The organism is Pseudomonas sp. 22490 (genome assembly GCF_052044465.1).
Taxonomy (GTDB): domain Bacteria; phylum Pseudomonadota; class Gammaproteobacteria; order Pseudomonadales; family Pseudomonadaceae; genus Pseudomonas; species Pseudomonas aeruginosa.
The window spans coordinates 1-54,019 of the sequence record NZ_JBQENS010000044.1 but is presented as its reverse complement, the minus strand read 5'-3'; the positions used below and the strand labels follow the sequence as shown (position 1 = coordinate 54,019).

Sequence of the window (54,019 nt, the reverse complement as noted above, 5' to 3'; positions counted from 1 at the left end):
GCGCTGCGAAGCGCTGCAGCAACCCGAATGGGGCGATCCGTCGCGCCTGCGCGACGTGCAGGCGTACCTGCGCGGCAGTCCGGCGCTGATCCGCGCCGGCGACATCCTGGCCCTGCGCGCGACCCTGGCGCGGGTCGCCCGCGGCGAGGCGCTGGTGGTGCAGTGCGGCGACTGCGCCGAGGACATGGACGACCACCATGCCGAGAACGTGGCGCGCAAGGCCGCCGTGCTGGAACTGCTGGCCGGCGCCCTGCGCCTGGCCGGCCGGCGGCCGGTGATCCGCGTCGGGCGCATCGCCGGGCAGTACGCCAAGCCGCGTTCCAAGCCGCACGAGCAGGTCGGCGAGCAGACCCTGCCGGTCTATCGCGGCGACATGGTCAACGGCCGCGAGGCCCATGCCGAGCAGCGCCGGGCCGATCCGCAGCGGATCCTCAAGGGCTACGCGGCGGCGCGCAACATCATGCGCCACCTGGGCTGGGACGCCGCGTCCGGGCAGGAGGCGAATGCCTCGCCGGTCTGGACCAGCCACGAGATGCTGCTGCTCGACTACGAGCTGTCGATGCTGCGCGAGGACGAGCAGCGCCGGGTCTATCTCGGTTCGACCCACTGGCCGTGGATCGGCGAGCGCACCCGCCAGGTCGACGGCGCCCATGTGGCGCTGCTGGCCGAGGTGCTCAACCCGGTGGCCTGCAAGGTCGGTCCGGAGATCGGCCGCGACCAGTTGCTGGCGCTCTGCGAGCGCCTCGACCCGCGCCGCGAGCCGGGACGCCTGACGCTGATCGCGCGGATGGGCGCGCAGAAGGTCGGCGAGCGCCTGCCGCCGCTGGTGGAGGCGGTGCGCGCGGCCGGGCACCCGGTGATCTGGCTGAGCGACCCGATGCACGGCAACACCATCGTCGCGCCCTGCGGCAACAAGACCCGCCTGGTGCGCAGCATCGCCGAGGAGGTGGCGGCGTTCCGCCTGGCGGTGTCCGGCTCCGGCGGCGTGGCCGCCGGGCTGCACCTGGAGACCACCCCGGACGACGTTACCGAGTGCGTCGCCGATTCCAGCGGCCTGCACCAGGTCAGCCGGCACTACACCAGCCTCTGCGATCCGCGGCTGAACCCCTGGCAGGCGCTCAGCGCGGTGATGGCCTGGTCCGGCGCAGAAGCGATCCCGAGCGCAACCTTCCCCCTGGAGACCGTGGCATGAGCGGCATTCCCGAAATCACCGCCTATCCCTTGCCGACCGCCCAGCAGTTGCCGGCCAACCTGGCGCGCTGGAGCCTGGAGCCGCGGCGCGCGGTGCTGCTGGTGCACGACATGCAGCGCTACTTCCTACGCCCGCTGCCCGAGAGCCTGCGCGCCGGGCTGGTGGCCAACGCCGCGCGGCTGCGCCGCTGGTGCGTCGAGCAGGGCGTGCAGATCGCCTACACCGCCCAGCCGGGCAGCATGACCGAGGAGCAGCGCGGTCTGCTCAAGGACTTCTGGGGGCCGGGCATGCGCGCCAGTCCGGCCGACCGCGAGGTGGTCGAGGAGCTGGCGCCGGGGCCGGACGACTGGCTGCTGACCAAGTGGCGCTACAGCGCCTTCTTCCACTCCGACCTGCTCCAGCGGATGCGCGCCGCCGGCCGCGACCAGTTGGTGCTGTGCGGCGTATACGCCCACGTCGGGGTGCTGATCTCCACAGTCGACGCCTACTCCAACGACATCCAGCCGTTCCTGGTGGCCGACGCCATCGCCGACTTCAGCGAGGCGCACCACCGCATGGCCCTGGAATACGCCGCCAGCCGCTGCGCGATGGTGGTCACCACCGACGAGGTGCTGGAATGAACGCCCTGCCCACATCGCTGTTGCAGCGCCTGCTCGAACGGCCGGCGCCGTTCGCCTTGCTCTACCGCCCGGAAAGCAATGGCCCGGGCCTGCTCGACGTGATCCGCGGCGAGGCGCTCGAACTGCACGGCCTGGCCGACCTGCCGCTGGACGAGCCCGGCCCGGGCCTGCCGCGCCATGACCTGCTGGCGCTGATTCCCTACCGGCAGATCGCCGAGCGCGGCTTCGAGGCGCTCGACGACGGCACGCCGCTGCTGGCGCTGAAGGTCCTGGAGCAGGAGCTGCTGCCGCTGGAACAGGCCCTGGCGCTGCTGCCGAACCAGGCGCTGGAACTGAGCGAGGAAGGTTTCGACCTCGACGACGAGGCCTACGCCGAAGTGGTCGGGCGGGTCATCGCCGACGAGATCGGTCGCGGCGAAGGCGCCAACTTCGTGATCAAGCGGCGCTTCCAGGCGCGCATCGACGGCTACGCCACGGCCAGCGCGCTGAGCTTCTTCCGCCAGTTGCTGCTGCGCGAGAAGGGCGCCTACTGGACCTTCATCGTCCACACCGGCGAACGCACCCTGGTCGGCGCCTCGCCCGAGCGACACATCAGCGTGCGCGACGGCCTGGCGGTGATGAACCCGATCAGCGGCACCTACCGCTACCCGCCGGCCGGGCCGAACCTGGCCGAGGTCATGGAATTCCTCGACAACCGCAAGGAAGCCGACGAGCTGTACATGGTGGTGGACGAGGAGCTGAAGATGATGGCGCGGATCTGCGAGGACGGCGGCCGGGTGCTCGGTCCCTACCTCAAGGAGATGGCGCACCTGGCGCACACCGAGTACTTCATCGAGGGCCAGACCAGCCGCGACGTGCGCGAGGTGCTGCGCGAGACGCTGTTCGCCCCGACCGTCACCGGCAGCCCGCTGGAAAGCGCCTGCCGGGTGATCCGCCGCTACGAGCCGCAGGGTCGCGGCTACTACAGCGGGGTGGCGGCGCTGATCGGCGGCGATGGCCAGGGCGGGCGCACGCTGGACTCGGCGATCCTGATCCGCACCGCCGAGATCGAGGGCGACGGCCGCCTGCGCATCGGCGTCGGCTCGACCATCGTGCGTCACTCCGATCCCCTGGGCGAGGCGGCGGAAAGCCGGGCCAAGGCTTCCGGGCTGATCGCCGCGCTGAAGAGCCAGGCGCCGCAGCGCCTGGGCTCGCACCCGCACGTGGTGGCGGCGCTGGCCAGCCGCAACGCGCCGATCGCCGACTTCTGGCTGCGCGGCGCCAGCGAGCGCCAGCAGTTGCAGGCCGACCTGTCCGGACGCGAGGTGCTGATCGTCGATGCCGAGGACACCTTCACCTCGATGATCGCCAAGCAGCTCAAGTCGCTGGGCCTGACGGTGACCGTGCGCGGCTTCCAGGAGCCGTACTCGTTCGACGGCTACGACCTGGTGATCATGGGCCCCGGCCCGGGCAACCCCACCGAGATCGGCCAGCCGAAGATCGGCCACCTGCACCTGGCCATCCGTTCGCTGCTCAGCGAGCGCCGGCCGTTCCTCGCCGTGTGCCTGAGCCACCAGGTGCTGAGCCTGTGCCTGGGCCTGGACCTGCAACGCCGGCAGGAGCCCAACCAGGGCGTGCAGAAACAGATCGACCTGTTCGGCGCCGCCGAGCGCGTCGGCTTCTACAACACCTTCGCCGCGCGCGCCCTGCAGGACCGCATCGAGATTCCCGAGGTCGGCCCGATCGAGATCAGCCGCGACCGCGAGACCGGCGAGGTCCATGCCCTGCGCGGGCCGCGCTTCGCCTCCATGCAATTCCACCCCGAATCGGTGCTGACCCGCGAGGGTCCGCGCATCATCGCCGACCTGCTGCGCCACGCGCTGGTCGAGCGGCGGCCCTGAGCCAGGAGAGCCCATGCACAGATATGTCGTGATAGACGCCTTCGCCAGCGAACCGCTGCAAGGCAACCCGGTGGCGGTGTTCTTCGACTGCGACGACCTCAGCGGCGAGCGCATGCAGCGCATGGCGCGGGAGATGAACCTGTCGGAGAGCACCTTCGTGCTCCGCCCGCAACAGGACGGCGACGCGCGCATCCGCATCTTCACCCCGGTCAACGAACTGCCGTTCGCCGGCCACCCGCTGCTGGGCACCGCCATCGCCCTGGGCGCCGAGACCGACAAGGACAGGCTGTTCCTGGAGACCAGGATGGGCACCGTGCCCTTCGCCCTGGAGCGCCAGGACGGCAAGGTGGTGGCCTGCAGCATGCAGCAGCCGATCCCCACCTGGGAGCACTTCAGCCGCCCGGCCGAGCTGCTCGCCGCCCTCGGCCTGAAGGGCTCGACCTTTCCCATCGAGGTCTACCGCAACGGCCCGCGCCACGTCTTCGTCGGCCTGGAGAGCGTCGCCGCGCTGTCCGCGCTGCACCCCGACCACCGCGCGCTGTGCGACTTCCCGGACCTGGCGGTGAACTGCTTCGCCGGCGCCGGGCGGCACTGGCGCAGCCGCATGTTCTCGCCGGCCTACGGCGTGGTCGAGGACGCCGCCACCGGTTCCGCCGCCGGGCCGCTGGCGATCCACCTGGCGCGCCACCGGCAGATCCCCTACGGGCAGCAGATCGAGATCCTCCAGGGCGTCGAGATCGGCCGGCCGTCGCGCATGTACGCCCGCGCCGAGGGCGCCGGCGAGCGGGTCTCGGCGGTGGAAGTGTCGGGCAACGGCGCGGCCTTCGCCGAAGGCCGGGCCTACCTGTGAACGGGCAGAACGGAGGAACGCCGTGATGGGCGTCAACGCGAACATTTCCGAGTCCCTCACCGGGACCATCGAAGCCCCTTTCCCGGAGTTCGAGGCGCCGCCGGCGAACCCCATGGAGGTGCTGCGCAACTGGCTGGAACGCGCCCGCCGCTATGGCGTGCGCGAGCCGCGGGCACTGGCCCTGGCCACGGTCGACGGGCAGGGCCGGCCGTCGACGCGGATCGTGGTGATCGCCGAGCTGGGCGAGCGCGGGGTGGTGTTCGCCACCCACGCCGATAGCCAGAAGGGCCGCGAACTGGCGCAGAACCCCTGGGCCTCGGGGGTGCTGTACTGGCGCGAGAGCAGCCAGCAGATCATCCTCAACGGCCGCGCCGAACGCCTGCCCGACGAGCGCGCCGACGCCCAGTGGCTGAGCCGCCCGTACCAGACCCACCCGATGTCGATCGCCTCGCGGCAGAGCGAAACCCTCGCCGACATCCACGCCCTGCGCGCCGAAGCCAGGCGCCTGGCGGAAACCGACGGCCCGCTGCCGCGCCCGCCGGGCTACTGCCTGTTCGAACTGTGCCTGGAGTCGGTGGAGTTCTGGGGCAACGGCACCGAGCGGCTGCACGAGCGCCTGCGCTACGACCGCGACGAAGGAGGCTGGAAGCACCGCTACCTGCAACCGTGACGACACCGCTGCGCCGGCGTTTCACGGCGGATATGCGTCCCACGGCCCCGGAGTCGGGCCGTAGGGCGAATAACGCCACCGGCGTTATCCGCCGCTGCGCCGACGTTTCATCGCGGTAAACGGTCATCCATCCCAGCCGAACCCCCATCGATTCGAACACTCGAGAAAAGGAAGCACCCATGAGCGAACCCATCGATATCCTCATCGCCGGCGCCGGCATCGGCGGCCTCAGTTGCGCCCTGGCCCTGCACCAGGCCGGCATCGGCAAGGTCACGCTGCTGGAAAGCAGCAGCGAGATACGCCCCCTTGGCGTCGGCATCAATATCCAGCCGGCGGCGGTCGAGGCCCTTGCCGAACTGGGCCTCGGCCCGGCGCTGGCGGCCACCGCCATCCCCACCCACGAGCTGCGCTACATCGACCAGAGCGGCGCCACGGTATGGTCCGAGCCGCGCGGGGTGGAAGCCGGCAACGCCTATCCGCAGTACTCGATCCATCGCGGCGAACTGCAGATGATCCTGCTCGCCGCGGTGCGCGAGCGCCTCGGCCAACAGGCGGTACGCACCGGTCTCGGCGTGGAGCGTATCGAGGAGCGCGACGGCCGCGTGCTGATCGGCGCCCGCGACGGACACGGCAAGCCCCAGGCGCTCGGTGCCGATGTGCTGGTCGGCGCCGACGGCATCCATTCGGCGGTCCGCGCGCACCTGCATCCCGACCAGGGGCCGCTGTCCCACGGTGGGATCACCATGTGGCGCGGCGTCACCGAGTTCGACCGCTTCCTCGACGGCAAGACCATGATCGTCGCCAACGACGAGCACTGGTCGCGCCTGGTCGCCTATCCGATCTCGGCGCGCCACGCGGCCGAAGGCAAGTCGCTGGTGAACTGGGTGTGCATGGTGCCGAGCGCCGCCGTCGGCCAGCTCGACAACGAGGCCGACTGGAACCGCAACGGACGCCTGGAAGACGTGCTGCCGTTCTTCGCCGACTGGGACCTGGGCTGGTTCGACATCCGCGACCTGCTGACCCGCAACCAGTTGATCCTGCAGTACCCGATGGTAGACCGCGATCCGCTGCCGCACTGGGGCCGGGGACGCATCACGCTGCTCGGCGACGCCGCCCACCTGATGTATCCGATGGGCGCCAACGGCGCTTCGCAGGCGATCCTCGACGGCATCGAGCTGGCCGCCGCGCTGGCGCGCAACGCCGACGTGGCCGCAGCCCTGCGCGAATACGAAGAAGCGCGGCGGCCGACCGCCAACAAGATCATCCTGGCCAACCGCGAACGGGAAAAAGAGGAATGGGCCGCGGCTTCGCGACCGAAGACCGAGAAGAGCGCGGCGCTGGAAGCGATCACCGGCAGCTACCGCAACCAGGTGGAACGGCCACGCTAGCAACACCGGGCAGGCCACCGCGCCTGCCCTCTCCCGTCCGCGGGAGAGGCGGCATCCGTGCGGGTGCCGGGCGCTGCGCGCCTATCGGCAGCGCCTCAGGCCTCTTCCGCCCGCCCCTTCCACTCCCCGCGCCCCTCGCCGGCCTGCAGGCGCAGGGCGAGCAGCAGGGCCAGCACCGCCAGGGCGCTGCCGGTGAGGAAACCGCCGGCATAGCCGATCTGCGCGGTGAGGCTGACCAGGAACGAAGACGCCAGCATCTCGCCGAGGTCTCGGGTGCTCTGCACCGCGGTGACATCGGTGCCGGCCTGGCCGCCCTGGCCGGCGAAGCGCATCGCCGCGGTGAGGATCGCCACCGAGGTGATGCCGGTAGCCAGCGAGCCGATCAGCACGCAGGTCCACGCCAATCCTTCGCTCAGTGCCAACCAGCGACCGGCCTGCAGATACCAGAGCAGCGCCGAACAACCGGCGAGCACCACGCCAAGGGCGAAACCGCGCCACAGGCCGATCCGCCTGACCAGCCAGGCGCCGCCGCCGCAGCCGAGGAATACCGTGACCAGGCCACCGCTCATGCCCAGCCGGCCGATGTCCTGCAAGGCCCAGCCGGCATCGCTGAGGTACAGCTTGGACAGGCCGAAGCCGGATACCGCGGTCATCGCCGACAGCAGCGCCAGCGCCAGCAGCGAAGGCGCCAGCGGCCGACGCAGGAAGCGCAGCAGGCTGGCCTTGGCGGCCGGTGCCGGGGGGAGTTCGTGGGGGTCGCCGCGCCCCAGGGCGAGCACGCAGCACAGGCTTGCCAGCGGCACGCAGGCCATGACCAGGAACGCCGTGCGCTGGCCGAAATGCCCGGCGAGGATCAGGCTGCCGGCGCCGCCGCCGAAGAAGCCGATCATCACCCCGGCGATCTGTACCGCGTTGACCTTGGCCAGCAGCTCGCCGCTGAAGTGCTCCGCCGCCATGCCGTCGGTGGCGATGTCCTGGGTCGCGCTGGCCAGCGAAGCCAGCGCCAGCAGGCCGACCGCCCAACCGGCACTGGCCACGCCGAGGCCGAGCGTCGCCAGGCCGAGCAGGCAGGCGAGGACCATGCATTGCATCGGCAGGATCCAGCTACGCCGCCGGCCGAGACGGCGCGACCAGTGATTGTCGACCCAGGGTGCCCAGAGGAACTTGACCACCCAGGGCAGCCCCACCAGGGGCAGGAAGGCCAGCGCCTGCAATGGCGCGCCATCCTGGCGCAGGAGGGTGGGCAGGGCGTCCATGGCCAGGCCGATGGGAATGCCCTGGGACAGGTAGAGCAACGCCAGGGTGATGACCAGGCGGCGGTGGCGATACAGCTCAAGCATGGTGGTCTCCGGTGACACGGGGGTGGGCGGGTGGCGCGGCGGCGCGCGCCTGCATCCAGGCGTGCCGGATGAGCAGCGCGCCGCAGAGGATCAGGGTGAGGTCGGGGCCCAGGGCCGGCAGCCGGCCGCGCATGAGCCAGGGCGCCAGGTGCGCGACGGCGGCCGCCAGGCAGGCCAGCCCGGCGACGCCGAGCAACCCGCGCGCCAGCGGCCAGTCGCCCGGCAGCAGCAACGCCGCCAGGCCAGCGGCGGCCCACAGGACAAGGAACAGCCGCCCCGGCCAGGGTCCGGCGAGTAGCTCCGAGGGCACGAGTTGCAGCCCCAGCAGGAGCAACGCGGCCGCCGCCACCAGGCCGGCACAGAAACCCTCGCTAAGGCGCTGCAAGAGCCGTACGCGGGCGTCCGGCGCCGAGGCGCGTCGTTGCAGCCACAGGTACAGGCCGCTGGCGCAGAGCAGGCAGGCGCCGAGGCCCATCGCCAGGTGCAGGCCGCGCAACGCGGCGGACCAGCCCGGCCCGAGCCACTGGTACTGGGCGAAATGCAACGGCTGCACGGCGATGAAGGCGCGCAGCCAGAACCCGCGCTGCGCCGAGCTGCGCTCGCCGAGCAGGGCGCCGTCGGCCAGCCGATAGCGGTGCCGCTCGAAGTTCGCGGTACTCGGCAGGCCACGCTGGATACCGGCGATCTCCACGCTGCCGGCGACATCCCCGGCATGGCTGAGGCTCAAGCGCTGGGCGACGAAGCCGGGCGCCCGCACGGCATCGCCGGCAAGCAGGCGGTCGAGATCGATGCGGGACGCCAATGGCCGCCCCTCGGCGGCGGGCGGCGGCGGTCCCATCAACTCGACGAACACCCGGTTCGGTTCCTGCGGGTAGGCCACCGGCGCCAGCAGCAGGGTCCCGAGCGCGCCCAGCCCGCTGAGCGCGCCGGTGAAACCGAACAACAGCAGCCAGGGCAGTCCCCAGATGCCGATCAGGCCATGCAGGTCGAACAGCGCCAGGCGCAGCCCGCGATCCCGCCGCCAACGCCGCAGGTCGCGCCAGCGGCGGCTGTGCAGCAGCACGCCGGCCAGGCACAGCAGCAACAGCGATACGCCGAACAGGCTGACCAGCACCCGCCCGGGGAAGCCGACGAACAGGCTCTTGTGCAGGTTCAGCAGGAGGTCCAGCGCCGGCATCGGTGGCAGCACCCGGCCGCTGGCCGGGTCGAGGTCCAGCCGGCAGTCCAGGCGCGCATCGCAGACGCTGAAGGCGGCATGGCCGGGAGCGGGCAGCAGCAGGGTCGCATCGCGGATGTCGACGCCTTCCTCGCCCGCCCGTTCGAGCAGGCGCTCCAGCGCAAGGGCTTCTCCTCCCGCCTGCGCCGGGGCCCGCAGCCACTCGCGCAGGTCGTCGTGGCCAAGACTCCAGGCGCCACTGAACAGCACCACGAACAGCAACACGCCGAACAGCGCGCCGGCGCCACCGTGCAGCGAGAGCAGGAGAGGACGCGCCGCCACTTCAACCGCGCCCCGCCAGCAGCCACAACGCCAGGCCCAGTACCAGCAGGCTACCGCCCAGGCGCCAGGCGAAGTTGCCCGGACCACGCGCCAGCAACCCGCCGACAAGCAGCAACAAGCCCACCCCGAGCGCGCCGAAGAGCCCGGCGTAGAGACGCTCGAGCGGGTCGTCCAGGGGCAGCCCGCGAGTCAACAGATAGCCGCTGGCGGTCGCCGCCGCCAGGCTGCCGGCGAGCGCCAGCGGAACCCGCCAGGCCCAGCCGAAGCCCGACTGGCGCGGCATCAGAACGCGCCCCGCAGGCTGACGTTGAAGCTGCGCGGTTCGCCGTAGCGGTTGTTCCAGTTGGGGTTGGACAGGCTCTGGTAGTAGGTCCGGTCGAACAGGTTGTTGACGTTGACCGCCGCCGTCCAGTGCTCGTCGATCTTGTAGCCCAGGCGCATGTTGACCAGTGCGTAGCCGCCCTGGCGCATGCTCACGCCGCGGTAGTCGACGCTGTAGTCGCTCTGCGCCTGGAGTCCGCCGCCGACGCTCCAGCGCCGATCCTGCCAGGGCAGGTCGTAGTTGCTCCACAGGCGCAGCAGGTGCCTCGGGGTGAAGGTGGAGTAGCGCGTCCCCGAGTCGTTCTGGCTGTCCTTGAGGTACTCGGTGCTGGTGTAGGTGTAGCCGGCCGAGAGACTCCAGTAGGGCGTCAGGTAGCCGGTGCCTTCCAGCTCGAAGCCCTGGCTGCGCACCTTGCCGCCGCTGATGTAGAACGGATTGTTGGGCGGCCCCGGATGGTCCGGGTCTTCCTGCGGATTGTTCTCCAGGTCGATGCGGAACGCCGCCAGCGACAGGTTCAGGCGGCCGTCGGCCAGTTCGCCCTTGATCCCGGTTTCGTAGGTCTTGCCTTCCACCGGGCTCAACGGCTCGCTGTTCCAGGTCTGGCGATCCGCCTGCGGCTGGTAGACCTCGGCGTAGCTGACATACCACGACCAGTCCCTGGCGAAGTCCCAGATCAGCCCGCCGTAGGGCGTGAACTGGCGACCGGGCTTGAAGCGGGTGGCCGGGGTGTCCTGGTCCCACCAGCTTTCGCGGCCGCCGACCACCAGGGTCAGCGGCTCGGCGAGCTTGATCCGACCCAGGGCATAGAGGCCTTTCTGGGTGGTGGTGGTGGTGCCCGGCGAAGTGTACTGGCCGATCTGCGGGCGCGGCACGCCGTGCGGGTCCCAGCGGTAGACATTGACCGGGGTGTTCGGCAGGTTGAGGAAGCGTGCGGTGTCCTGGCGGGTCTCGCCCTGGGCGTAGGTGACCCCACCGAGCAGTTCGTGGGTCAGGCCGAACAGTCGCACCGGCCCATTGAGGTTGGCGTCGAGGCTGCGCTGGATGCTCTTGAACTTGTAGGCGGCGCCCGTCAGCTGGCCACCGTCGCCGGTCTGCGGGTCGATGGCGCCGAAGGAGCCGGCGTAACGCAGGCGCGAATCGGCTTCCTGGTATTCGGCGCTGACCTTGCCTTTCCAGCCGCCGCCCAGTTGCTGTTCGAGGGAGCCGAAGGCGCGGTAGGTGTCCCACTTGAAGCGGTCCCAGTCGACATCGAGGTAGGTGTCGCGGGACAGCCCGAGATTGGACCCATCCTTGGCCATCGGTACCCCGGCCATGTTGGTGATCGAGTCGATGTGCTGGTATTGCGCACCGACGGTGAGCAGGGTGTCGGGGCTCAGGTCGAACTCGGTCACCCCGTAGAGCAGGCGGGTGCCCTGGTCGGCCACGTCGTAGAAGTAGTCGCGGTCCTCGTAGGCGGCCACCGCTCGGCCGCGCACGTTGCCGCTGGCGCTCAGCGGGCCGCCGACGTCGACCTCGGCGCGGTAGCGGTCCCAGCGCCCGGCGCTGAGGGTAGTGCTGGCGGCGAATTCGCGCTGCGGCCGCTTGCGCACCAGGTTGACGGTGGCCGCCGGGTTGCCGGTGCCATGCAGCAGTCCGTTGGAGCCGCGAAGGATCTCGACCCGCTCGTAGATCGCCATGTCCTGCGGCGAACTGGCAGTATTGCCAAGCAGCGTCGGCACCCCGTCCAGCTCGAAGGAGTCGACCTTGAAGCCGCGCACGTAGTAGGCGGTGGTCAGCAGCTGGAACGGCTGCACGGTGACCCCGGTGGCCTGCTGCATGGCTTCGTCGAGGCTGAACAGATTCTGCTGTTCGAGGCGCTCATGGTCGATGACGCTGGCGGACTGCGGCAGCTCGCGCGGCTTGAGCGGCACCTTGCCCAGGGTAGTCACCCCCGGCGGCTGGGTGGCAGACGTGCTTTCTCCGCTGATCACCATGTCCGGCAGTTCCGTCTCGCCGTCCTTGCGCGCGTCGGCCACGGCCGCGGCCAGCGGACTCAGCGCCAGCAGCAGCCCCAGGCACAACGGGGTGTGCCGATTGCGGGCGATGCCCTGGCGTCCCTTGATCACCTTCGTCTCCGTTTTCATCGTTCGAACAGCCTCGGGGGATATACGATTTGATAATGCTTATCATTATGAAGAAATCGTCTCCGGGGCTTTTTCGATTGCCGGTCTTTCTCTATCGATCCACGACCGTCGCGGAACTTTCCTCGCCCGCCAGCCCGACGAAACCGGCATACCAGTCGTCCCGGACGAGCAGATCGGCGTGACGTCCGCTGAGGCGCAGGCGCCCCTCCTCCAGCAGCAGTACCTGGTCGGCCTGACGCGCCAGCGCCGGGCGGTGGGTCACTACCAGCAGGGTGCGCCGGCCGCGCAACCCGAGCAGGCTGCGCAGCACCTGCGCCTCGCTGGCGGCGTCGAGGCTGGCGGTGGGCTCGTCGAGCAGCAGCAACGGCGCCGTCGAGAGCAGCCCGCGAGCCAGGCACAGGCGTTGCCGCTGGCCGCCGGACAGCAGCGCGCCGCCGGGACCGACGTCGCTGTCCCAGCCCTGCGGCCAGGCCTCGATCTCTTCCAGCAGGCCAACCGCCCGCGCCGCCTCGCGCAGCGCTTCGAGATCGGCGTCCGCTCGCGCCATGCGCAGGTTCCAGGCAACGCTGCCGCGGAACAGGCCGTTGTCCTGGAACACCAGGTTACGATTGGCGGCGAGGGTCGTTTCGCTCAACCGGCGGATATCCACGCCACCCAGCAGGACACGCCCGGCATCGACGTCGTAGAGCCGCCCGAGCAGCGCCAGCAGGCTGCTCTTGCCGGCCCCGGAGGGTCCGACGAGGACGTTCAGCGAACCCGGCTCCAGCCTCAGGGAAATGTCCTCGAGCAAGGCGCGGCCATCTTCCAGGCGCAATTCCACGGCCTCGGCCGCCAGGCTGGCGTCGTGCGGCCGCTCGCCCGGCTCGGGGCTGCGCAGCGGAGCCAGGGCGAAAACCCGCAGCAGGGTGTCCAGCGCCTGCCAAGCGCCGCGCAACGCCTGGTCGAGATGGGTGAGCTGGGCCAGCGGCTCGATGAAGCGCACCAGCAGCACCAGCACGGCCACCAGTCGCGCGCCGTCCAGCCATTGCCGCTCCACCGCCCAGGCGCCGCCGAGCAGGGCGAAGGCGAACGCCGCCTGCACCGCCAGGGCGAAGCCGAGGCCGCTGGGCAGGCTGCGCCGCAACAGTTCCAGGGTGCTGCGGTGGAGACTGCGCAAGGCCTCTTCCAGCCCCTGGCGGGCGACGCTTTCGCGCTGCGCCGCGCGCAGCAGTGGCTGGCGTTCGGCGAACGCCTGCAACTGCCGTGCGGCGTCGCGCTCGGCGGCCAGCCGGGCATCCTCCGCCGCCAGATTGCGCCGCCCGCTCCAGCGCAACAGCGCGGCGAGGAAGGCACCAGCAAGGAGCAGGCCGAGGGCGATGGACGGGTCGATCAGGAACAGCCCGAGGATCACCCCGAGCGGCGTCACCAACGCGGCGATCAGCGGCCCCAGCAGGTGCGCCGGAATGCCCATCGCCTGCATCACCGGGCCGCGCAGCAGGCCTTCGGCCGGCGCGACCCGGCGCAGCGCCGGCGGCGCCAGGCGCGGCAAGCGCGCCACCAGGCTGCGCACCAGTCCAGCCGCCAGCGAGCCGCCGGCGGCGAAACCGCGACGCAGGGCCAGGTACTGCAACAGCGCCTGCGCCAGGCTCAAGCCGAGCAACGCGGCGACCCAGCGCCAGGGCAACGCGCCTTCGGCGAACCAGGCCTCGACCAACGGCACCAGCAATACGCCGCAAGCGGCGTCCAGCAGCGCCGCCAGGACCGCCCAGGCGCTCGCCCGGCGCAACGCGGCACGGCAGTCTTCGGGCAGCGCACGCATTCGTTCGAACAGGGTCATGCCGCCACCTCCGCGCCGTTCTGTTCACGCCACAAGCGCGCATAAGCGCCGTCCGCCGCCAACAGCGCCGCGTGCTCGCCGCGTTCGACCAGACGGCCAGCGACCAGCACCAGGATCAGGTCGGCATCGCTGACTTCGGCCAGACGATGGGCGACGATCACCCGGGTCCGGCCGCCGCCACGCTCGCGCAGGTTGCGCAGGACCTGCCGGGCGGTCTGCGGATCCAGCGCCGAGGTTGGCTCGTCGAGCAGCAACAGGCGCGCCGGCGATAGCAGCGCACGGGCCAGGGCCAGTCGTTGCAGTTCGCCGCCGGACAGTTGCAGGTCGCGTCCCGGCACGCTGTCGTAGCCACGCGGCAGGGCCATGATGCGCTCGTCGAGGCAGGCGTCACGGGCCGCCTGGCGAATCTCCTGGAGATCGGCATCGGGGCGGAACAGGGCGATGTTGTCGGCCAGGGATATCTCCAGCGCCGCCGCCTGCTGGCCGACCAGCGCGATATGCCGGTGGCGCACGGCATCGGGCATGTCCTTCAGTGCCAGGCCGCCAATCTCCAGTTCGCCGCGCTGCGCGTCCATGTAGCGCGCCAGCAGGTGCAGCAGGGTGCTCTTGCCGGAGCCCGAGGGACCGACCAGGGCCACCAGGCTGCCATCCTCCAGCTCCAGATCGATATCGGCCAGGACCTCCACGCCTTCATAGGCATGGCCCAGGCCGTGCAGCGCCACCGCGCCATCGACCGGCTCGCGGGTCGAGCGGCCCTCGACCAGCGGCGCCTGGTCGAACACCTGCTGCAGGCGCTCGGCGGNCCGTGGCCGAGCGCCTGCACCGGGGCGGCCAGGGCCCGCAGCAGGAGCAGGAAGGCACAGGCCTGGCCGAGCGCCAGCGGCACGCCGAGGGCATCCAGGGCCAGCGCGCCGAGCAGGACCCAGGCCAGCAGCCAGGGCGTCGACAACTGCACGTAGACCAGCGCGGCGAGGTGGCCGACCCGCTTCACCCAGGCGCCGAACGCTTCGCCGAAGGCCGCCGCCGACGCCTCGGCGCCCTGTTGTATGCCGGCGCCGGGGTACTGTCGGGCCAGCAGCAGGTTGTGGGCGAATTCGCCATAGTCCGCCGAGAGCCTTTCCAGCGCGGCGTTGCGCCGCAGCACCAGGTCGCGATAGCGCGCCGAGCGCAGCAGCAGGAAGCCGGCGGCGGCCAGCACCAGCGGCAGCAGGCAGAACAGCAGCAGCCAGGGGTGCAGCCAGGCCAGCCAGAGCAACGCGACGAGCGGCACCACCAACAGGTTGCTGAGATCGTTGGGAGCGTGCGCGATCAGTTGGTGCAGGGCCCGCACGTCCTGCTCCACGAGGCGCGCCACGCCGTCCGGGCCCTGGCGACCGAACCAGTCCAGCGGCAGCCGTTGCAGGTGCGCCAGCAGGCGCAGGCGCAGGTCGTTGCAGAGGTCCGCGTCGACCCGGTGGGCCAGGTGCGCGGCCAGCGCCTGGCAGCCCAGCCAGGCCAGCACCGCCAGCAGCACCAGGGCCAGCAGGGCCGGCTGCGCCTGGCCGCGCGCCAGCGGCTCGGCGAGCCAGGCGAGAAGCATCCAGGGCAACAGCGAGCAGAGCCCGGCCAGGGCCTGCAACCCCATGGCCGCCGCCAGCCGCCAGCGATAGGTGCGCAGCAGGCGCCACAGCACCGGGGTCACGAGGCTTGCTCCAGCACCTGTTCCAGGCTCGCCGGCGCCAGCGACGCCGGCGGCGCCTCAGGGAAGCCAAGGCACTCGCCGATCCGCTGCCACAGGGCGGCGACCTCCAGGCTGCGTTGGTTGCGCCGACGCACCTCGTCGCCGTCGGCGAGCAGCGCCAGCGCCTCGGCCGCCGCCGCCGGCCACAGGCGCTGGTGCACCTGGGCCCAGCTGCACGGTTCGGCATACCAGAGCTGGGCGCTGGGCAGCGGTTCGCCGGCTATCTCGTCGAACAGCGCGAACAGGCCGTCGTCATCCTCTGCCGGTACCGCCACCGCAGGCGTCCACAACAACGGGCCATGGGGGCTGAGCAGGCTCAGCGTGCCGCGATCGGTGGTCAGGCTGACGCGCTGCAACAAGGTCATGCGCCCGTCGTCGGCGGCCGCCAGTTCGTTGAGCACGAGCAGGCTCAACGGCACTTCCGCCAACACCAGGGACAGCCCGCGCATCGCCGACAGGTCGTTCGAGGGCGACTCCAGCGACCAGGGGCCAACGCCCTCCAGCAACGCGGCGAGGATGTCCAGGGTGGCGAAACCGACCTGCACCCCGCAGGCCGCGTCCAGGTAGCGGATGCCGCGCCGGCGATGCAACTGGCGGCCCAGCTCGATGAAACGCGCCACCGCCGGCAACTGCGGATAGAAGGTGTTGAGCAGGCAGCGCCGGCCCAGGCGCTCGGCGCTGCGCAGCAGGTCCTGCCATTCGCGCGGCAGCAACGGATGCTCGATCAGCACGTCGATGCCACGCGCCATCAGCGCCTCGGCCAGCGCCGGGCCCTGCTCGCCGCGTGCCGCGCCGCCGACCGCGACGCAGGCCAGGCGGACATCGTCCGGCAACGCCTCGACCTCGCACCAGGTCTCCACCCCGAGGCGCTCGGCCAACGCCCGCGAACGCCGGCGGCCCTGGCCAAGGATGCCGCGCAGGACGAAGCGCCGATCGGCGGCGACGCCGGCGGCATAGAACTGGCCGAACCGGGAACCGGCGACCACCACGGAACGGACGTCGCTCATCGGCTCGCCTCCTCTGGCATGGGTTTCGACAGGGATTGCGCCAGGGCTTCGCCCAGGCAGTCGAAGTGCCCGCCGGGCACCTCGTGGATGCCGCACGCGCCGAGCGCGGCGGCCCGCCATTGGGTCTCCAGGGCCTCGGCGTAGCGCGGCACCAATGGGTTGCCGGCGTCCGGCACGAACAGCCGCAGCGCGCCGACGTAGGGCTCCGGCGCCTCGGCCTGGCTGGCACGCACCGAGTGACAGAACAGCCGGTAGAGGGTGTCGCGTTCGACGCTGGCGGCGTCGGCGCTACCACTGGCCGCCTGTAGCACGCGGCCGCGCAGGGCGACGAGATCGGCCAGGCCCGGTAGCCCCGCCAGCGCCTCGGCGCCCAGGCGCTCCGGTGTCTGCGCGAGCGCCGCCTGCACCGCCTGGCCGAGACGTTCCGGCGCGGGGAAGCCGAGCGCCGCGGTATCCAGGCCGAGGGTCGCGGCGAAGCTGAACAACAGCAGGCGCTCGTCGTCCACCCGGTAGGGAATCCGGTAGCTGGAGACGATATCCAGTTGGCGCACGCGCACCCCGCGCTGGACCAGGGACTTGGCGGTCTCCAGGGCGACCAGCCCGCCGGAGCAGTAGCCGAGCAGGTCGACCTCGCGTAGCCCGGCGCGATGGAGCGCCTCGGCGTAGCGGCGGCCGAGGCAGGCGTTGAGATGCTCGGCGGGGATCGCCAGGTAGGCGTCGCTGTCATGCACGGCCAGGCCCAGCAACGACCGCCCCTCACCCAGGGCGCGAAGCAGCGGGCGGTACGGCAGTAGCGTGCCGAGGCCTTCGTGGACCAGCACCCGCGGCACGCCCTCGCCGGGCACCAGGCGCACCAGCGGGTCGAGCGCCACCGCGCCCTCGGCGAGCGGTGCGCGCGACATGCCGGCCTGCGCCGGGGCGACGCCGCGCGCCGCGGCCAGGGCTGGCCCACGGCCCTCTTCCGGCGCGCTGCGCAGGCGTTCGGCCAGGCCGCGCGGCGTCGGCTGGCTGAGCGCCCAGCGTAGCAGGCGATCGAACGGATGCCGACGGGCGCTTTCCAGTCGTTCGCGCAAACGGGCGATCAACTGGGCGATCAACAGCGAGTCGCCGCCAGCCCCGAAGAAGTCTTGCTCGACGCCCAGCGACGGGTTGTCCAGCACCTCCCGCCAGAGTGCCAGCAGCGCATTCTCCAGTTCGTCGGCCGGTGCCTGCGCGACGCCATGCCGAAGGTCCGCCTGGGGCTGGCGGGCAAAGCCGGTCAGGGCCTTGCGGTCGATCTTGCCGTTGCCGGTGACCGGCAGGCGTTCGAGCACGCGCAACTGCGCCGGGAGCATGTAGCGCGGCACCCGCGCTTCGACGAAGGCCAGCAGCTCGGCCGGCTCCAGGCGGGCGCGGTCGGTCTTGCAGCGAGCCAGCAGGACATCGTAGCCAAGCAGGTCGAGAGCGCTGCCCGGCGGCACCACCCCACAAGCCAGGTCGCCACCCTGTGCCGCCAGCCACTCCAGCCATTGCCCGGTGTGGACGAACAGTTGGCGGCGCTCGTCGCGGAGGTCGCACGGGTTTTCCATCATCAGGCTCTGGCTGACGCTGATCTCGTTGTGCTCTCGCGTCAGTTCCTGGATCACCAGCCAGGCGTCGGCGCTCAGCAACTCGCGCAGGCCGGCCAGCAGCGCCGGGGTGTCCAGCGCGTTGTTCAAGGCCCCGGAGCTGAGCAGGATATCCACCGAGTGCGGCGCCACGCCCTGGTCGAGAAGATCGCCGTTCATGTCGAAGCGGCCGAAGCGTACCCACGGCTGGTCGGCGAAGCGCTCGCGGGCGGCGGCGAGGAAGTAGCTGGAAACGTCGGTGAACAGGTAGTCCACCTCCGCCCCTCGCTGCACCAGCGGCGCCAACCGGGCGATCACCGTGCGGCTGGCGGCGGCGGTGCCGGCGCCAAGCTCCAGCAGGCGCCAGCGCCGTTGCGGCTGGCGCTCGACGATGGCGGCGATGGCCTCGGCCATGGCCTCGTGCAGCGCCTGGGCATGCAGGCCCTGGCTGTACATGGCCTCGGCGATGCGCGCCGAGCCCTGCGGGAACATCAGCGCCGCCGGGCTGATCCGCCCGGCCAGTTGCTCGCCGAGGGATTGCGCGCTGTCACGCAGGTAGGCGACCAGCTCGGCCGGCCAGAGCGCCGCCGGCGCGCAGCCGGCGAACGCCGTCCAGGCGTCCTCCGGACTCTGCGCGGGACGCTCGGCGCAGCCCAGCCAGCCCTCGCCCTCGGCGCGCAGGTAGCCGCCCTCCTCCAGTTGGCGCAACCAGTGGCGCAGCAGGCGCTGGCGCGCCTCGGCGATACCCAGGCGCTGGCACAGGGTGGCGAAGTCCAGCGGCGTCGCACTGGCGAACAGACCGCTGCCGGCCAGCCAGGCGGCCAACGAGGCGAGGCAGGCACGGTCGAGTGCGGCCACCGCCGCGGCGATGCCCTCCTCGCTGCCCCAGTCGCGGCGCAAGGCCTGGGCCGCCCGCTGGCGCACCGCGTCGAGCGCCGTACGCGGATCCTCGCCAGCCTCCGCCGGCGCATGCAGGGTGACGAAGCTGGCCAGGCTGCGCTCGTGGGTCTCGCCGAGCACCACGGTGGCCGCCAGGTTGACCTGCGGATGAGCGCACAGCGCGGCGTCCAGCTCGGCCAGTTCGATGCGGTGGCCGCGAATCTTCACCTGGTCGTCCTCGCGGCCGAGGAACTCGATGCTGCCGTCGGCCAGATAGCGGCCGAGGTCGCCGGTGCGATACAGGCGACGGCCATCGGGGTGACGGACGAAGCGTTCGGCGGTGCGCTGCGGATCGCCGGCGTAGCCGAGCGCCAGGCCCACCCCGCCGATATGGATCTCGCCGCGCACGCCCGGCGGGCAGCGCCGCCCGCGAGCATCCAGGACTTCCACGCTCTGCCCGCGCAGGGCACGGCCATAAGGGATGCTGGCCAGCTCGGTGTGCTGCGGGCGGATCGGCTGCTCGATCGACCAGATCGCCGCCTCGGTGGCGCCGCCCAGGCTGAACAGCGCGCTGTCCGGCCAGCGCCGCCACCAGCGGGTCGGCAGGCTGACCGGAATCCAGTCACCGGACCAGAGCACGCAGCGCGGTCCCGGCAGGTGACGTTGCGGCTCGCTCTCCAGGTAATCGATGAGCATCTGGCCTTGGGCCGGCACCGAGTTCCACAGGGTGATGGCGTGGCGTTCCAGCAGTTCCGCCCAGTGCGATGGATCGCTGCCGCGCGCCGGGTCCGGGAGGACCACCTGGGCCCCCGCCGCGGTGGCGCCGAAGAAGTCGTAGACCGAGAGGTCGAAGCTCAGCTCGGCGAGGCCGAGGACGCGGTCGTTGGCGTCGACGCCGTAGCGCTGGTTGATGTCGAGCAGCGTGTTGCTCACCGCCGCATGGCTGAGCATCACGCCCTTTGGCGTGCCGGTGGAGCCGGAGGTGTAGATCACGTAGGCGAGGTCGTCCGCCGCCACCTCCGCCGCGGGCGGTGGCGGCCAGGCGCTGTCGGCGGCCAGCCGGTCGATGGCCACGCAGGCGCAGCCGACGTCCGGGACATCGCTTTCCAGGCAGACCAGCGCGACCACTTCGGCGCTGGCGAGGATCGCCTGGCGCCGCAGCGGAGGCTGGCGGATGTCCACCGGCACATAGGCGGCGCCGGCCTGGAGGATGCCGATCACCGCGACCAATTGCGCGGCGCTTTTCGGCAGCATCACCGCGACCCGCCGGCCACGGCCCGCGCCGTGCGCTTCCAGGACGCGGCGCAGGGCGCTGGCGTGCTGGGCGACCTGGCGGTAGCTGTAGCTGCCGGCGGCATCGTGGATCGCCGTGGCGTCGGGGGTCAGCAGGGCACGCTCGGCGAAACCGGCGGCGATGCTCCGGGCACTACTGGGCAACGCCTGCGGCGGCGCCTCGACGGGTTCCGTGGCATCGCCGTCGGTCCAGGCGCGCGGGCTCTGCGCCAGGCGCCGGAGCAGCTCGACGAAGTCGTCGAACATGGCTTCCGCCTGGCCCTCGGGGAACAACCCGAGGCGTACGTCCCAGCCGATCTCCAGGCCGCCGAACTGGTCGGTGACCTGGCAGTCCAGCCAGACCTGCGGGGTCTGGCTGATCATGTAGCGTGGCGCGCGCGGCGCCTCGCCATCGCCGAGCAGGCGCTGCACACTGCCGATGCCACTGGTGAACACCACCGGCATCAGATCGGCGCCGCGACCACGCCGGCGCGCCAGTTCGCGCAGCAGGTCGACGCCGCTGAAGGTCGGGTGGTCGAGGTCGTCGAACATCTGCTCGCCGATGCGTCGGGCACGCTCGACGAAACTGTCGCCGTGGCGGCTGCCCACTGCCAGCAGGCTGAGCGCGGTGAAGTCACCGAGCACCTGCGCCAGCTGCGGATGCAGCGGCGGCCGGTTGAGTACCGTCAGGTTGAGACAGAACGCCGGTGCCTGGCTCCAGCGACCGATGGTCTCGGCGAAGGCCGCCAAGGCCACGCCGGCAGCGCTCAGGCCGTGTTCGCCGGCGCGCGCGCCGAGCGCCTGCCAGGCGGCCTCGTCGAGGCGCGCGTGGAAGTGCCGGAAGCGCGTGGACCGGGTGTCCGGCTGCACCCGCAGCGGCAGGTCGGGACGCCCCGGTAGCGCGTCGAGACGCGCCAGCCACCAGTCGCGGTCGCGCTGCCAGGCTGGCGACTGGCGTCGGCGCTGCTCGACGCCGACATAGTCGCGGAAGGTCGCCTCCAGCGGTTCCGCCGTCCATTGCGGATCGAGATAGCGGCGGCGCCATTCGCCAAGCAGCAATTGCAGGCTGGCGTAGTCGACCAGGGTGAAATCCACCGAGCAGTGCAGTACGCAGGCATCCCGGCCGATACTCAGCTCGGGGCGCAGGACCGGCCACTGGTCGAGCGCCGCGCAGGCGTGGTCGAGGCGTTCGCGGACCCGCTCCAGGTGCGCCTGGAAAGCGGCCTCGTCGAGCCCCGCGCAGGCATGCACGGTCAGCCGCTGCCAGGGCACCTCGGGCAGCACGCGCTGCCAGGCGTTGTCCTCGATCACCGCGCGCAGCATCGGGTGGCGCTCGACCATGGCGTTCCAGGCCGCCTCCAGGCGCGCCGGATCGGTGTCGGCCGGCCAGTCGTACTCGGCGTACAGCTGGCAGGCGTTACCGCCGTAGTCGAAGGCCGCCTGGCGGCCCAGCACGTAGGCGGCCTGCACCGGGGTCAGCGGGAAGCGCTGGTGGGCCAGGTCGGGTTCGGCGCGCCAGCCAGGGCCGCCTTCCAGGTGTTCCAGCAGGGCCTCGCGCTCGGCCCGCAGGCGCTCGGCGAGGCCGGCGTCGAGGGCGCCCTGGGGGGCGCGATAGCGCAGGCGGCCCGCCTCGCTCCAGAGTTCGATGCGCCGGCTGCGGCAGGTTTCCAGCAGTTCGCCGAGGCTCATAGCACGCCCTCTTCCAGTTGGGTTTCCTCGATTTCGACGGTCTGCGCCTGCAAGTGGCGGGCAAGACCGGCCAGGGTCGGCTGGCGATAGAAGTCGGCCATGCCCAGGCGTACGCCGAAACGCTCACGTATGCCGGCCAGCAGGCGGGTCGCCAGCAGGCTGTCGCCGCCGAGGCTGAAGAAGCTCGCCTCGCGACGACGCACCGGGCGTTTGAGAACCGCTTCCCAGCACTCGGCCAGCGCTTGCTCATGGGCTTCCAGCGGCTCCTCCGCCGAGGGCTCGTGACGACACTCGCCGAGTGCGCGGGTCATGCTCTCGGCCAGGCGGCGACGATCGACCTTGCCATTGCCGTTCAACGGCAGGCTTGGCAGGCACCACAGGCGTTCGGGCCGCATCGCCTGGGGCAGGCGTTGCTCCNGAGCGCGGCGGCGTCGAGCCCGAGTCCCGGCGCCAGCGCCTCGACCAGGGCGAGCCGTTCGCTGCGCCACAGGCAACGCGGCGCCAGTCCCGCAGCGGCGAGATCGGCCAACAGGCTCGGCAACTCCGCCAGGCGCAGCGGCCGGTCGTCGAGCAAGGCCGCACCGAGCAGCGCCAGTGGCGACTCGCATAGCAGGTCCACCAGCAACAGGCGGCCCTGCGGGCGCAGCAGCGCCGCCGCCAGCGCCAGGCCTTCGCGGCTGGCCTCGTAGGCGTGCAGCGCGGCGAAGCTGATCACCCGGTCGTAGCGACCGAGGTGCTCGGCAGGTAGCAGGCCGTCGTCCAGCGCCTGCACCACGATCCGTTCCGGCAAGCGGGTGGCGGCGGCGTCGAGGAGGACGCGGCTGCGTTCGAAGAGGGTCAGTTCCAGCCCCGGGCGCAACAGCGAGGCCATGCCCTGGTCGAGCCAGAGCCCGGCGCGGGTATCCAGCACCGCCACCCGCAGGCGTTCGCCGGCAGCCGGCGTCGGCAGCGCTTCGAGCAGGCGCGCCAGGGCCTCGCGGCCGTCCGGCAGGCGCGCGGCCACCGCCTGCGGCGCCAGCCAGGGATCGAGGAGCAGCGCGGCCGGCGCCTGTTCGCCGGCGAGCAGGCCGCGCAGAGCGTTGCCCATCGCGGTCAGCCCCGCGGCCTGCCAGCCGAGCCGGCGCAACGCCTCGTCGAGCGACGGCAGCGCGCTGGCGGCGGAGTCCGCTAGCCAGTCCAGCCAGCGCCGGCGCAAACCGTCGTCTAGCTCCAGCGGCGCCTCCAGCAGCGCGCCGAGGATTTCCCGGGTGAGTACCGCCTCGGCCTCTGCCAGGCCGGCGAAGGGCTGTGCGGCCGGTAGTTCCATGGAGCCTTCGGCCCGTGGCGCCAGGCGCGGTACCAGCACCGCGCCGAGGCTCGCCACGCCACCGCCGAGCACCGCCGCGCAGGCGCTCTCCACGCCAGCCTGGGCGCACAGCGCGGCCTCCACCTCGCCCAACTCGATGCGCTGGCCGCGCACTTTCACCTGCTGGTCGACCCGACCGAGGAATTCCAGGGTACCGTCGCCCCAGTAGCGACCGCGATCGCCGGTGCGATACCAGCGGCCCTGGGCATCGTGGACGAAGCGCCGGGCGCTGAGTTCGGGATCGTTGCGATAGCCGCGGGCCAGGCTGGCGCCGCCGATCCACAGCTCGCCGACCACCAGGTCCGGCACGTCGCGCCCGTGGGTGTCGACCACCCGGTAGGCCTGTCCCGGCAATGGCCGGCCGTAGGGAATCGAACGCCAGTGCGGCGGCACCGTATCGACGCTCTGCAGGTTCGACCAGATGCCCGCTTCGGTAGCGCCACCCAGCACATGCAGGCGGCAGCCTTCGGCACAACGTGGGCGCAGGCGGCCGGGCAGGTCCAGGGCCACCCAGTCGCCGGACAGCAGCACCGCCCGCAGACTGCGATAGTCGGCCTGGCTCGCCGGCAGGCTGAGGGCCATCTCCAGCAAGGCCGGCGCCGAGTTCCACAGGCTCACCGCATGCCGCTGGATAGCCTCCGCCCAGGCAGCGGCATCGCGCGCCTGTTCCTGGGCCGGCAGGACCAGGCTGGCACCGGCGCCGAGGCCGCCGAACAGGTCGAAGACCGACAGATCGAAGTCCAGCGCGGAGACCGCCAGCAAGCGATCCGATGCGTTCACCCGCAGCAGGTCGAGCAGCGCGTCGATGGTATTGATCGCCGCCGCGTGGCTGACCTCGACGCCCTTGGGCACCCCGGTGGAGCCCGAGGTGTAGATCACATAGGCACTCGCCTGCGGCGCCAGCGGCACGGGGGCGGCCAGCGCCGGGCCGCGCAGCAGGCGCTGGACATCCAGGCGCGGCGGCAAGGCCTGCGGATCGTCCTCCTCGGTGATCGCCAGGCATACCCCGGCGGCCTCTTCGATCAGGCGCCGCCGTGCGGGCGGCTGGTCGATGTCCAGCGGCACGTAGCAGGCGCCTGCGGCGAGCACGCCGAATACCGCCGCGACCTGCTGCGGTCCGCGCGGCAGGCTGACCTCGACCGCGTCGCCAGGGCGCACCCCGGCTTCGCGCAGGCCGCCGGCGATGCGCAGCGCACGCTCGGCCAGTTCGCCGCGGGTGACACGTTGGTCGCGATAGAGCAGCGCGTCGGCATCCGGCGCCTCGGCGGCGCGAAGGAAGAAGTCGCGATGCAGGGTGCGCGCCGTGGCGCATGCCGGCTGGCCGTTGAGCAGGGCCCGGCGCGCCTGCTGCGCCCAGGGCAACGGCAGATCGGCGGGCTGCTCCCAGGCGCTGTCGCAGAGACGCTGGAGCAGCCCCACGTAGGCTTCGAACATGGTTTCCGGCAGACCTTCGGGGAACAGGCCGACGACGCTGTCCCAGGCCAGCAGGATACCGTCGCCCACCCGGTAGAGCTGGTGGTCGAGCCAGACCTGCGGGGTCTGCGAGAGCATGTCGTGGAGATCGCCGAAAGCGTCGCGGAAGGCCGCCGGGACGAAGCCCTCCTCGCCCAGGTTGCTGGCGAACACCACCGGCGCCGAGCGTGGCTGGCCCTGCCGGCGCGCCTCGCGGAGCACCTCCAGGGCGGGGAATGCGGCGTGGTCGATGGCTCCGTGGAGGTTGCGCTGGAAGCTCTTCACCGCCTCGGCGAAGGACACCCCGGCCTGCATCCGGCACTCCAGCAGCAACAGGGTGGTGAAGTCGGCGATCACCTCGCCGATACGCGGGTCGTCGGCATGCCGATCGAACAACGGCACGTTGAGGAGAAATTCCGCGCTTTCGCTCCAGCGCGCCAGGACCAGCGCGAAGGCGCAGCCGAACACGCTGGACAAGGTCACGCCATGCTGCGCGGCAAGACGCTCCAGGCGCCGGCTCTCGCCGGCGGAAAGCTGGAATGCCAGGCGCCGGGTGCGCGGCTGGCGGATGCTTTCCGGCGCGCAGGCCAACGGCAGGGCCGGCGCGTCCGGCAAGCGCGGCAGGCGTTCCAGCCAGTAGTCGCGGGCCCGCGCCGCGGCCTCGGCGCGTTGCGCCGCACGGCGCACCAGGTAGTCGGCGAAATGCAGCGCCGGCGGCTCCGCCAGGCGCTCCGGCGCCAGGTAGGCAACGCCCAGTTCGGCCAGCAGCAGGCGCAGGCTTTCGACATCGGCGGCAAGCAGGTCGAGACTCAGCCAGAGGCGATCCTCGCCGCCCGGCATGCGCACCAGCCCGAGCAGGAACACCTGGCCGCGCTCCACCGCCAGGCATTCATGGGCGCGCCAGTCGCGCAGCGCCTGCCAGTCGCGCTCGGCCTCGTCCACCTGTAAGGTGCGCCAGTCCTGCAGGTCGAAGCAGGACAGCGGCGGCGTCGGAAGGATCTGCTGGCGACCGTCGAGGAAGCGCGCCCGCAACATCGGGTGGCGTTGACGCACGCACTCCGCCGCCGCGGCCAGGCGCTGCGGGTCGACATCCCGCGCGCGGAATTCCAGGAAGGCATGGCAGCTGACGTTGCCCAGCACCTCGCCGGCGCCACGTCCCAGCCAGTAGGCCTGCTGCACGGAAGACAGCTCGAACGGCTGGTCGCGATCCTGCGCCGCCGGCAGCGCGACCGTTGCCGGGGCGGACAGCCGGTCCGCGCAGGCCAGCAGGTCGAGCCAGGCCCCCAGGCAGGGGCGCTGCGCCAACTGGGCGAAGTCCAGCGTCGAGCCACGCGCGCGCAGGCGTTCCTGCAGGTACATCAGGCGGATCGAGTCGAGGCCGCAGCCCAGCAGGTCGTCGTCGTCCGCCAGGGCGCGCACGTCGGCAAGCGGTTCGCCGAGCAGGTCGGCGAGCTGCTCGGTCAGCCAGTCGCGCAGGGCGGTACGGGAATCGGGGGGCAGATCCATGGGGGCTCCCTAGGGCAAGCATCTGAAGTCGGTTGCCAGTTCCTGGCAACGATTATCAAATGCGACCTTATCTCACTTGCCTGGGAGGCCTGGCCGGCAATGCTTTAGACAGCCGGACTGTTTCGTTAGATGCAGCGTCATCCCGCAGCGGCGACGCCCCTCCCGTGGCCGGGTCGGGGGTCGTCGCGGAGACTCAGCGGATCTCGCTGGGGGAGATGCCGTAGCGCTTGCGGAAAGCGATGGAGAAATGCGCCGGGCTGTAGCCCACCCGGTAGGCCACCGTGGAGACGTTCGCCTCTTCGTCGCAGAGCATCCGGTGCGCCTCGCGCAGGCGGTACTCCTGCAGGTAGCCGAATACGCTGGCGCCGAACACCTTGCGGAAGCCGGCGGTCAGCTTGCGCGGGTTCATGCCCACGCGGCTGGCCAGCGTGTCCAGCGACGGCGGCTCCTGCAAGGCGCCGACCAGCAGGTCGCGGGCGGCGTGGATGCGCTCGACCTCCGAGCAGGTGATGCGCGGCTCCTCGACGGGGCGCCCCTCGCCGGAAAGGAACTGGGCGCTGAGCGCGGCCAACTCCAGGGCCTTGCCGCCGAGGTAGAGATCGCGGGTCGGACCGAGCATCTGGCAGGTGGCGATCTGCGAGGCCAACGCCTGCATCGCCCGCGGCGCCGGGCAGCTCATGATCCGCGGATCGCCGCCGGGGCGGCGTATCAGTTGCTCGGGCAGCCAGCCGAGGCGGCTGTCCAGGGCTTCGACGCCGAGCTGGACGATGGTGTAGCGCAACGGCTTGTCGGTGCCGTAGATCTGCGCCGAGGTGAAGTCGCCGTCGTTGGCGATGGTGCACAGGCTCGGCCCCTCGATGAGGTGCTCGGGCTGGCCGGGGATCCGGCAGCGCAACTGGCCGCTCTGCACGAGGATCAGGCGCAGGCCGCGCTCCAGCGGTTCCTCGAACCAGTCCTCGCTGGCCGAACAGAAGGTTCCGGTCACCAGCTTCATGTTCGGATCGATGTGCGCGACGCCGGGCCGGTTGCCCGGTGCCGGCGCGGCGGCATCGGCCTGTGGCGGAGCAATGATGGTGATGGTCATCAGGTTTTCCTGTAGCCCGGGCGCTGCCGACGCGGCGACGCCTTCCTGGATACGTGGGGGCAGGGGGACTTTTTAGCGGAGATGGACAAAGCGCCCTGCACTCCGCCCCTGCAGCGAATGAAAAAGCCCCGCAATCGAAAGGCGCGGGCTTGCGCGGTCCCTGCCGCCCGCCAATGATAATAAATCTCATTTCCCAGCAATGGCAATCGACCGCATCCACGGAGATCGCATGACTTCCTCGCCCGCCACCCCATCGGCCGTCGACGACGCCCCCGACTGGCCCGCCGCCTTCGTCCGCCGCTATCTCGACGCCGGCCACTGGCAGGACCAGAACTTCGCCGAAGCCCTGGCCGCCAGCGCCGCGCGCCATCCGCGGCGGATCGCGCTCTGCGACGACGACCAGCGGCTCAGCTATGCCGACCTGCTCCAGCGCTGCCGCCGCCTGGCAGCCGGACTGCGCCAGGCCGGCCTCGCACATGGCGACACGGTAGTGCTGCACCTGCCCAACGGCATCGCCTTCGTCGAAACCTGCTTCGCCCTGTTCCAGCTCGGCGTACGCCCGGTGCTCGCCCTCCCCGCCCATCGCCAGCATGAGATCAGCGGTTTCTGCCGCTTCGCTGAGGCCAAGGCCTACATCGGCGCCGAACGGATCGACGGCTTCGACCCACGGCCGATGGCCCGTGAGCTGCTCGCCAGCGGCGCCTGCCGGATGGCGCTGATCCACGGCGAGGCCGAGGCGCCGCTGCAAGCGCTGGCACCGCTGTACCAGGCCGACGCGCTGGAAGAATGCGCCGCCCGCGCCGAGGATATCGCCTGCTTCCAGTTGTCCGGCGGCACCACCGGCACGCCGAAGCTGATTCCCCGGCGTCATCGCGAGTATCTCTACAACGTCCGCGCCAGCGCCGAGGTCTGCGGCTTCGACGAGCACACGGTGTACCTCACCGGCTTGCCGATGGCGCACAACTTCACCCTCTGCTGCCCCGGAGTGATCGGCACGCTGCTGGCCGGCGGCCGCGTGGTGGTCAGCCAGCGCGCCGATCCCGAGCATTGCTTCGCCCTGATCGCCCGTGAACGGGTCACCCACACCGCCCTGGTACCGCCGCTGGCGATGCTCTGGCTGGATGCCCAGGAAAGCCGCCGCGCCGATCTATCCAGCCTGCGTCTGCTCCAGGTCGGCGGTTCCAGGCTCGGCAGCAGTGCCGCGCAACGCGTCGCACCGGTGCTCGGCTGCCAGTTGCAACAGGTGCTGGGAATGGCCGAGGGGCTGATCTGCTACACCCGCCTGGACGATCCGCCCGAACGCGTGCTGCATACCCAGGGCCGGCCGCTGTCGCCGGACGACGAAGTGCGGGTGGTCGACGCCGAGGGCCGCGAGGTCGGCCCCGGCGAGGTGGGCGAACTGACCGTGCGCGGCCCCTACACCATCCGCGGCTACTACCGCCTGCCCGAACACAACGCCAAGGCCTTCAGCGCGGACGGCTTCTACCGCACCGGCGACCGGGTCAGCCGCGACAAGGACGGCTACCTGGTGGTGGAGGGCCGCGACAAGGACCAGATCAACCGCGGCGGCGAGAAGATCGCCGCAGAAGAGGTGGAGAACCTGCTGATAGCCCATCCGCAGGTGCACGACGCCACCGTCGTGGCGATGCCCGACAGCCTGCTCGGCGAGCGCACCTGCGCCTTCGTCATCCCGCGCCAGCCGGCGCCCTCGGCGCTGAAGCTGAAGCAATACCTGCACGCCTGCGGGCTGGCCGCGTTCAAGGTGCCGGACCGCATCGAGCTGGTCCCGGCCTTCCCCCAAACCGGCATCGGCAAGATCAGCAAGAAGGACCTGCGCGAGCGCCTGCGCCGCGAGCTGGAGGCCCGCGCATGAGCGCCGCCTGGGTCCGGCCGTTCCGCCTGACGCCGATGCCGCGCCTGCGCCTGGCCTGCTTCCCCCATGCAGGCGGCAGCGCCAGCTTCTTCCGTAGCTGGAGCGAACGCCTGCCGCCAGACATCGACCTGCTTGCCCTGCAGTACCCGGGTCGCGAGGACCGCTTCAACGAGGCGCCGGCCACCCGCCTGGAGGACCTCGCCGACGGCGCCGCCCTCGCCCTGCGCGATTTCGCCGACGCGCCCCTGGCGCTGTTCGGCCACAGTCTCGGCGCGGCGCTGGCCTACGAAACCGCCCTGCGCCTGGAAAGCGCCGGCGCGCCGCTGCGCCACCTGTTCGTCTCCGCCCATCCGGCACCGCACCGGCAACGCGGCGGCGCGTTGCACCGCGGCGACGAGGCGGCGCTGCTGGAGGACGTCCGCCGCCAGGGTGGCGCCAGCGAGCTACTCGAGGACGCCGACCTGCGCGCGCTGTTCCTGCCGATCCTGCGCGCCGACTACCAGGCGATCGAGACCTACCGACGGGCGCAGCCCATCGCCCTGGCCTGCGCCCTCGACGTCCTCCTCGGCGAGCACGACGAGGAAGTCAGCGCCGCCGAGGCGCAGGCCTGGAGCGACGCCAGCCGGACTCCCGCCAGGCTGCGGCGCTTTCCTGGCGGCCACTTCTACCTGAGCGAGGGGCGCGACGCGGTGATCGAGCACCTGCTGCGCCGCCTCGCACATCCCGACGCCCTTTCCCGAGAGGTTGCATGATGAAAACTCCCGAAGACTGCACCGGCCTGGCGGACATCCGCGAGGCCATCGACCGGATCGACCTGGATATCGTCCAGGCCCTCGGCCGCCGCATGGACTACGTCAAGGCGGCGTCGCGCTTCAAGGCCAGCGAGGCGGCGATTCCGGCGCCCGAGCGGGTCGCCGCGATGCTCCCCGAGCGCGCCCGCTGGGCCGAGGAAAACGGACTCGACGCGCCCTTCGTCGAGGGACTGTTCGCGCAGATCATCCACTGGTACATCGCCGAGCAGATCAAGTACTGGCGCCAGACACGGGGTGCCGCATGAGCCGGCTGGCGCCCCTGAGCCAGTGCCTGCACGCCTTGCGCGGCACCTTCGAGCGCGCCATCGGCCAGGCGCAGGCGCTCGATCGTCCGGTCTTGGTGGCGGCGTCGTTCGAGATCGACCCATTGGACCCGCTGCAGGTATTCGGTGCCTGGGACGACCGGCAAACGCCCTGCCTGTACTGGGAACAGCCCGAGCTGGCGTTCTTCGCCTGGGGCTGCGCCCTGGAGCTGCAAGGCCACGGCGAACAGCGCTTCGCCCGGATCGAGGAAAACTGGCAATTGCTCTGCGCCGACGCCGTGGTCGAGGGCCCGCTGGCGCCGCGCCTGTGCGGCGGATTCCGCTTCGATCCGCGCGGCCCGCGCGAGGAACACTGGCAAGCCTTCGCCGATGCCAGCCTGATGCTCGCCGGCATCACCGTGCTGCGCGAGGGCGAACGCTACCGGGTACTCTGCCAACACCTGGCCAAGCCCGGCGAAGATGCCCTGGCCCTGGCCGCCTACCACTGCTCGGCGCTACTGCGCCTGAGGCAGCCGGCCAGACGCCGGCCCTCGGGGCCGACCGCTGGCGCGCAGGGCGACGCTTCGGCGCAGGAGCGCAGGCAATGGGAAGCCAAGGTGAGCGACGCGGTAAGCAGTGTCCGCCAGGGACGCTTCGGCAAGGTCGTGCTGGCCCGCACCCAGGCCCGGCCTCTCGGCGACATCGAGCCGTGGCAGGTCATCGAACACCTGCGTCTGCAACATGCCGACGCCCAGCTGTTCGCCTGTCGCCGCGGCAACGCCTGCTTCCTCGGCGCCTCCCCGGAACGCCTGGTCCGCATTCGCGCCGGCGAGGCACTCACCCATGCCCTGGCCGGGACCATCGCCCGCGGCGGCGATGCCCAGGAAGATGCGCGGCTCGGACAGGCCCTGCTGGACAGCGCCAAGGACAGGCACGAACACCAGTTGGTGGTGGAGGCGATCCGTACGGCCCTGGAACCCTTCAGCGAGGTGCTGGAAATCCCCGATGCGCCCGGTCTGAAACGACTGGCGCGAGTCCAGCACCTGAACACGCCGATCCGCGCCCGCCTCGCTGACGCAGGCGGCATCCTGCGGCTGCTGCAGGCGCTGCATCCGACCCCCGCGGTGGGCGGCTACCCACGCAGCGCGGCGCTGGACTACATCCGCCAGCACGAAGGGATGGACCGCGGCTGGTACGCCGCGCCGCTGGGCTGGCTCGACGGCGAAGGCAACGGCGATTTCCTGGTGGCGCTGCGCTCGGCCCTGCTCACGCCGGGCCGGGGCTACCTGTTCGCCGGCTGCGGTCTGGTAGGCGATTCGGAACCGGCCCACGAGTATCGCGAAACCTGCCTTAAGCTCAGTGCCATGCGGGAAGCTCTATCCGCCATAGGCGGCCTGGACGAAGTGCCCTTGCAGCGCGGCGTCGCCTGAAAACGAAGACCCCCTGCGGCCCGAGGGCGGCAGGGGGTCTTCGAAGGTCTGCCCGTGGCGCGGACGGGCCGCGCCGCAAAGGCGTCGCTTAGAACGGAATGTCGTCGTCGAAGCTGTCGTAGTCCTGGGCCGGTTGCGGCGCCGGTTGCTGCTGCGGGGCCGGACGCGACTGCTGCTGCGGGGCCTGCTGCGGGCGCTGCATGGGCTCGCGCGGGGCGCGCTGCGAATCGTCGCCGGAGGGGCGGCCGCCGAGCAACTGCATGTTGCCGTTGATGTCGACCACGATCTCGGTGGTGTAGCGATCCTGACCGTCCTGGCCCTGCCACTTGCGGGTGCGCAGGCTGCCTTCGACGTAGACCTGGGAACCCTTGCGCAGGTACTCGCCGGCGATCTCCGCCAGGCGGCCGAAGAACACCACGCGGTGCCATTCGGTGCGCTCCTGTTGCTGGCCGGTCTGCTTGTCCTTCCAGCTCTCGCTGGTGGCGAGGGTGATGTTGGTCACCGCATTGCCGTTGGGCATGTAGCGGGTTTCCGGGTCACCACCGACGTTACCAACCAGAATGACTTTGTTAACCCCACGGGCCATGACGTTCTCCTAAGGTTCAGCATCCGCCCGGCGCGGCCTGGGCCAGGCGCTCGAGGGCGGTGCGATCCACTTGTTGGGTATCCACTTTGACATAGGCGGCGGCCTCCTCGGCCACCACCACGGCGTCTGCCACACCGGGCAACGCCCTGAATCGCTGGACCAGCACCGCGTCCTGCAGCGCGGCGGGCGCGAGCGGCAGGCGAATGCTGGTCACATAAGGCGGTTCGCGCATGGTAACAGCAATCGCCAGCCAGAGGGCAGCGAGCACCGCGCATCCGATGAACACCATGCTCAGCCCGCCGTGCTGGAACATCCAGCCGCCGAGGATGCCGCCCAGCGCCGCGCCGAGGAACTGGCTGGTGGAATACACCCCCATCGCCGTGCCCTTGCCGCCGGCCGGCGAGACCTTGCTGACCAGCGACGGCAGCGAGGCTTCGAGCAGGTTGAAAGCAGTGAAGAACACCACCGTGCCGACCACCAGCATGGCCAGGCTGTGACCGAAGACCAGGAAGAACAGTTCGCAGGCCAGCAGGGTCGCCACCGCGCCGGTCAGCACGCGCTTCATGCGACGCTTCTTCTCGGCGTAGATGATGAACGGCACCATGCCGAAGAAACCGACCAGCAGCGCGGTCAGGTAGACCCACCAGTGCTGCTCCTTGGGCAGGCCCCCCTCGTGCACCAGTGCCAGCGGCAAGGCGACGAAGCTGGCCATGAGGATGGCGTGGAGGATCAGGATGCCGGCGTCCAGGCGCAGCAGGTCGCCGTGCTTCAGGGTCGGCAGCAGGGCCTGGCGCGCCACGCTGGATTCGCGGTGCTGGGTCATGTGGTCCGGCTGCGGGACGAAGAACAGGATCAGCAGCAGGCCGACCAGCGCCATCCCGGCGGTGAACCAGAACAGCCCATGCAGGCCGAACAGATGGGTCAGCACCGGGCCGAGCACCATGGCCACGGCGAAGGAGACGCCGATGCTCATGCCGATCATCGCCATCGCCTTGGTCCGGTGCTGCTCGCGGGTGAGGTCGGAGAGCAGCGCCATCACCGCCGCCGAGATCGCCCCGGCGCCCTGCAGGACGCGGCCGGCGATCACCCCCCAGATGGAGTCGGCATTGGCCGCGAGGGCCGCGCCGGCGGCGAAGATCAGCAGCCCGACGACGATCACCGGGCGCCGGCCGATGCGGTCGGAAATGGTCCCGAAGGGAATCTGCAGGATCGCCTGGGTCAGGCCATAGGCGCCGATGGCCAGGCCGATCAGCGCCGGGGTCGCGCCGGCCAGGTCCTGGCCGTAGGTGGCCAGCACCGGCAGGACCATGAACATGCCGAGCATGCGGAAGGCGAATACCAGTGACAGCCCGACGGCCGCTCGCGTTTCGGTACCGCTCATCCGCTCAGTATGTGAGTCGTGCATAACACCCTCATGGAAGAAACCGCTGCAGGGCAAGGCCTCATGCCCCTGCCGATGGCGCCGCCGCCCGCTCCTGGGCGGCCGGGGCAATGCCCGCGCCGGAAAAATGCCGCGCATTCTACCAGTCCGCCCCCTCGCGGCACAGGCGCGCCACTTTGCCGCGCGCTAGCGGCCAGCCGTATAATCAGCGGTTTTCGCCCGCCATGCGAGGCCGCTGTGGATAAGATCCTGATTCGTGGGGCGCGTACCCACAACCTGAAGAACGTCGACCTCACACTGCCACGCGACAAACTGATCGTGATCACCGGCCTTTCCGGTTCCGGCAAGTCTTCCCTGGCTTTCGACACGCTCTATGCGGAAGGCCAGCGGCGCTACGTGGAATCCCTCTCGGCCTACGCCCGGCAGTTCCTGTCGATGATGGAGAAGCCGGACGTGGACACCATCGAAGGGCTGTCGCCGGCGATTTCCATCGAACAGAAGTCCACTTCCCACAACCCACGCTCCACCGTGGGTACGATCACCGAGATCTACGACTACCTGCGCCTGCTTTATGCCCGCGTCGGTACCCCGCGCTGCCCGGACCACGACATCCCGCTGGAGGCGCAGACCGTCAGCCAGATGGTCGACCAGGTCCTGGCCCTGCCGGAAGGCAGCAAGCTGATGCTGCTGGCGCCGGTGATCCGCGAGCGCAAGGGCGAGCACCTGGCGGTGTTCGACGAGATGCGCGCGCAGGGCTTCGTCCGCGCCCGGGTCGACGGCAAGCTCTACGAACTCGACGAAGTGCCGAAACTGGATAAGCAGAAGAAGCACAGCATCGATGTGGTGGTGGACCGCTTCAAGGTTCGCGCGGACCTCCAGCAACGCCTGGCCGAGTCGTTCGAGACCGCCCTGTCCCTGGCCGACGGTATCGCCCTGGTAGCACCGATGGACGAGGACGAGGATGTCGAGGAGATCATATTCTCGGCGCGCTTCGCCTGCCCGGTCTGCGGCCACTCTATCAGCGAGCTGGAACCCAAGCTGTTCTCCTTCAACAACCCGGCCGGCGCCTGTCCGACCTGCGACGGCCTCGGCGTGAAGCAATTCTTCGACGCGCGCCGGGTGGTCAACGGCGAGTTGACCCTGGCCGAGGGCGCGATCCGCGGCTGGGACCGGCGCAACGTCTATTACTTCCAGATGCTCGGTTCGCTGGCCCAGCATTACGGCTTCAGCCTGGAAGAACCCTTCGACGAACTCGGCGCCGAACACCAGAAGGTGGTGCTCTACGGCTCCGGCCGGGAAAACGTCGACTTCCGCTATCTCAACGACCGCGGCGACATCGTCAAGCGCTCGCACCCCTTCGAAGGCATCCTGCCGAACCTTGAGCGGCGCTACCGCGAGACCGAGTCGGCCACGGTCCGCGAGGAGCTGGCCAAGTTCCTCAGCACCCAGCCCTGCCCGGATTGCCACGGTACCCGCCTGCGCCGCGAGGCGCGGCATGTGTGGGTCGGCGACCGGACGCTGCCGGCGATCACCGCGATGCCGGTCGGCGAAGCCTGCGAGTATGCCGCCGGACTCAGCCTGACCGGCCGCCGTGGCGAGATCGCGGCGAAGATCCTCAAGGAAATCCGCGACCGCCTGCAATTCCTGGTCAACGTCGGCCTCGACTACCTGACCCTCGACCGCAGCGCCGACACCCTGTCCGGCGGCGAAGCCCAGCGCATCCGCCTGGCCAGCCAGATCGGCGCCGGCCTGGTGGGAGTGATGTACATCCTCGATGAACCCTCGATCGGCCTGCACCAACGCGACAACGAACGCCTGCTCGGCACCCTCACCCACCTACGCAACCTCGGCAACACGGTGATCGTGGTCGAGCACGACGAGGACGCGATCCGACTCGCCGACTACGTCGTCGACATCGGTCCGGGGGCCGGCGTGCACGGCGGCCAGGTAGTGGCGGAAGGTACGCCCGACCAGGTGATGAACCACCCCGACTCGCTGACCGGCAAGTACCTTTCCGGGCGCAAGAAAATCGCGGTTCCGGCCAAGCGCACCCCGCGCGACAAGAAGAAGCTGCTGAAGCTGAAAGGCGCCCGCGGCAACAACCTGCAGAACGTCAACCTGGAAATCCCGGTCGGCCTGTTCACCTGCATCACCGGGGTCTCGGGCTCCGGCAAGTCGACGCTGATCAACAACACCCTGTTCCCGATCACCGCCACCGCGCTGAACGGCGCGACTACCCTGGAAGTGGCGCCGTACGACTCGTTCGACGGCCTGCAGCACCTGGACAAGGTGGTCGACATCGACCAGAGCCCGATCGGTCGTACCCCGCGCTCCAACCCGGCGACCTATACCGGCCTGTTCACGCCGATCCGCGAACTGTTCTCCGGCGTGCCGGAGGCCCGCTCGCGCGGCTACGGTCCCGGCCGCTTCTCGTTCAACGTCAAGGGCGGCCGTTGCGAGGCCTGCCAGGGCGACGGCGTGATCAAGGTGGAGATGCACTTCCTGCCGGACATCTACGTTCCCTGCGACGTCTGCAAGGGCAAGCGCTACAACCGCGAGACCCTGGAGATCCGCTACAAGGGCAAGAGCATCCACGAGGTGCTGGAGATGACCATCGAGGAAGCCCGCGAGTTCTTCGACGCCGTCCCCGCCCTGGCGCGCAAGCTGCAGACACTGATGGACGTCGGCCTGTCCTACATCAAGCTGGGCCAGAGCGCGACCACCCTCTCGGGCGGCGAGGCACAGCGGGTCAAGCTGTCCCGCGAGCTGTCCAAGCGCGACACCGGCAAGACCCTGTACATCCTCGACGAACCGACCACCGGCCTGCACTTCGCCGACATCCAGCAACTGCTCGACGTGCTCCACCGCCTGCGCGACCACGGCAACACCGTGGTGGTGATCGAGCACAACCTGGACGTGATCAAGACCGCCGACTGGCTGGTCGACCTCGGTCCCGAGGGCGGCTCCAAGGGTGGTCAGATCATCGCCAACGGCACGCCGGAGCAGGTGGCCGAGATGCCCCAGTCGCACACCGGCCACTTCCTCAAGCCGCTGCTGGAACGCGATCGCGCCTGATTGCCGGGCGCTCATGAAAAAGCCCCTGCGGCCGTGAGGCGCAGGGGCTTTTTCGTATCCGCGGGGTAGGGTCAGATCTGCGACTGCAGGTAGTTCTCCAGGCCCATCCTGGCGATCAGGCCAAGCTGTTGCTCCAACCAGTAGGCGTGGTCTTCCTCGGTGTCGGCCAACTGGGCCTTGAGGATGTCGCGGCTGACGAAGTCCTTGTGCTGCTCGCAGAGGGCGATGCCCTTGGCCAGCGCGGCGCGGACATGGCGCTCGAGCTTGAGGTCGGCCTCGAGCATCTCCGGCACCGTGGTGCCCGGGTGGATATCGTCGGGACGCATGCGCGGCGTACCTTCGAGCAGGAGGATACGGCGCAGCAGGGCGTCGGCGTGCTGGGTCTCCTCCTCCATCTCGTGGTTGAGGCGCTCGTAGAGCTTGTTGAAGCCCCAGTCCTCGTACATGCGCGAGTGGATGAAGTACTGGTCGCGCGCGGCCAGCTCGCCGGTCAGCAGCGTGTTGAGGTAATCGATGACTTCCGGATGGCCTTGCATCGGGGGGCTCTCCCTGGAGAAAACTAGGAATCTAGCCGCATATGCTCCCGGCTCCGCCTGATCCGGGTCAAGCCAATGCAGATAAAAAAGCCCCCTTCCTAGGAAGGGGGCCGGGGGCCTCATCAGGCCATCAGTCCAGCTTCAGGCCGAGGGCGTCGGCGACGCCTTTGCCGTAGGCCGGATCGACCTTGAGGAACAGGCCGATCTGGCGACGCTGGATCTGTTCCGGTACATCGCGGATGTCTTCGGCGATGTTGGCGAACAGCCGCTGCTTCTGCTCGTCGGTGAACAGATGGAACAGCGCGGCCGGCTGGCTGTAGTAGTCGTCGTCCACCCGGTGGTTCCAGTGGTCCGCCGCGCCCTCCAGGCTCAGCGGCGGCTCGGAAAAGTCAGGCTGCTCCTGCCACTGGTTGAAGCTGTTCGGCTCGTAGGTGACGCGCTGATGGGCGTTGTTGCCGTCCACCCGCATGCCGCCGTCGCGGTGGTAGACCTGGTGCGGGCAACGCGCGGCGTTCACCGGGATCTGGTGGTGGTTGACGCCCAGGCGATAGCGATGGGCGTCGCCGTAGGAGAACAGACGGCCCTGGAGCATCTTGTCCGGCGAGAAACCGATACCGGGCACCACGTTGGCCGGCGTGAAAGCGGCCTGCTCGACCTCGGCGAAGTAGTTGTCCGGGTTACGGTTCAGCTCGAAGAAGCCCACTTCGATCAACGGGTAGTCGCCGTGGGGCCAGACCTTGGTCAGGTCGAACGGGTTGTAGCGATAGGTGGCCGCTTCCTTCTCGGGCATGATCTGCACGTACATCTTCCAGCGCGGGAAGTCGCCTTTCTCGATGCTCTCGTACAAGTCGCGCTGCGAACTCTCGCGGTCCTGGGCGATCACTTCGGCAGCCTCGGCATTGGTCAGGTTCTCGATGCCCTGTTGGGTCTTGAAGTGGAACTTGACCCAGAAGCGCTCGTTGTTCGCATTGATGAAGCTGAAGGTATGGCTGCCGAAACCATGGATGTGCCGATAGCTCTTCGGCAGACCGCGGTCGCTGAAGTCGATGGTCAACTGATGCAGCGACTCGGGGAGGTGAGAGAAAAAGTCCCACTTGAAGGTCGCATTGCGCAGGTTGGTGCGCGGGTCACGCTTCACCACGTGGTTGAGATCGGGGAACTTGAGCGGGTCGCGCAGATAGAACACCGGGGTGTTGTTGCCGACCAGGTCCCAGTTGCCCTGCTCGGTGTAGAAACGCATGGAGAAGCCGCGGATGTCTCGCTCGGCATCCGCCGCGCCACGCTCACCGGCGACGGTGGAGAAGCGCAGGAACATATCGGTCTTCTTGCCGACCTGGGAGAAGATCTTCGCCCGGGTGTAGGGGGTGATGTCATGGGTGACGGTGAAGGTGCCGTAGGCCGCGGAGCCTTTCGCATGCATGCGTCGCTCGGGGATCACTTCGCGATCGAAGTGGGCGAGCTTCTCGAGGAACCACACGTCCTGCAGCAACATCGGGCCACGCGGACCGGCGGTCTGCACGTTCTGGTTATCGACCACCGGTGCGCCAGCGGCAGTGGTCAGGCGGGTCTTCTCTTCCATTTACTCTCTCCTCAACGGCTAACGTGCTATGAAGCGAAGCGGCTACACGGAAATCATCAGCGTGGACCAGGGATTGGCGGAGGACAACCTGTCGGCTGAACCAAGCGCCCTTTGCATTGATCTCGCTTATCCGAACGTAGCTTTTCGTAAAAGCAGGTTAAGGATGAATGACAGCCCTCCCGCAATCCAATTTATTAAAGACAGCGAGCCGATAGATAAAAACTTTAAGGCAGGTAATAAAAAAACCGGGCCTAGGCCCGGTTTCTTGTGCAGCAGATGCCTTATTCGGCAGCTTCTACGACTTCACCGCCGACAGGACGATCAACCAGCTCGACGTACGCCATGGGGGCGTTGTCGCCAGCGCGGAAACCGCACTTCAGGATGCGCAGGTAGCCGCCCGGACGGTTGGCGTAGCGCTTGCCCAGGTCGTTGAACAGCTTGCCAACGGCAGCTTTCGAACGGGTACGGTCGAAAGCCAGGCGACGGTTGGCGACGCTGTCTTCCTTGGCCAGGGTGATCAGCGGCTCGGCAACGCGACGCAGTTCCTTGGCCTTGGGCAGGGTGGTTTTGATCAGTTCGTGTTCGAACAGCGACACCGCCATGTTCTGGAACATAGCCTTGCGGTGCGCGCTGGTGCGGCTCAGGTGACGACCACTTTTACGATGGCGCATGGTTCAATTCCTTTCCAAACTTTACGTTCGGTAGTTACGACGATCAGGCAGTGGCCTTGTCGTCTTTCTTAAGACTTGCCGGCGGCCAGTTATCGAGGCGCATACCGAGGGACAGACCACGGGAAGCCAGAACGTCCTTGATTTCGGTCAGGGACTTCTTGCCCAGGTTCGGCGTTTTCAACAGCTCCACTTCGGTGCGCTGGATCAGGTCACCGATGTAGTAGATGTTTTCCGCCTTCAGGCAGTTGGCCGAACGTACGGTCAGTTCCAGGTCATCGACCGGGCGCAGGAGGATCGGATCGATCTCGTCTTCCTGCTCTTCAACGACGGGTTCGCTGTCGCCCTTGAGGTCCACGAACGCTGCCAGCTGCTGTTGCAGGATGGTAGCGGCGCGACGGATAGCCTCTTCGGGATCCAGAGTGCCGTTGGTTTCCAGGTCCAGGACCAGTTTGTCCAGGTTGGTGCGCTGCTCGACACGGGCGTTTTCCACCACGTAGGAGACACGACGGACCGGGCTGAACGATGCGTCGAGCTGCAGACGGCCGATGCTGCGGCTTTCGTCTTCATCGCTCTGACGTGCGTCGGCAGGCTCGTAGCCACGGCCACGAGCTACCTTCAGCTTCATGTTCAGCGCGCCGTTGTCTGCCAGGTTGGCGATAACGTGGTCACCGTTGATGATCTCAACATCGTGATCCAGCTGAATATCGGCAGCAGTCACAACACCCGAGCCCTTCTTAGCCAGGGTCAGCGTCACTTCATCACGACCGTGCAGCTTGATGGCCAGACCTTTCAGGTTCAGCAGGATCTCGATTACATCTTCCTGCACACCTTCGATCGCCGAGTACTCGTGGAGTACGCCGTCGATCTCGGCCTCGACCACTGCGCAGCCAGGCATGGAGGACAACAGGATGCGACGCAGCGCGTTGCCCAGGGTGTGACCAAAACCACGCTCGAGAGGCTCGAGCGTGATCTTGGCGCGGGTTTGACTGACCACCTGCACATCGATGTGACGGGGGGTCAGGAACTCATTTACCGAACTCTGCATGGATGCACCTATTTTCTAGCCCTTACTTGGAGTAGAGCTCGACAATCAGGTTTTCGTTGATATCAGCGGACAGGTCGCTGCGAGCCGGAGCACTCTTGAAGGTACCAGCCTTCTTGTCGAGGTCGACTTCGACCCACTCGACGCGACCGCGCTGGCCACAGAGTTCCAGAGCCTGAGCGATACGCAGCTGGTTCTTCGATTTTTCGCGAACAGCTACGACGTCACCGGCCTTCACTTGGTAGGAAGGGATGTTGACGGTCTGACCGTTGACGGTGATGGCCTTGTGGGATACCAGCTGGCGGGATTCCGAACGAGTGGAACCGAAGCCCATGCGGTATACGACGTTGTCCAGGCGGCACTCGAGCAGTTGCAGCAGGTTCTCACCGGTAGAACCCTTGCGACGGGAAGCTTCCTGGTAGTAACCGCGGAACTGACGCTCCAGCACGCCGTAGATGCGACGTACTTTCTGCTTTTCACGCAGCTGCAGACCGTAGTCGGACAGACGGCCACGACGCTGGCCATGCTGGCCAGGAACGTTTTCAGCCTTGCACTTCGAGTCGAGGGCGCGGGCGCCGCTCTTCAGGAACAGGTCGGTGCCTTCACGGCGAGACAGTTTGCACTTGGGACCAATGTAACGAGCCATTTCTCACTGTCTCCTATTACACGCGACGCTTTTTCGGCGGACGGCAGCCGTTATGCGGGATCGGGGTTACGTCGGTGATGCTGGCGATCTTGTAGCCGCAAGCATTCAGAGCGCGAACGGCGGACTCGCGGCCCGGGCCCGGGCCCTTGACGTTGACGTCCAGGTTCTTCAGACCGTATTCCAGGGCAGCCTGGCCGGCACGCTCGGCCGCTACCTGGGCAGCGAACGGGGTGCTCTTACGCGAGCCGCGGAAACCGGAACCACCGGAGGTCGCCCAGGACAGTGCGTTGCCCTGACGGTCGGTGATGGTCACGATGGTGTTGTTGAAAGACGCGTGGATGTGGGCGATCCCATCGACCACTGTCTTTTTGACTTTCTTACGGGGACGAGCAGCAGGTTTTGCCATGACTAGATTCCTACGCGATTACTTGCGGATCGGCTTACGCGGGCCCTTGCGGGTACGCGCGTTGGTCTTGGTACGCTGACCGCGAACCGGCAGACCGCGACGATGACGCAGACCGCGGTAGCAACCGAGGTCCATCAGACGCTTGATGTTCATGTTGATTTCGCGACGCAGGTCACCTTCGGTGGTGATCTTCGCGACTTCGTTACGCAGCTGATCGATCTGCTCGTCGCTCAGGTCCTTGATCTTGGCAGCCGGGTTTACGCCGGTGGCTGCGCAGATGCTCTGAGCAGTAGTGCGACCAACACCATAGATGTAGGTCAGCGAGATAACAGTGTGCTTGTTATCCGGAATGTTGACGCCTGCAATACGGGCCATTCAGAAAAACTCCAATTGACAGCTACCCTGCGCCCAGGAAGCCAAGAAAGGGCGCGGATATTAGCGCTGTAATAGCAAATAATCAACCCGGCAGCACACTAGCTGCCGGGTTATCACGCGTGGATCACAATCAGCCTTGGCGCTGCTTGTGACGCGGTTCCGCGCTGCAGATCACCCGCACGATGCCATCGCGACGGATGATTTTGCAGTTACGGCACAGCTTCTTGACCGATGCACGAACTTTCATCACCAACTCCTCGAACCTTACGGGTCTATCAGCGCAGCATGCCGCTGCCGTAGCCCTTCAGGTTGGCTTTCTTCATCAGGGATTCATACTGGTGAGAAACGAGGTGAGATTGCACCTGGGCCATAAAGTCCATGACAACCACGACCACGATCAACAGCGAGGTCCCGCCAAGATAGAACGGCACGTGCGCCGCAACCACCAGGAACTGGGGCAGCAGGCAGACAGCCGTCATGTACAGGGCACCGAACATGGTCAAACGGGTCAGCACGCCATCGATGTAGCGAGCGGACTGTTCGCCCGGACGGATGCCCGGAATAAATGCACCGGACTTCTTGAGGTTCTCCGCCACGTCCTTCGGGTTGAACATCAGCGCTGTATAGAAGAAGCAGAAGAAAACGATCCCTGCAGTGAACAGCAAGATGTTCAGCGGCTGCCCCGGAGCGATCGCTTGCGCGACGTCCTGCAACCAACCCAAGCCTTCCGACTGACCGAACCAGGAGCCCAGGGACGCCGGGAACAGCAGGATACTGCTGGCGAAAATCGCGGGAATCACACCCGCCATGTTCACCTTCAACGGCAGATGGCTGGTCTGCGCTGCAAACACCTTGCGGCCTTGCTGGCGCTTGGCGTAATGCACCGCGATGCGACGCTGGCCACGCTCGATGAACACCACGAACGCGATGATCGCCACGGCCAGCAGGCCGACGCCGATCAGGGCGAAGATGTTGATGTCACCTTGACGGGCAGACTCGAAAGACTGACCGATGGCGCGCGGCAGGCCTGCAACGATACCAGCGAAGATCAACATCGAGATGCCGTTGCCGACACCGCGCTCGGTGATCTGCTCGCCCAGCCACATCATGAACATGGCACCAGCCACGAAGGTGGTGACAGCCACGAAGTAGAAGCCGAAGTCGTTGGAGAAGGCTACGCCCTGGCTGCCCAGGCCAACGGACATGCCGATGGCCTGGACCAGTGCCAGGACTACAGTACCGTAGCGGGTGTACTGGCTGATCTTGCGACGCCCAGACTCACCCTCTTTCTTCAACTGCTCCAGCTGCGGGCTGATAGCGGTCATGAGCTGCATGATGATCGAAGCCGAGATGTACGGCATGATCCCCAGTGCAAAGATACTCATGCGCTCCAGCGCGCCGCCGGAAAACATGTTGAAGAGGCTAAGAATGGTCCCCTCGTTCTGCCGGAACAGTGCCGCCAAGCGATCGGGGTTGATGCCCGGAACTGGGATGTGCGCGCCGATCCGATAGACGATGATCGCCAGGAACAGGAAACGCAGACGTGCCCAGAGCTCGGACAGACCGCCGTTGCTTAGCGCAGAGAGAGCACCTTGCTTAGCCATTTAGTCCTCGAATTTACCGCCAGCTGCTTCGATAGCCGCACGCGCACCCTTGGTGGCGGCGATACCTTTCAGGGTGACCGCACGACCAACTTCGCCGGACAGCATGACTTTGACGCGCTGTACGTGCTGGTTGATCAGGTTGGCATCCTTCAGGGTCTGCAGGCTGACGACGTCGCCTTCGACCTTGGCCAGTTCGGAGGTGCGCACTTCAGCACGATCCATGGCCTTCAGGGAAACGAAGCCGAACTTCGGCAGGCGACGGTGCAGAGGCTGTTGACCACCCTCGAAGCCCGGAGCGACCTTGCCACCGGAGCGGGAGGTCAGACCTTTGTGACCACGGCCACCGGTCTTGCCCAGACCGCTACCGATGCCACGGCCCGGACGGTGCTTTTCGCGACGGGCACCCGGCGCGGAACGCAGATCGTTCAGTTGCATGGATTAACCCTCCACACGCAGCAGGTAGTAGGCCTTGTTGATCATGCCGCGGTTCTCAGGAGTGTCCTGAACTTCGACGGTATGATTGATGCGACGCAGGCCGAGACCCTTGACGCAAGCCTTGTGGTAGGCCAGACGGCCGTTCAGGCTCTTGACCAGAGTGACTTTGACAGTTGCCATGGTTAGAGAATCTCCTCGACGCTCTTGCCACGCTTGGCCGCTACTGCTTCCGGAGCCTGCATGTTCTTCAGGCCCTTGAAGGTGGCATAAACCACGTTCACCGGATTGGTGGAGCCATAGCACTTGGCCAGGACGTTCTGCACACCAGCCACTTCCAGAACGGCACGCATGGCGCCGCCGGCGATGATGCCGGTACCTTCCGAAGCCGGCTGCATGTACACCTTGGAGGCGCCATGGGCGGACTTGGTCGGATACTGCAGGGTGGTGCCGTTCAGATCGACTTGGATCATGTTGCGGCGAGCGGCTTCCATTGCTTTCTGGATGGCGGCCGGCACTTCACGCGCCTTGCCACGACCGAAACCAACGCGACCCTTGCCATCACCCACCACGGTCAGTGCGGTGAAAGCGAAGATACGGCCACCTTTTACGGTTTTGGCGACGCGGTTAACCTGAACCAGCTTCTCGATGTAGCCTTCGTCGCGCTTTTGCTCGTTGTTTGCCATAACTTAGAACTCCAGTCCGCCTTCACGAGCGGCATCAGCCAGCGCTTTCACACGGCCGTGGTACTTGAAGCCAGAACGATCGAACGCCACCTGGGTGACGCCGGCCGCTTTGGCGCGCTCGGCGACCAGTTGACCAACTTTCTTGGCTGCATCGATGTTGCCGGTGGCACCTTCGCGCAGGTCTTTGTCCAGGGTCGAGGCGCTGGCCAGGACCTTGCCGCCGTCGGCCGCAATGACCTGGGCGTAAATGTGCTGGGAAGAGCGGTACACGCAGAGGCGTACGGTTTCCAGCTCGCGCATCTTCAGGCGTGCCTTGCGAGCGCGACGCAGACGGGTTTCTTTCTTGACGCTCATTTGCTATGCCCTACTTCTTCTTGGCTTCTTTACGACGGACGACTTCGTCGGCGTAACGCACGCCCTTGCCTTTGTAAGGCTCCGGCGGACGGAAGTCGCGAATTTCGGCAGCAACCTGACCGACCAGCTGCTTGTCGATACCCTTGATCAGGATATCGGTCTGGCTGGGGGTCTCAGCGACGATGCCGGCCGGCAGTTCGTAATCAACCGGATGGGAGAAGCCGAGGGACAGGGACAGCACTTGGCCCTTGGCCTGCGCTTTGTAACCAACGCCGACCAGCTGGAGCTTGCGCTCGAAGCCCTGGCTGACGCCGACTACCATGTTGTTCACCAGAGCACGGGTGGTACCAGCCATGGCGCGAGTCTGCTGGTCGCCGTTACGCGCAGCAAAACGCAGCTCACCGCTGTCCTGGATCACTTCGACCGAAGGATGGACCTTGAGCTCCAGAGCACCTTTGGCGCCCTTGATGGACAGTTGCTGACCAGCCAGTTTGATTTCAACGCCGGCAGGCAGCTTGACGGGGTTCTTAGCAACGCGAGACATGCTGATTCCCCTTAGAACACAGTGCAGAGCACTTCGCCGCCAACACCAGCAGCACGGGCAGCACGATCGGTCATCACACCTTTGTTGGTGGAGACGATCGACACACCGAGGCCGCCACGAACTTTCGGCAGTTGCTCAACGGATTTGTACTGACGCAGGCCAGGACGGCTGATGCGCTTGACCTCTTCGATGACAGGCTTGCCTTCGAAGTACTTCAGTTCGATGGACAGCTGGGGTTTTACTTCCGAGCTGATCTGGAAATCCGCAATATAGCCTTCGTCCTTCAGGACTTTGGCTACCGCCGCTTTCAGTTTCGAGGACGGCATGCTTACGACGGTCTTTTCAGCCATCTGGGCATTACGGATGCGAGTTAGCATGTCTGCTAACGGGTCCTGCATACTCATGGGCTTAACGCTCCTGATACAAAAGAATAAGCCTTCAACTTCAATTCGCCCATAAACGCCAGGCGAAACAAACCCAGGCTCAGGGGAGCCGGGTATTCTAGAGATCACGCCAAAACGAATCAAGCCCCATGAGGGGCTTGATTCGATGTCGCGATCAACGGTGCCGACTGGCGACACCGTTCGCTGCGATTACCAGCTGGCTTTCACCAGACCCGGTACGTCGCCGCGCATGGCGGCTTCGCGCAGCTTGTTACGGCTCAGGCCGAACTTGCGGTAGAAGCCGTGCGGACGACCGGTCAGGCGGCAACGGTTACGCAGGCGGCTGGCGCTGGCGTCACGCGGTTGCTTCTGCAGGGCGACCTGGGCATTCCAACGCTCTTCCGCAGAGGAGTTCGGATTAGCGATGATCGCTTTCAGCTCGGCACGCTTCTTGGCGTACTTGGCTACCGTCAGCTGACGCTTCAGCTCGCGGTTCTTCATGCTCTCTTTAGCCATGTTCCTACTCCAATCAGTTACGGAACGGGAATTTGAAAGCACGCAGCAGGGCGCGACCTTCGTCATCCGTACGAGCGGTGGTGGTCAGGGTGATGTCCAGGCCACGCAGCGCATCGATCTTGTCGTAATCGATTTCCGGGAAGATGATCTGCTCTTTCACGCCCATGCTGTAGTTGCCGCGACCATCGAAGGACTTGGCATTCAGGCCGCGGAAGTCACGCACGCGCGGCAGGGAGATGGACAGCAGACGATCCAGGAACTCGTACATCCGGTCGCTACGCAGGGTGACCTTGACGCCGATCGGCCAGCCTTCACGGATCTTGAAGCCTGCGATGGACTTACGAGCGTAAGTCACGACCGGCTTCTGACCAGTGATCTTTTCCAGATCGGCTACGGCGTTCTCGATGATCTTCTTGTCACCGACCGCCTCGCCAAGACCCATGTTCAGGGTGATTTTGGTAACGCGCGGAACTTCCATCACGTTCGCCAGCTGAAGCTCTTCTTTCAGCTTGGGCGCGATTTCCTTCCGATAAATTTCTTTCAATCGTGCCATGGTGATCTACCTAGCAGCCTCAAGCCTGAACCGGTTTCTGGGTCGACTTGAAGACACGAATTTTCTTACCGTCTTCTACCTTGAAGCCAACGCGGTCAGCCTTGCTGGTTTCAGTATTGAAGATGGCGACGTTGGAGACGTGCAGAGGCGCCTCCTTCTCGACGATACCGCCCTGTTGGCCGAGCATCGGATTGGGCTTGGTGTGGCGCTTGATCAGGTTCACCCCGCCGACGACCAGACGGTCGTCAGCGAGAACCTTCAGCACCTTGCCACGCTTGCCCTTGTCCTTGCCGGCAATGACGATTACTTCGTCGTCACGACGAATCTTTTGCATGACGGCTACTCCTTACAGCACTTCGGGGGCGAGCGAGACGATCTTCATGAACTTCTCGGTACGGAGTTCACGAGTCACTGGCCCAAAGATACGGGTGCCGATCGGCTCCTGCTTGTTGTTCAGCAGGACGGCGGCGTTGCCGTCGAAGCGGATGATGGAACCGTCGGTACGACGTACGCCGTGCTTGGTGCGAACGACCACGGCAGTCATGACCTGGCCCTTCTTCACTTTGCCGCGCGGAATCGCTTCCTTGACGGTGACCTTGATGATGTCGCCGATGCCGGCGTAACGGCGGTGGGAACCGCCGAGCACCTTGATGCACATCACACGACGCGCGCCGCTGTTGTCAGCGACATCGAGCATGGATTGAGTCTGAATCATATAATTTCTCCGACCCCTAGTCCTTAGACTTCCACCGCGCGTTCAACGATATCAACCAGGGTCCAGGCCTTGGTCTTGGCCAGCGGACGGGTTTCGCGAATGGTGACCAGGTCACCAATGCGGCACTGATTGGATTCGTCGTGTGCGTGCAGTTTGGTCGAACGCTTGACGTATTTGCCGTAAATCGGGTGCTTGACGCGACGCTCGATCAGTACGGTGACGGTCTTGTCCATTTTGTCGCTGACGACGCGGCCGGTCAGCGTACGGACGGTTTTCTGAGCTTCAGCCATGATCACTTACCTGCTTGCTGATTGAGCACAGTTTTAACGCGAGCGATGTCGCGCTTAACCTGCGAGAGCAGGTGAGACTGCCCCAACTGGCCAGTTGCTTTCTGCATGCGCAGATTGAACTGGTCGCGCAGCAGGCCGAGCAGTTGCTCGTTCAGCTGCTCAACGGATTTTTCACGAAGTTCATTCGCTTTCATCACATCACCGTCCGCTTAACAAAGGAGGTGGCGAGGGGCAGCTTTGCAGCAGCCAGGGCGAAAGCCTCACGCGCCAGCTCTTCGGAAACACCCTCGATCTCGTACAGGACCTTGCCCGGCTGGATCTGGGCTACCCAGTACTCGACCCCACCCTTACCTTTACCCATACGAACTTCGAGGGGCTTCTTGGTGACAGGCTTGTCAGGGAATACGCGGATCCAGATCTTGCCGCCACGCTTCACGTGACGGGTCAGCGCACGACGCGCGGACTCGATCTGACGAGCAGTAAGGCGGCCACGGCTAGTGGCCTTCAGTGCGTACTCACCGAAGCTGACCTTACTACCACGATGAGCCAGACCACGGTTGTGGCCGGTCATTTGTTTGCGGAACTTCGTACGCTTGGGTTGCAGCATTTGCGTACTCCTTACCTAGCAGCTTTTTTACGAGGAGCGGGTGCTACCGGCTTCAGCTCTTCCTGGCGGCCACCGATGACCTCGCCCTTGAAGATCCAAACCTTGACACCGATCACACCGTAAGTGGTGTGCGCTTCGTAGGTGGCATAGTCGATATCGGCGCGCAGGGTGTGCAGGGGCACACGACCTTCGCGATACCATTCGGTACGGGCGATTTCAGCCCCACCCAGACGACCGCTGACCTGAATCTTGATGCCCTTGGCACCAATGCGCATGGCGTTCTGTACGGCGCGCTTCATGGCGCGACGGAACATTACGCGACGCTCCAGCTGCTGGGCTACGCTCTGCGCAACCAGCATGGCATCGAGTTCCGGCTTGCGGATTTCCTCGATGTTGATGTGCACGGGCACACCCATTTGCTTGGTCAGGTCCTGGCGCAGTTTCTCAACATCTTCACCTTTCTTGCCGATCACGATGCCGGGACGAGCGGTGTGGATGGTGATGCGTGCGGTTTGAGCCGGACGATGAATATCGATACGGCTTACGGACGCGCTTTTTAGTTTGTCTTGGAGGTACTCACGCACCTTCAGGTCGGCAAACAGGTAATCCGCATAGTTCTTGCGGTCTGCGTACCAAACGGAGGTGTGCTCCTTGACGATACCCAGGCGAATGCCATTGGGATGTACTTTCTGACCCATCTGTCGACTCCGTTACTTGTCCGCAACCTTGACCGTGATATGGCAAGACCGCTTCACGATGCGATCAGCACGGCCTTTGGCACGCGGCATGATGCGCTTGAGCGAACGACCTTCGTTGACGAAGACGGTGGAGACCTTCAGGTCATCCACATCGGCGCCTTCGTTGTGCTCAGCGTTGGCAACGGCCGACTCCAGCACTTTCTTCATGATCTCGGCGGCTTTCTTACTGCTGAAAGCCAGGAGGTTGAGCGCTTCGCCCACCTTCTTCCCGCGGATCTGGTCGGCGACCAAGCGGGCTTTCTGGGCGGAGATACGAGCGCCCGACAGCTTAGCGGCTACTTCCATCTTCCTTACCCCTTAACGCTTGGCTTTCTTGTCCGCAGCATGCCCGCGGTAGGTGCGGGTAGCGGCGAACTCGCCCAGTTTGTGGCCGACCATGTCCTCGTTGACGAGAACCGGTACGTGTTGACGGCCGTTGTGCACGGCGATGGTCAGACCAACCATATGCGGCAGAATCATCGAACGACGCGACCAGGTCTTGATCGGCTTGCGGTCGTTCTTTTCCACCGCGACTTCGACCTTCTTCAACAGGTGAAGATCGATAAACGGACCTTTTTTCAGTGAACGTGGCACTGTGGTATCCCTCTATTTACTTGCGGCGGCGGACGATCATGTTATCGGTACGCTTGTTCGAGCGAGTCTTCTTACCCTTGGTCTGAAGACCCCACGGCGATACCGGATGACGACCAGCAGAGGTACGGCCTTCACCACCACCATGCGGGTGGTCGACCGGGTTCATCGCCACGCCGCGAACGGTCGGGCGAACACCACGCCAGCGCGTAGCACCGGCTTTACCCAGCGAACGCAGGCTGTGCTCGGAGTTCGAGACTTCGCCCAGGGTCGCACGGCACTCAGCCAGGACTTTACGCATTTCACCGGAGCGCAGACGCAGGGTTACGTACGCACCTTCACGCGCGACCAGCTGGGCGGAAGCGCCAGCGGAGCGAGCGATCTGAGCGCCTTTACCCGGCTTCAGCTCGATACCATGAACAGTGCTACCCACCGGGATGTTGCGCAGAGGCATGCTGTTGCCTGCCTTGATCGGCGCACCGATACCGGAGATCAGCTGGTCACCTGCAGCAACGCCCTTGGGGGCGATGATGTAGCGACGCTCGCCGTCTGCATACTTCAGCAGAGCGATGTGTGCAGTGCGGTTCGGATCGTATTCGACGCGCTCAACGATGGCAGGGATGCCATCCTTGTTGCGACGGAAGTCGACCAGACGGTAGTGCTGCTTGTGACCACCACCGATATGACGGGTGGTGATACGACCGTTGTTGTTACGGCCGCCAGACTTGGATTTCTTTTCCAGCAGCGGTGCGTAGGGAGCGCCTTTGTGCAGCTCCTGATTCACCACCTTGACGACAAAGCGACGACCAGCGGAAGTCGGTTTGCACTTAACGATTGCCATGATGCCCCCCTTTACTCAGCGCTGGTGGCGAAATCGAGATCTTGGCCCGGCTGGAGAGCGATGTACGCTTTTTTCCAGTCGTTACGCTTGCCCAGACCGCGAGCGGTGCGCTTGGTCTTACCCTTGACGTTCAGGGTAGTGACGCGCTGTACCTTCACGCTGAACAGGCTTTCTACGGCCTTCTTGATTTCCAGCTTGGTTGCATCGGTGGCAACCTTGAAAACGAATTGGCTCTTGCCGTCCGCGAGACCCGTGGCTTTCTCGGAGATGTGCGGACCAAGCAGCACTTTGAATACGCGTTCCTGGTTCATCCCAGCAGCTCCTCGAACTTCTTCACGGCGGACACGGTGACCAGCACCTTGTCGTAGGCGATCAGGCTGACGGGGTCGGAACCTTGGACATCACGTACATCGACGTGCGCCAGGTTGCGCGCAGCGAGGTACAGGTTCTCGTCGACACCATCGGTCACGATCAGCACGTCTTTCAGACCCAGGGTGTCCAGCTTGGCAACCAGGCCCTTGGTTTTCGGTGCATCGACAGCGAAGTCGGCAACGACGACCAGACGGTCCAGACGAACGAGCTCGGCAAGGATGGAGCGCAGTGCTGCGCGGTACATCTTCTTGTTCAGCTTCTGTTCGTGGCTACGCGGTTTAGCGGCGAAAGTGGTGCCGCCCCCACGCCAGATGGGGCTACGGATGGTGCCAGCGCGAGCACGACCGGTGCCCTTCTGACGCCACGGCTTCTTGCCACCACCAGAGACTTCGGAGCGAGTCTTCTGCGCCTTGCTGCCCTGACGGCCGCCAGCCATGTAGGCCACGACTGCCTGGTGCACCAGGGTCTCGTTGAATTCGCCACCAAAGGTACGCTCGGAGACTTCGATAGCCTGAGCGCCGTTCACATTCAATTGCATCTCAGCTTCCCCCTTAACCGCGAGCCTTGGCTGCCGGACGCACGATCACATCACCGCCGGTAGCGCCGGGAACGGCACCCTTGACCAGCAGCAGATTGCGTTCAGCATCGACGCGCACGATCTCCAGGGATTGAACGGTTACCCGCTCCGCACCCAGATGACCGGACATTTTCTTGCCCTTGAACACTCGACCAGGAGTCTGGCACTGGCCGATGGAACCCGGGACGCGGTGGGAAACGGAGTTACCGTGGGTGTTATCCTGACCACGGAAGTTCCAGCGCTTGATGGTGCCCGCGAAGCCCTTACCCTTGGACTCGCCGGTAACGTCTACCATCTGGCCTGCCTGGAACAGATCGACAGTGATCTGGTCACCAGCGGCATACTGCTCTTCGCCCAGACGGAATTCCCACACGCCGCGACCGGCGGCGACATTCGCCTTGGCAAAGTGACCAGCTTGCGCTTTGGTAACGCGAGAAGCACGACGCTCGCCGGCGGTGACTTGCACTGCACGGTAGCCATCGGTTTCTTCAGTCTTGAACTGGGTGACGCGATTCGGCTCGACCTCGATGACCGTAACCGGAATAGAGACACCTTCCTCGGTGAAAATGCGGGTCATGCCGCATTTACGACCGACAACACCAATTGTCATGTTGTAAACCTCTTGAGTGTACGGGGCTTTCACCCGCTATGGCCGCCCATTTCAGAGCGTTACACGACCAATGCCGAAGGCATTAGCCGAGGCTGATCTGTACTTCAACGCCTGCAGCAAGATCGAGCTTCATCAGCGCATCAACGGTTTTATCCGTCGGCTGGACGATGTCCAGTACACGCTTATGTGTACGAATTTCGTACTGATCACGCGCATCTTTGTTGACGTGCGGAGAGATCAGCACGGTGAAACGTTCCTTGCGGGTCGGCAGAGGGATTGGACCACGCACCTGAGCACCAGTACGTTTCGCGGTTTCCACGATTTCCTGGGTTGATTGATCGATCAGGCGATGGTCAAAAGCCTTCAACCGAATCCGGATTTGTTGGTTTTGCATTTGACCTCAGACTCCAATTTACCATTCCCAACGGACGGACTACGCCCGTTAAAAGGAGGCGCAATTGTACGGATGCCCCCACAGGGTGTCAATATTTAACCAACGAACGAAAAAAGGGGCCCCGGAGGGCCCCTTTTCTGATGGCAGGATCAGCGATTACTCGATGATCTTGGCAACCACGCCGGCGCCAACGGTACGGCCGCCTTCGCGGATCGCGAAGCGCAGGCCATCTTCCATGGCGATCGGAGCGATCAGGGTGACAACCATCTTGATGTTGTCGCCCGGCATTACCATCTCTACGCCTTCCGGCAGCTCGCAGTTACCGGTCACGTCAGTGGTACGGAAGTAGAACTGCGGACGGTAGCCCTTGAAGAACGGGGTGTGACGACCACCTTCTTCCTTGGACAGCACGTACACTTCGCACTCGAACTTGGTGTGCGGCTTGATGGTGCCCGGCTTGGCCAGCACCTGGCCACGCTCTACGTCTTCACGCTTGGTGCCACGCAGCAGGATACCAACGTTCTCACCAGCACGACCTTCGTCGAGCAGCTTGCGGAACATTTCAACGCCGGTGCAGGTGGTCTTGGTGGTCGCCTTGATGCCGACGATTTCCACTTCTTCCTGGACCTTGATGATGCCGCGCTCTACACGACCGGTTACCACGGTACCGCGACCGGAGATCGAGAACACGTCTTCGATCGGCATCAGGAACGGCTGGTCGATGGCACGAACCGGCTCCGGAATGTAAGAGTCCAGGGTCTCTACCAGCTTCTGCACGGCGCTTACGCCGATGCCGTTGTCATCCTTGCCTTCCAGCGCCATCAGCGCGGAACCGATGATGATCGGAGTGTCGTCGCCCGGGAAGTCGTAGGTGTTCAGCAGATCGCGAACTTCCATCTCGACCAGTTCCAGCAGCTCGGCGTCGTCGACCATGTCGGCCTTGTTCAGGAACACGACGATGTAGGGAACGCCTACCTGGCGGGACAGCAGGATGTGCTCGCGGGTCTGCGGCATGGGGCCGTCGGCAGCCGAGCAAACCAGGATCGCGCCGTCCATCTGGGCAGCACCGGTGATCATGTTCTTCACGTAGTCGGCGTGACCGGGGCAGTCAACGTGAGCGTAGTGACGAACAGCGGAATCGTATTCAACGTGCGAGGTGTTGATGGTGATACCGCGGGCCTTTTCTTCCGGCGCGTTGTCGATCTGATCGAAAGCACGAGCGGAACCACCCCAGGTGTCGGAGCAGACCTTGGTCAGTGCAGCGGTCAGAGTGGTCTTGCCATGGTCAACGTGACCGATGGTGCCGACGTTGACGTGCGG

52 protein-coding genes and 2 pseudogenes are annotated in these 54,019 nt (G+C 67.0%); 11 read left to right on the top strand and 43 right to left on the bottom strand.

The window, feature by feature from the left end; translation table 11 throughout:
- From phzC to phzM, 6 genes are all read left to right on the top strand, one after another.
- Positions 1 to 1,192 (top strand): phenazine biosynthesis protein PhzC (gene phzC, locus ACTJJX_RS31500; RefSeq protein WP_016851634.1); only part of this gene is annotated, 1,192 nt, incomplete at its 5' end.
- On the top strand, positions 1,189 to 1,812 hold the full coding sequence (phzD, locus tag ACTJJX_RS31495) for a phenazine biosynthesis protein PhzD (protein ID WP_003093625.1): 624 nt from the start codon (positions 1,189 to 1,191) through the stop codon (positions 1,810 to 1,812). The genes phzC and phzD, both read left to right, overlap by 4 nt.
- Positions 1,809 to 3,692 carry a phenazine biosynthesis protein PhzE gene (gene phzE, locus ACTJJX_RS31490; protein WP_003118954.1) on the top strand — a complete coding sequence of 628 codons (1,884 nt, stop codon included), beginning with the start codon at positions 1,809 to 1,811 and terminating at the stop codon, positions 3,690 to 3,692. Before phzD ends, phzE begins: the two co-directional genes overlap by 4 nt.
- A gap of 13 nt (positions 3,693 to 3,705) precedes the next feature.
- Entirely contained in the window at positions 3,706 to 4,542 is an 837-nt protein-coding gene (gene phzF, locus ACTJJX_RS31485) for a phenazine biosynthesis protein PhzF (protein ID WP_003093628.1), read from the top strand.
- 25 nt (positions 4,543 to 4,567) lie between these two features.
- The gene (gene phzG, locus ACTJJX_RS31480; protein ID WP_003112073.1) at positions 4,568 to 5,212 is read left to right on the top strand and encodes a phenazine biosynthesis FMN-dependent oxidase PhzG; all 645 of its coding nucleotides are present in this window, start codon (positions 4,568 to 4,570) and stop codon (positions 5,210 to 5,212) included.
- A 179-nt stretch (positions 5,213 to 5,391) separates the two neighbouring features.
- Positions 5,392 to 6,600, top strand: coding sequence for a pyocyanin biosynthetic protein PhzM (phzM, locus tag ACTJJX_RS31475; RefSeq protein ID WP_003118163.1), 1,209 nt, complete (start codon positions 5,392 to 5,394; stop codon positions 6,598 to 6,600).
- Between the two features lie 95 nt (positions 6,601 to 6,695).
- Here the strand turns inward: phzM and ACTJJX_RS31470 are convergent, their stop codons facing one another.
- The 10 genes and pseudogenes from ACTJJX_RS31470 to pchR form a co-directional block, all read right to left on the bottom strand.
- Complete coding sequence (locus ACTJJX_RS31470) at positions 6,696 to 7,940, bottom strand: MFS transporter (protein WP_003115085.1); 1,245 nt, start codon at positions 7,938 to 7,940, stop codon at positions 6,696 to 6,698.
- The gene (locus ACTJJX_RS31465; RefSeq protein WP_016852429.1) at positions 7,933 to 9,438 is read right to left on the bottom strand and encodes a PepSY-associated TM helix domain-containing protein; all 1,506 of its coding nucleotides are present in this window, start codon (positions 9,436 to 9,438) and stop codon (positions 7,933 to 7,935) included. Before ACTJJX_RS31465 ends, ACTJJX_RS31470 begins: the two co-directional genes overlap by 8 nt.
- 1 nt (position 9,439) lies before the next feature.
- Positions 9,440 to 9,721 carry a protein FptB gene (locus tag ACTJJX_RS31460; protein WP_003107348.1) on the bottom strand — a complete coding sequence of 94 codons (282 nt, stop codon included), beginning with the start codon at positions 9,719 to 9,721 and terminating at the stop codon, positions 9,440 to 9,442.
- On the bottom strand, positions 9,721 to 11,883 hold the full coding sequence (fptA, locus tag ACTJJX_RS31455; RefSeq protein ID WP_016852428.1) for a Fe(3+)-pyochelin receptor FptA: 2,163 nt from the start codon (positions 11,881 to 11,883) through the stop codon (positions 9,721 to 9,723). Before fptA ends, ACTJJX_RS31460 begins: the two co-directional genes overlap by 1 nt.
- A gap of 91 nt (positions 11,884 to 11,974) precedes the next feature.
- Positions 11,975 to 13,699 (bottom strand): ABC transporter ATP-binding protein PchI, encoded by a 1,725-nt coding sequence (gene pchI, locus ACTJJX_RS31450; protein WP_010793470.1) that lies wholly within the window; start codon positions 13,697 to 13,699, stop codon positions 11,975 to 11,977.
- Positions 13,696 to 15,380, bottom strand: a pseudogene (gene pchH, locus ACTJJX_RS31445) (ABC transporter ATP-binding protein PchH). The gene pchI and the pseudogene pchH overlap by 4 nt, the downstream one beginning before the upstream one ends.
- Positions 15,377 to 16,426 carry a pyochelin biosynthesis thiazoline reductase PchG gene (pchG, locus tag ACTJJX_RS31440; protein ID WP_016852427.1) on the bottom strand — a complete coding sequence of 350 codons (1,050 nt, stop codon included), beginning with the start codon at positions 16,424 to 16,426 and terminating at the stop codon, positions 15,377 to 15,379. The pseudogene pchH and the gene pchG overlap by 4 nt, the downstream one beginning before the upstream one ends.
- Complete coding sequence (gene pchF, locus ACTJJX_RS31435; protein WP_016852426.1) at positions 16,423 to 21,852, bottom strand: pyochelin non-ribosomal peptide synthetase PchF; 5,430 nt, start codon at positions 21,850 to 21,852, stop codon at positions 16,423 to 16,425. The genes pchG and pchF overlap by 4 nt, the downstream gene beginning before the upstream one ends.
- A pseudogene (gene pchE, locus ACTJJX_RS31430) lies at positions 21,849 to 26,155 on the bottom strand (pyochelin non-ribosomal peptide synthetase PchE). The gene pchF and the pseudogene pchE overlap by 4 nt, the downstream one beginning before the upstream one ends.
- 193 nt (positions 26,156 to 26,348) lie before the next feature.
- Positions 26,349 to 27,239: a pyochelin biosynthesis transcriptional regulator PchR gene (pchR, locus tag ACTJJX_RS31425; protein ID WP_003106955.1), complete on the bottom strand. Its 891-nt coding sequence runs from the start codon at positions 27,237 to 27,239 to the stop codon at positions 26,349 to 26,351.
- Between the two features lie 229 nt (positions 27,240 to 27,468).
- Here pchR and pchD point away from each other — a divergent pair, with 229 nt between their 5' ends.
- The 4 genes from pchD to pchA are packed head-to-tail and all read left to right on the top strand — an operon-like array spanning position 27,469 to position 31,596.
- Positions 27,469 to 29,112, top strand: a complete 1,644-nt coding sequence (gene pchD, locus ACTJJX_RS31420) for a pyochelin biosynthesis salicyl-AMP ligase PchD (RefSeq protein ID WP_016852424.1) — start codon at positions 27,469 to 27,471, stop codon at positions 29,110 to 29,112.
- A complete protein-coding gene (gene pchC, locus ACTJJX_RS31415) occupies positions 29,109 to 29,864 on the top strand; it encodes a pyochelin biosynthesis editing thioesterase PchC (protein WP_003114687.1) in 756 nt (251 codons plus the stop codon). Before pchD ends, pchC begins: the two co-directional genes overlap by 4 nt.
- The gene (gene pchB, locus ACTJJX_RS31410; RefSeq protein ID WP_003106950.1) at positions 29,864 to 30,169 is read left to right on the top strand and encodes an isochorismate lyase PchB; all 306 of its coding nucleotides are present in this window, start codon (positions 29,864 to 29,866) and stop codon (positions 30,167 to 30,169) included. The genes pchC and pchB overlap by 1 nt, the downstream gene beginning before the upstream one ends.
- Entirely contained in the window at positions 30,166 to 31,596 is a 1,431-nt protein-coding gene (pchA, locus tag ACTJJX_RS31405; RefSeq protein WP_003114686.1) for an isochorismate synthase PchA, read from the top strand. The genes pchB and pchA overlap by 4 nt, the downstream gene beginning before the upstream one ends.
- Positions 31,597 to 31,684: 88 nt before the next feature.
- Here the strand turns inward: pchA and ssb are convergent, their stop codons facing one another.
- Both ssb and ACTJJX_RS31395 read right to left on the bottom strand, forming a co-directional pair.
- A complete protein-coding gene (ssb, locus tag ACTJJX_RS31400; protein WP_003114685.1) occupies positions 31,685 to 32,182 on the bottom strand; it encodes a single-stranded DNA-binding protein in 498 nt (165 codons plus the stop codon).
- Between the two features lie 16 nt (positions 32,183 to 32,198).
- On the bottom strand, positions 32,199 to 33,587 hold the full coding sequence (locus tag ACTJJX_RS31395; RefSeq protein ID WP_003103910.1) for an MFS transporter: 1,389 nt from the start codon (positions 33,585 to 33,587) through the stop codon (positions 32,199 to 32,201).
- 213 nt (positions 33,588 to 33,800) lie between these two features.
- Between ACTJJX_RS31395 and uvrA the strand changes: the two genes are divergently transcribed.
- On the top strand, positions 33,801 to 36,638 hold the full coding sequence (gene uvrA / locus ACTJJX_RS31390; RefSeq protein WP_003093663.1) for an excinuclease ABC subunit UvrA: 2,838 nt from the start codon (positions 33,801 to 33,803) through the stop codon (positions 36,636 to 36,638).
- 71 nt (positions 36,639 to 36,709) lie between these two features.
- On the opposite strand, the gene bfr is transcribed toward uvrA, so the two are convergent.
- The 31 genes from bfr to tuf form a co-directional block, all read right to left on the bottom strand.
- Positions 36,710 to 37,174, bottom strand: a complete 465-nt coding sequence (gene bfr / locus ACTJJX_RS31385) for a bacterioferritin (RefSeq protein WP_016852423.1) — start codon at positions 37,172 to 37,174, stop codon at positions 36,710 to 36,712.
- Between the two features lie 130 nt (positions 37,175 to 37,304).
- On the bottom strand, positions 37,305 to 38,753 hold the full coding sequence (gene katA, locus ACTJJX_RS31380; protein ID WP_003103909.1) for a catalase KatA: 1,449 nt from the start codon (positions 38,751 to 38,753) through the stop codon (positions 37,305 to 37,307).
- Positions 38,754 to 39,034: 281 nt separating this feature from the next.
- Complete coding sequence (rplQ, locus tag ACTJJX_RS31375) at positions 39,035 to 39,424, bottom strand: 50S ribosomal protein L17 (protein ID WP_003093672.1); 390 nt, start codon at positions 39,422 to 39,424, stop codon at positions 39,035 to 39,037.
- Between the two features lie 43 nt (positions 39,425 to 39,467).
- A complete protein-coding gene (locus ACTJJX_RS31370; protein ID WP_003093675.1) occupies positions 39,468 to 40,469 on the bottom strand; it encodes a DNA-directed RNA polymerase subunit alpha in 1,002 nt (333 codons plus the stop codon).
- A gap of 22 nt (positions 40,470 to 40,491) precedes the next feature.
- Positions 40,492 to 41,112, bottom strand: a complete 621-nt coding sequence (gene rpsD / locus ACTJJX_RS31365; RefSeq protein WP_003093678.1) for a 30S ribosomal protein S4 — start codon at positions 41,110 to 41,112, stop codon at positions 40,492 to 40,494.
- 16 nt (positions 41,113 to 41,128) lie between these two features.
- The gene (gene rpsK, locus ACTJJX_RS31360) at positions 41,129 to 41,518 is read right to left on the bottom strand and encodes a 30S ribosomal protein S11 (protein ID WP_003093689.1); all 390 of its coding nucleotides are present in this window, start codon (positions 41,516 to 41,518) and stop codon (positions 41,129 to 41,131) included.
- An 18-nt stretch (positions 41,519 to 41,536) separates the two neighbouring features.
- Complete coding sequence (rpsM, locus tag ACTJJX_RS31355) at positions 41,537 to 41,893, bottom strand: 30S ribosomal protein S13 (RefSeq protein ID WP_003093692.1); 357 nt, start codon at positions 41,891 to 41,893, stop codon at positions 41,537 to 41,539.
- 130 nt (positions 41,894 to 42,023) lie between these two features.
- Positions 42,024 to 42,140 (bottom strand): 50S ribosomal protein L36, encoded by a 117-nt coding sequence (gene rpmJ, locus ACTJJX_RS31350; RefSeq protein ID WP_003093693.1) that lies wholly within the window; start codon positions 42,138 to 42,140, stop codon positions 42,024 to 42,026.
- 28 nt (positions 42,141 to 42,168) lie between these two features.
- Positions 42,169 to 43,497, bottom strand: a complete 1,329-nt coding sequence (gene secY, locus ACTJJX_RS31345) for a preprotein translocase subunit SecY (RefSeq protein ID WP_003093694.1) — start codon at positions 43,495 to 43,497, stop codon at positions 42,169 to 42,171.
- On the bottom strand, positions 43,498 to 43,932 hold the full coding sequence (gene rplO / locus ACTJJX_RS31340; protein WP_003093695.1) for a 50S ribosomal protein L15: 435 nt from the start codon (positions 43,930 to 43,932) through the stop codon (positions 43,498 to 43,500).
- A 3-nt stretch (positions 43,933 to 43,935) separates the two neighbouring features.
- The gene (rpmD, locus tag ACTJJX_RS31335) at positions 43,936 to 44,112 is read right to left on the bottom strand and encodes a 50S ribosomal protein L30 (protein WP_320535536.1); all 177 of its coding nucleotides are present in this window, start codon (positions 44,110 to 44,112) and stop codon (positions 43,936 to 43,938) included.
- Positions 44,113 to 44,114: 2 nt separating this feature from the next.
- Positions 44,115 to 44,615: a 30S ribosomal protein S5 gene (gene rpsE / locus ACTJJX_RS31330; RefSeq protein WP_003093697.1), complete on the bottom strand. Its 501-nt coding sequence runs from the start codon at positions 44,613 to 44,615 to the stop codon at positions 44,115 to 44,117.
- A gap of 3 nt (positions 44,616 to 44,618) precedes the next feature.
- The gene (gene rplR, locus ACTJJX_RS31325; protein ID WP_003093698.1) at positions 44,619 to 44,969 is read right to left on the bottom strand and encodes a 50S ribosomal protein L18; all 351 of its coding nucleotides are present in this window, start codon (positions 44,967 to 44,969) and stop codon (positions 44,619 to 44,621) included.
- Between the two features lie 10 nt (positions 44,970 to 44,979).
- Positions 44,980 to 45,513 carry a 50S ribosomal protein L6 gene (gene rplF, locus ACTJJX_RS31320; RefSeq protein ID WP_003093699.1) on the bottom strand — a complete coding sequence of 178 codons (534 nt, stop codon included), beginning with the start codon at positions 45,511 to 45,513 and terminating at the stop codon, positions 44,980 to 44,982.
- A gap of 11 nt (positions 45,514 to 45,524) precedes the next feature.
- The gene (rpsH, locus tag ACTJJX_RS31315; RefSeq protein WP_003093700.1) at positions 45,525 to 45,917 is read right to left on the bottom strand and encodes a 30S ribosomal protein S8; all 393 of its coding nucleotides are present in this window, start codon (positions 45,915 to 45,917) and stop codon (positions 45,525 to 45,527) included.
- 189 nt (positions 45,918 to 46,106) lie between these two features.
- Positions 46,107 to 46,412 (bottom strand): 30S ribosomal protein S14, encoded by a 306-nt coding sequence (gene rpsN / locus ACTJJX_RS31310; protein WP_003093701.1) that lies wholly within the window; start codon positions 46,410 to 46,412, stop codon positions 46,107 to 46,109.
- 13 nt (positions 46,413 to 46,425) lie between these two features.
- Positions 46,426 to 46,965, bottom strand: coding sequence for a 50S ribosomal protein L5 (gene rplE, locus ACTJJX_RS31305; protein WP_003093703.1), 540 nt, complete (start codon positions 46,963 to 46,965; stop codon positions 46,426 to 46,428).
- A 19-nt stretch (positions 46,966 to 46,984) separates the two neighbouring features.
- Positions 46,985 to 47,299, bottom strand: a complete 315-nt coding sequence (gene rplX, locus ACTJJX_RS31300) for a 50S ribosomal protein L24 (RefSeq protein ID WP_003093711.1) — start codon at positions 47,297 to 47,299, stop codon at positions 46,985 to 46,987.
- Positions 47,300 to 47,311: 12 nt separating this feature from the next.
- Entirely contained in the window at positions 47,312 to 47,680 is a 369-nt protein-coding gene (gene rplN, locus ACTJJX_RS31295) for a 50S ribosomal protein L14 (RefSeq protein WP_003093714.1), read from the bottom strand.
- A 23-nt stretch (positions 47,681 to 47,703) separates the two neighbouring features.
- Complete coding sequence (rpsQ, locus tag ACTJJX_RS31290) at positions 47,704 to 47,970, bottom strand: 30S ribosomal protein S17 (protein WP_003093717.1); 267 nt, start codon at positions 47,968 to 47,970, stop codon at positions 47,704 to 47,706.
- 2 nt (positions 47,971 to 47,972) lie between these two features.
- On the bottom strand, positions 47,973 to 48,164 hold the full coding sequence (rpmC, locus tag ACTJJX_RS31285; protein WP_003093720.1) for a 50S ribosomal protein L29: 192 nt from the start codon (positions 48,162 to 48,164) through the stop codon (positions 47,973 to 47,975).
- Positions 48,164 to 48,577 (bottom strand): 50S ribosomal protein L16, encoded by a 414-nt coding sequence (rplP, locus tag ACTJJX_RS31280; RefSeq protein WP_003093723.1) that lies wholly within the window; start codon positions 48,575 to 48,577, stop codon positions 48,164 to 48,166. Before rplP ends, rpmC begins: the two co-directional genes overlap by 1 nt.
- A gap of 11 nt (positions 48,578 to 48,588) precedes the next feature.
- Entirely contained in the window at positions 48,589 to 49,275 is a 687-nt protein-coding gene (rpsC, locus tag ACTJJX_RS31275; RefSeq protein WP_003093727.1) for a 30S ribosomal protein S3, read from the bottom strand.
- Positions 49,276 to 49,287: 12 nt separating this feature from the next.
- Complete coding sequence (gene rplV, locus ACTJJX_RS31270) at positions 49,288 to 49,620, bottom strand: 50S ribosomal protein L22 (protein ID WP_003103908.1); 333 nt, start codon at positions 49,618 to 49,620, stop codon at positions 49,288 to 49,290.
- Positions 49,621 to 49,632: 12 nt separating this feature from the next.
- Complete coding sequence (gene rpsS / locus ACTJJX_RS31265) at positions 49,633 to 49,908, bottom strand: 30S ribosomal protein S19 (protein ID WP_003093734.1); 276 nt, start codon at positions 49,906 to 49,908, stop codon at positions 49,633 to 49,635.
- A 16-nt stretch (positions 49,909 to 49,924) separates the two neighbouring features.
- Positions 49,925 to 50,746 carry a 50S ribosomal protein L2 gene (gene rplB / locus ACTJJX_RS31260; RefSeq protein WP_003103878.1) on the bottom strand — a complete coding sequence of 274 codons (822 nt, stop codon included), beginning with the start codon at positions 50,744 to 50,746 and terminating at the stop codon, positions 49,925 to 49,927.
- A gap of 11 nt (positions 50,747 to 50,757) precedes the next feature.
- Positions 50,758 to 51,057, bottom strand: coding sequence for a 50S ribosomal protein L23 (rplW, locus tag ACTJJX_RS31255; protein WP_003093736.1), 300 nt, complete (start codon positions 51,055 to 51,057; stop codon positions 50,758 to 50,760).
- Positions 51,054 to 51,656: a 50S ribosomal protein L4 gene (gene rplD, locus ACTJJX_RS31250; RefSeq protein WP_003093737.1), complete on the bottom strand. Its 603-nt coding sequence runs from the start codon at positions 51,654 to 51,656 to the stop codon at positions 51,054 to 51,056. The genes rplW and rplD overlap by 4 nt, the downstream gene beginning before the upstream one ends.
- A 13-nt stretch (positions 51,657 to 51,669) precedes the next feature.
- Positions 51,670 to 52,305 (bottom strand): 50S ribosomal protein L3, encoded by a 636-nt coding sequence (gene rplC, locus ACTJJX_RS31245; protein WP_003103877.1) that lies wholly within the window; start codon positions 52,303 to 52,305, stop codon positions 51,670 to 51,672.
- A gap of 82 nt (positions 52,306 to 52,387) precedes the next feature.
- Positions 52,388 to 52,699 carry a 30S ribosomal protein S10 gene (gene rpsJ / locus ACTJJX_RS31240; RefSeq protein WP_003103876.1) on the bottom strand — a complete coding sequence of 104 codons (312 nt, stop codon included), beginning with the start codon at positions 52,697 to 52,699 and terminating at the stop codon, positions 52,388 to 52,390.
- A gap of 156 nt (positions 52,700 to 52,855) precedes the next feature.
- Positions 52,856 to 54,019, bottom strand: a 1,164-nt coding sequence (gene tuf, locus ACTJJX_RS31235) for an elongation factor Tu (RefSeq protein ID WP_019683210.1), incomplete at its 5' end; no start/stop codon positions are given.

What these genes read in the sequence shown, in the direction of transcription:
- phzD (WP_003093625.1), top strand. Translation starts at nt 1,189, where the DNA reads ATGAGCGGCATTCCCGAAATCACCGCCTATCCCTTGCCGACCGCCCAG.
- phzE (WP_003118954.1), top strand. Translation starts at nt 1,809, where the DNA reads ATGAACGCCCTGCCCACATCGCTGTTGCAGCGCCTGCTCGAACGGCCG.
- phzF (WP_003093628.1), top strand. Translation starts at nt 3,706, where the DNA reads ATGCACAGATATGTCGTGATAGACGCCTTCGCCAGCGAACCGCTGCAA.
- phzG (WP_003112073.1), top strand. Translation starts at nt 4,568, where the DNA reads ATGGGCGTCAACGCGAACATTTCCGAGTCCCTCACCGGGACCATCGAA.
- phzM (WP_003118163.1), top strand. Translation starts at nt 5,392, where the DNA reads ATGAGCGAACCCATCGATATCCTCATCGCCGGCGCCGGCATCGGCGGC.
- ACTJJX_RS31470 (WP_003115085.1), bottom strand. Translation starts at nt 7,940, where the DNA reads ATGCTTGAGCTGTATCGCCACCGCCGCCTGGTCATCACCCTGGCGTTG.
- ACTJJX_RS31460 (WP_003107348.1), bottom strand. Translation starts at nt 9,721, where the DNA reads ATGCCGCGCCAGTCGGGCTTCGGCTGGGCCTGGCGGGTTCCGCTGGCG.
- fptA (WP_016852428.1), bottom strand. Translation starts at nt 11,883, where the DNA reads ATGAAAACGGAGACGAAGGTGATCAAGGGACGCCAGGGCATCGCCCGC.
- pchI (WP_010793470.1), bottom strand. Translation starts at nt 13,699, where the DNA reads ATGACCCTGTTCGAACGAATGCGTGCGCTGCCCGAAGACTGCCGTGCC.
- pchG (WP_016852427.1), bottom strand. Translation starts at nt 16,426, where the DNA reads ATGAGCGACGTCCGTTCCGTGGTGGTCGCCGGTTCCCGGTTCGGCCAG.
- pchF (WP_016852426.1), bottom strand. Translation starts at nt 21,852, where the DNA reads ATGAGCCTCGGCGAACTGCTGGAAACCTGCCGCAGCCGGCGCATCGAA.
- pchR (WP_003106955.1), bottom strand. Translation starts at nt 27,239, where the DNA reads ATGACCATCACCATCATTGCTCCGCCACAGGCCGATGCCGCCGCGCCG.
- pchD (WP_016852424.1), top strand. Translation starts at nt 27,469, where the DNA reads ATGACTTCCTCGCCCGCCACCCCATCGGCCGTCGACGACGCCCCCGAC.
- pchC (WP_003114687.1), top strand. Translation starts at nt 29,109, where the DNA reads ATGAGCGCCGCCTGGGTCCGGCCGTTCCGCCTGACGCCGATGCCGCGC.
- pchB (WP_003106950.1), top strand. Translation starts at nt 29,864, where the DNA reads ATGAAAACTCCCGAAGACTGCACCGGCCTGGCGGACATCCGCGAGGCC.
- pchA (WP_003114686.1), top strand. Translation starts at nt 30,166, where the DNA reads ATGAGCCGGCTGGCGCCCCTGAGCCAGTGCCTGCACGCCTTGCGCGGC.
- ssb (WP_003114685.1), bottom strand. Translation starts at nt 32,182, where the DNA reads ATGGCCCGTGGGGTTAACAAAGTCATTCTGGTTGGTAACGTCGGTGGT.
- ACTJJX_RS31395 (WP_003103910.1), bottom strand. Translation starts at nt 33,587, where the DNA reads ATGCACGACTCACATACTGAGCGGATGAGCGGTACCGAAACGCGAGCG.
- bfr (WP_016852423.1), bottom strand. Translation starts at nt 37,174, where the DNA reads ATGCAAGGCCATCCGGAAGTCATCGATTACCTCAACACGCTGCTGACC.
- katA (WP_003103909.1), bottom strand. Translation starts at nt 38,753, where the DNA reads ATGGAAGAGAAGACCCGCCTGACCACTGCCGCTGGCGCACCGGTGGTC.
- rplQ (WP_003093672.1), bottom strand. Translation starts at nt 39,424, where the DNA reads ATGCGCCATCGTAAAAGTGGTCGTCACCTGAGCCGCACCAGCGCGCAC.
- ACTJJX_RS31370 (WP_003093675.1), bottom strand. Translation starts at nt 40,469, where the DNA reads ATGCAGAGTTCGGTAAATGAGTTCCTGACCCCCCGTCACATCGATGTG.
- rpsD (WP_003093678.1), bottom strand. Translation starts at nt 41,112, where the DNA reads ATGGCTCGTTACATTGGTCCCAAGTGCAAACTGTCTCGCCGTGAAGGC.
- rpsK (WP_003093689.1), bottom strand. Translation starts at nt 41,518, where the DNA reads ATGGCAAAACCTGCTGCTCGTCCCCGTAAGAAAGTCAAAAAGACAGTG.
- rpsM (WP_003093692.1), bottom strand. Translation starts at nt 41,893, where the DNA reads ATGGCCCGTATTGCAGGCGTCAACATTCCGGATAACAAGCACACTGTT.
- rpmJ (WP_003093693.1), bottom strand. Translation starts at nt 42,140, where the DNA reads ATGAAAGTTCGTGCATCGGTCAAGAAGCTGTGCCGTAACTGCAAAATC.
- secY (WP_003093694.1), bottom strand. Translation starts at nt 43,497, where the DNA reads ATGGCTAAGCAAGGTGCTCTCTCTGCGCTAAGCAACGGCGGTCTGTCC.
- rplO (WP_003093695.1), bottom strand. Translation starts at nt 43,932, where the DNA reads ATGCAACTGAACGATCTGCGTTCCGCGCCGGGTGCCCGTCGCGAAAAG.
- rpmD (WP_320535536.1), bottom strand. Translation starts at nt 44,112, where the DNA reads ATGGCAACTGTCAAAGTCACTCTGGTCAAGAGCCTGAACGGCCGTCTG.
- rpsE (WP_003093697.1), bottom strand. Translation starts at nt 44,615, where the DNA reads ATGGCAAACAACGAGCAAAAGCGCGACGAAGGCTACATCGAGAAGCTG.
- rplR (WP_003093698.1), bottom strand. Translation starts at nt 44,969, where the DNA reads ATGAGCGTCAAGAAAGAAACCCGTCTGCGTCGCGCTCGCAAGGCACGC.
- rplF (WP_003093699.1), bottom strand. Translation starts at nt 45,513, where the DNA reads ATGTCTCGCGTTGCTAAGAACCCCGTCAAGCTGCCTGCCGGCGTTGAA.
- rpsH (WP_003093700.1), bottom strand. Translation starts at nt 45,917, where the DNA reads ATGAGTATGCAGGACCCGTTAGCAGACATGCTAACTCGCATCCGTAAT.
- rpsN (WP_003093701.1), bottom strand. Translation starts at nt 46,412, where the DNA reads ATGGCTAAAGAGAGCATGAAGAACCGCGAGCTGAAGCGTCAGCTGACG.
- rplE (WP_003093703.1), bottom strand. Translation starts at nt 46,965, where the DNA reads ATGGCACGATTGAAAGAAATTTATCGGAAGGAAATCGCGCCCAAGCTG.
- rplX (WP_003093711.1), bottom strand. Translation starts at nt 47,299, where the DNA reads ATGCAAAAGATTCGTCGTGACGACGAAGTAATCGTCATTGCCGGCAAG.
- rplN (WP_003093714.1), bottom strand. Translation starts at nt 47,680, where the DNA reads ATGATTCAGACTCAATCCATGCTCGATGTCGCTGACAACAGCGGCGCG.
- rpsQ (WP_003093717.1), bottom strand. Translation starts at nt 47,970, where the DNA reads ATGGCTGAAGCTCAGAAAACCGTCCGTACGCTGACCGGCCGCGTCGTC.
- rpmC (WP_003093720.1), bottom strand. Translation starts at nt 48,164, where the DNA reads ATGAAAGCGAATGAACTTCGTGAAAAATCCGTTGAGCAGCTGAACGAG.
- rplP (WP_003093723.1), bottom strand. Translation starts at nt 48,577, where the DNA reads ATGCTGCAACCCAAGCGTACGAAGTTCCGCAAACAAATGACCGGCCAC.
- rpsC (WP_003093727.1), bottom strand. Translation starts at nt 49,275, where the DNA reads ATGGGTCAGAAAGTACATCCCAATGGCATTCGCCTGGGTATCGTCAAG.
- rplV (WP_003103908.1), bottom strand. Translation starts at nt 49,620, where the DNA reads ATGGAAGTAGCCGCTAAGCTGTCGGGCGCTCGTATCTCCGCCCAGAAA.
- rplB (WP_003103878.1), bottom strand. Translation starts at nt 50,746, where the DNA reads ATGGCAATCGTTAAGTGCAAACCGACTTCCGCTGGTCGTCGCTTTGTC.
- rplW (WP_003093736.1), bottom strand. Translation starts at nt 51,057, where the DNA reads ATGAACCAGGAACGCGTATTCAAAGTGCTGCTTGGTCCGCACATCTCC.
- rplD (WP_003093737.1), bottom strand. Translation starts at nt 51,656, where the DNA reads ATGCAATTGAATGTGAACGGCGCTCAGGCTATCGAAGTCTCCGAGCGT.
- rplC (WP_003103877.1), bottom strand. Translation starts at nt 52,305, where the DNA reads ATGACAATTGGTGTTGTCGGTCGTAAATGCGGCATGACCCGCATTTTC.
- rpsJ (WP_003103876.1), bottom strand. Translation starts at nt 52,699, where the DNA reads ATGCAAAACCAACAAATCCGGATTCGGTTGAAGGCTTTTGACCATCGC.